Source organism: Duganella sp. GW821-FHT07F09 (assembly GCF_059418705.1).
Window position 1 is genome coordinate 1 of record NZ_JBWKQJ010000014.1, and the last position, 57671, is coordinate 57671.

The window sequence follows — 57671 nt, forward strand, 5'->3', positions numbered from 1 at the left end:
GGCGGCGAGTTGTTCAGCCCCGGCGCATATGCCAAGGGAGCCCAGTTGGGCATGGCGGGGCTGACCTCGCTGGCGCCTGTCGCCGACGCGATGTTATTTAATTATTTGGAACGTACCGGTGCGATTATGTACGCGGTTCCGCCTGGCCCAAGCATGGGAGGTGCAGCAGCGGGTACACTCGAACGTGGCAACATCAACGTAAATATCGCTGGTGGCGTTCCAGAGGGGTATGCCGGACACCATTTGATCGGTGTTGCTGAGGCGCAAAGTTATCCTGTAATGCAAACGGCTGCGGAGCTTGGATATGACATTAACCGAGGATCAAACGGAATAGCACTCCCGACTACAGTGGAGGAATCGCTAGCAAGCGGGTTACCACTTCACAATGGTAGACATTTAGGCGCCTATACTGATTTCGTCGACTCGCAACTAGGACGTTTGCAAAACCGCTATGATATGGGTTTGATTCCAGATGCGAAGCTTGGGACTGAGATTGGAAAAACGGAAGATGCAGTTCGTAAGGCATTGTTGGATAAAAAAATCCGTCTGCAAAATGCCGATCCACATTTTTAAAGGTGCAAAGAGATGCATTTAGTTTGGAAATCTGACTTTGAGAATGAGAAGGTCTACACACGGGCTACGATCCAAAACGCGAAAGCGTTGGCGGGCTTGCGTATTACTGCTTGTCATCCATTGGTTGGTAAGCTTCCGACGTTGAAACTTGATGTTACCTCGGATTATCCGCCGGCGGATTATTTTGAGACCGGGTCCCTCATGTTCGTCTCAGAGCGTTTGAAGGAAATGTTATCTAGCCACGTTGTGGAGGCAGAGTTCTTGCCGATTGAACTGATGAGGTATGGGCAGCGCTTGAATTTTGGCGCGTACTATTGTTTTAACTTGTTGGGGAAAGTCGATTGTTTCGACTATCAGAATTCCATTTATCAGAGTGATGGCGGTTTTGTAGACAAGATTCAGAAGCTGGTTATCGATGAGGCGAAGGGGGCGGGTTATGCCGTTTGCAGGTTGGATCGTTGCTTTGACATCATTACGGTTATCGACCAAAAGCTGGCCGACGCGATATTGCACGCTGGCTTTACCGGAGCGAGGTTTATCGCTCCAGCTGATTGGCGCTGGTAGATGGTCGCAGAGCGGTACACCTTAATTTATTTTTATCAAAACAGGAAGAATTCATGCAAAGATTTAAAACAATCGCCGTCCTCACCGTGGCCTTGATGTTGAGCGCGTGCGCGTCCACGCAACGGCTGAGTGAAGCAGATCGCGTCAGCACAAAGACCGTGGCCATCAGCAGCACGGTCCAGAAGGGCGACCTGTTTCTGCTCGCCCCCGGCGGCGCGAACATCGGCCTGATGTTCGGTGCGCTCGGCGGCGCTGCGGCATCGGGTTCCATTGCGAACGATAGAACTGCGTTTAGCAACTTCTTGCAAACCAATGGCGTATCGATCGACGCCATCGTGCGCGACGAGTTTGAAAAGGTACTGCGGGCCTCCGGCAAAGTGGCCATCGCCGCACCGGGCGACGCCGCGTTGCCTGTGCTGAAGCTCTCGATTCCCCAATATGGCTTTGGCGTGACGCACTTGATGAGCTCAAATGTCGTGCCGGTGTTGCATATCAAAGGTGAGTTGACGGACGGTGCGGGCAAAGTGCTCTGGACCGACACCGAAAGCATGTTGCCGTCCATCGCCAGCCCGATGGATTCCACGACCTGGCAGAAGCTGCATGATGATCCCAAACTGATCGAGACGGAATGGCGCAAGGCGGCACATTACCTCGCTCAGAAAGTGGTCAACACCCTTTAAAGTCGTGATCATGCCGACGCGGCCGGTGTCGGCATTGGCGCGGTTGGGCGGTTGGAAAGTTTTCCCTGCCTCGCTGGCAGCCGACGTTGCAGATGTGGCTCAAGAAATTGCAGTGTATTTTTCGCAGTGCGCGCTGCCGTTCTATCAGCGGTTTGCAGATCTCTCGGCAGTTGAAAATCTTGCAAATACTATTCCAATGGCTGATAGCGCTAAACTCGATCCGTACAGCGTCGGCGGACCTCTCGATCATCGAGCTATGCGCAGTCTTCTGTTGGCAAAAGCAGTTAATCCCGGGCGATATGCCCAAGTACGTGAAGCCTTCGTCACCTCTCCGAAGAAGACTTTGTTTCCACGGGATGTAGCAAATTCGGCCAACCCGAGTTTGTATTTCGTGTTGATGATGGATCTCTGGGGGAAGCAGATGCGTCGTGGTTCCGCTCTGCATTGGAGGAAATGGTCGCTGCTGGCGAACGATTCAAGTCTGGCGAGACACTTCTTCTCGGCCCAGTGCTTTTGAAACTTGAAGCGACCGAGGGCGGTAAGCTTCGAGTTTTTGAGCCAGACATGAAGTCGATGCCGTTCAAGTACGTTCCTTCTGTCGCCAAGACGATCAGAATTGTGCGGACGCAGCGCTATGCAGCCGATAGCCTGGGGGTAACGGATTCAATGCGATTTGCCCCTTTTCACCTTCCTCTCTTGGTCACCTCAAACGCACTCAAAGCTCCCTTGATGCTGATGATGCGGTCTCATGGTGTGGGTACCGGCTGGGTTTTATCCGATGCCCAAGGTGACGCCATCGACACCAAGGATTTACGCTCAATTTCTGTGTATGAGGCCGCACTCCAGCGCCCGGAAATTATGGACTTTCTCGCATTGCCTGATCAATTTTCGATTGTTGTGGCAAGCAGGCGGGAGTTTGAAATATTCAGGGATGGAGATCCAATAAAGCCGCTAGCGGGAAGCTATCTTGACCAATTGTCCAAGTAGCTGATATGCGGCGGTTGCGCTTCGCGCGCGAAGCCTAAACTTTTTCAGGGTTCGCTGGATAAGTTATCAGGCCACGGTTCCCCGGATGTATCGACTATTGCGTGCGTCAGGTGTTTCGAGACAGGCCCATGAAAGAACGGGCAAGGGCGCATCACAAGGCCAATCGCGCTCTGCCATATATCATCGATCACTGGAGTAATGATGCACAAAACCTACGGACTTAAGCGATGTGGCGAGGCTTCGAGCGGGCTGATAGAAGATGCCATGAAGCTATTTCGCGATACCGCATGGCATACTGAAAAGACCGCAAGGGGAGAGCATCAAAAGGCTATTTATAAGGTCAGCGAGTGTCTTTCCTGCAATATGCTGCGCGACCAGGTCGAGCATCCGCGCTTGAAGCAACTGGGCAGCGAAATGGCGAAGCAAGTGCTGGCCATGAACCTGGTGCCGGCCGATTGCATTCCGATCTACAGCGAATTGAACATCCTCTTACCGATGAGCTCCGTTGCTTGGCATCACGACAGGACAAAGAGACACGCGATGACCTATCGGGTCAGCCTGCCTTTGACGGACGAGCCGGACATCGATTACTGCTTTACTTCGTGGGCCGCCCACACGCCGGTTGGCGTAGGAGATTTTATTGCGTTGAACTATAGGGCGCGCGACATGCGGAGCTACAAAATGCAGCGGGGACATTTCCATCTCTTTAATAACCGGGTTCCACATGCCACGGTAAGTAAGAGTCAGAGGCTCCGTCCGATGCTTCTGGTCGATTTTGCACCGGCAGCGCAGGTGGAGCAGACGTATTTCAGCAGCATGGAGTTTGCACCCGTCTCCGCGGACGAACGTCTGCCGCTCCTCGAATGATACCTACCTATTTTGACTATGCCGGTCTTTTGCCGCGCGCGCCGATGGAGCTGTATTCCGTGCTCGCCTGGGAGTTTTCGCGCTGCCCGGTCGGTACCAAGACGTCATTTTTTCCGGAACAGGCCGAGCTCGATGGGCGACGCGGCGTGCACAATGATTCGGTCGTGGCACGCCTGAACGCAAGGGAGCTGAAAAATACTGCGGAGAACAGAACTTATCTGGAGTTGATCGACCCCGTCGGCTATCCCGCGCTCGACCGGCAACTTCAGTTAACCACCAATTTGAAGTACGAAAGCATGGGAGATGAAGTGGCCATGCCCACGCAGTGGGCGCGAAAGCATTTCCCGGAGACGTTGGCGTGGATAGAGCAGCTTCCGTTTGCCAGCATCGGGCGCATCATCCTGTGGGAAAGCTATCGCGGCAGCATCATCCCACTGCATCGCGATCTGCCGGCGGAATTCAATCCGATATTCAAGGGCACGCACCAGTTCATCTATTTCGACTTGTCGATGCGGCGCGGGCTGGAGCTCGGTTCCGGCGCGGACAAGCTGCGCATCGACTCGCCAGCTTTCATGTTCAATACGTCGGCGCTTCACGAGGCGCCCCCTTCGCCGGGCAGTGTACTTACCTTGCGCGTCGATGGGCGGTTGTCTGCGGACACGCCGAATCCGTGGAGGAACATGGCGGCAATCGATCAGCGCTCCAGCTTGAACACGCGCTGAAGAAACGCCCGCACGTCGCCTTCCGATTCCTTTGCGGCCGCCGGGTTGGAGCCGGTGGTGACGTCGCCGCGCGTGACGCAATTGCCTAGTTTTGCCGCGAAGGCCTTGTAGTCGCGGAAGGTCTCGCCACTGTCGACGAACTTGTATTGCCAACTGACCGGGTCGATTTCGCGTTCGGCGCAATGCTTGCCCGTCTCGGTCCGGTCGCTGTGCTTGAGGTATTGCACGGTGTTGTCGAAGTCGTGGTACGCGTTCTTGTAGACGTGTACCTCCACCTCCTGGCCCGCCTGTTGCATCGTCTGGGCGTAGTCAAGGCAGGGCTTGGCCGGCACATAGTCATCCTTCTCCCCCAACGCCATCATGATGGGCGCGCCGGTCATTGGCGAAGGCGTGCGCCAGTAGCGTAATCCACAGCCGGGATAAAACGCGATGTGCGCGGCGAAGCGTAAATCGCCGTCGATGACGCCTTCGCGAAAGCGGTTCACCGCTGTTTCCAGCGCGACGATCCCGCCGCGTGAAAAACCCATCACGCCGATGCGCTTGGGATCGATGCGCGGATCGGTGGCCAATAGTTTAAGCGCCGCCAGCGCGTCGGCGTCATTGGCCGACTGGTCCAGCTGCGACTGGTCCTCGTCGGTGCGGTCGATATTGCGCGGTTTGAAGGAGTCGACTTGAAACGTGGCGATGCCCATGCTGTTTAGCAGCGGCACCCACCGCTGCCCGTCCTTTTTCTGCACGCCGGCCGAGCCGTGGGCGATCACCATGGCCGGGTAGGGCGCTTTACTTGCAGGCAGCGATAGCGTCCCCCATATCACCGTTGGTGTCGGCGGATAGGTGCGATGCGCCAGTTGATAGCGGTTGGCCGGCGTGGCGCTGTTAAAGTGAATCAGGCCGTCCGGCTTGGCGGCGAGGCTATCGTAAATCCGTTGCGCCTGCGAGTGGGCGATCGGCAGCGACAGCAGCAGCGACAGTGATGTAAAACGGAGTTTTTTGCGCATCATTCGGATCATTCAAAGGTAAAACCATGACCTGCCTGATGCGGGCAGGGATGCGTATCGATCATGCCAGGCATGCGGCGGTCGTTGCACCGTAGTTGACCCGGTATTCATTGAGGAGTGTGGCCGAATGCCGTTGTGATCGTCAATAATCCGCCGTGGCTTACCAAAAGATTGTTATACTGTGTTTTTATACAGTATCAGAACATCGAGGCAAGCATGGAGTTGACGGACAAGCTGGAGATCCTGGCCGACGCGGCAAAGTACGACGCCTCCTGCGCCAGCAGCGGCGCGCCGAAGCGCAATTCGATTGGCAAGGATGGTTTCGGCGCGACCACCGGCATGGGCATCTGCCATAGCTATACGCCGGATGGGCGTTGTGTTTCCCTGCTGAAGATCCTGCTGACCAATTACTGCCTGTACGATTGCCAGTACTGCGTCAACCGCCGCACGTCGAACGTGCCGCGCGCCCGCTTCACGGTGGCCGAAGTGGTCAAGTTGACCACCGATTTCTATCTCCGCAATTACATCGACGGGCTGTTTCTCAGTTCCGGCATCATCCAGTCGGCCGATTACACGATGGAGCAGCTGGTGCAGGTGGCGCGCGAGTTGCGCGAGGTGCACCAGTTCCGTGGCTATATTCATCTGAAGACCATTCCCGACGCCGATCCGGCGCTGATCGCGGCGGCCGGCCGCTATGCGGACCGCCTGAGCGTCAATATCGAGCTGCCGACGCAGGACAGCGTGCAGAAGCTGGCGCCCGAAAAAAGTGTTCACACGATCAAGCTGGCGATGGGTTCCATCCGCCGCAAGCTCGATGAAAAGGCCGAGGAGCCCAAGTCGCCGCGCTTCGCGCCGGCCGGGCAAAGCACGCAGATGATCGTCGGTGCCGACGCCAGCGACGACCAGCAGATACTGACGACGGCGGAGACGCTGTACGGCAGTTACAAACTCAAACGCGTGTACTACTCGGCCTTCAGCCCGATTCCGCAGAGCCCGAAAAGCGTGCCTTTGGCGCCGCCGCCGATGCTGCGCGAGCATCGTCTGTACCAGGCTGATTTCCTGCTGCGCAGTTACGGCTTTCAGGTCAAGGAGCTGTTGCCGGCGACCGGCAACCTGGCGCTCGACATCGATCCCAAGCTGGCGTGGGCGCTGGAGCACCGCGAGCATTTTCCGATGGACCTGAACCGCGCGGAGCCGCATATGATCGCGCGCATCCCCGGCATCGGCTTGCGCAACGCCCAGCGGCTGATCGATCTGCGGCGGCTGCGGCAAATCCGTTACGCCGATCTGTCGCGGCTGCGCTGCAGTATGAAGAAGATTTCGCCCTTTATCATCACGGCCGACTATTTCCCGTCCAACGACGCCGGTCCGTCCGAGCATCTGCGCCGCGCCATGGCCGATGCGCCCCAGCAGATGAATTTGTGGCCGGAGCTGCAGGCGGCATGATGCGGCGGGTGGTCCAATCGTTCGACGAATGGCGCGACGCGGCACGCGAGCTAATCGCGCGCCACGTCGCGCCCGAATTCGTAGAATGGTTATCGCAGCCGGAAGATGGAGATTTGTTCTCCGCCGCGCCGGCGGAGGAAGCTGGCGCCACGCCCGAGACGAATTTCGCACCGCAAGCAACCCTGCGGCTGCCGCGCCAATTGATGGAGCTACTTGTCAGCGCCGCCTGTTTCAGCGCCCCGGACCGCTGGTCCTTTCTGTACAAGGTGGTGTGGCGCTGGCACCTGGGCGAGCGCGATGTGATCTCGCCGGCCGATCCCGATGGCGCGCGGCTGCACGGGATGGTCAAGGCGGTGCATCGGGAGGAGCATGACATGCACGCGTATGTACGTTTCCGCGAGCGCAAGGAGGAGGACGGCGCGCCGCGCTTCGTCGCCTGGTTCGAACCCACCCACGAGGTGCTGCCTCAGGTGGCGCGGCATTTCGCCCGTCGCATGGGCAACGTCACGTGGATGATCGCCACGCCGGCCGCCGCCGTGCTGTGGGACGGCGAGCAGCTGCACGAGGCGCCGTCGCTGATGCGCAGCGCCGCCGATATCGAGGACGCCGGCGAGGCGCTGTGGCTGACCTACTACCGCAGCATCTTCAACCCGGCGCGCCTGAACGCCGATTTGCTGCGCAGCCATATCCCTTCGCGTTTCTGGAAGAATCTGCCGGAAGGGGCGATCGTGCCGGCGATGGTCAGCGCGGCGGCCAACGGCGAGCGGCGCACCGGCCAGACCGGCACCGTGGGCCGGCGCGGCGGCGCGACCACGATCCCGATCGCCGCCGAACGCGCCCAGCCGCAGCGCGAGCAGCCGACCACGCTGGATCAATGCCGCCGCTGCGACCTGTGGGAAAACGCCACCAAGGCGGTGCCCGGCGTCGGACCGAAGCGGGCGCGCATCATGCTGGTCGGCGAGCAGCCGGGCGACCAGGAGGATTTGCAGGGACTGCCGTTCGTCGGCCCGGCCGGCGCGGTGCTGGAAAAAGCCATGGCGCAGGCGGGCATGGAGCGCGACGGTATCTACCTGACCAACGCCGTCAAACACTTCAAGTGGGAGCTGCGCGGCAAGCGCCGGCTGCACAAGACGCCGGCGCAAAAGGAAATCTCCGCCTGCCATCTGTGGCTGGAGGAGGAGTTGGCGCGCGTGCGCCCGGAGGTGGTGGTAGCGCTCGGCGGCACGGCGCTGAAGTCGGTGTTGCAGGACGGCAGCGTGACGATGAAGTCGGTGATGGACGCGCCGGTCCGGCATGATGGCCGCTGGGTGGTGACGGTGTACCACCCGTCGTATGTGCTGCGCGCGCCGGACGAGGCCACGCGCCGGCAGGCCTACGAGGTGATCGTCGAAGGCCTGCGCGAGGCGAAGCGCTTGCTCGGTGATTAGATCGGCGCCGCCGAGTTTTCGTTCAGGCGGATGAAGCCGACGATCAGCCGGTAGGCTTTCCAGATCCAGGCGCCGATCCACACCAGCCACGCGACCGGAATGCCGATGATGGTGACCGCCAGCAGGCCGCCAACGGCCATCCAGACCACGTACCACCAGAACGAGCGGATCATCCACGTGTGGTGGCTGTGGACGAACGTGCCTTCGGTGCCCGGACGTTGCACGTAGTTGATGATCAGCGGGATCACGGAGAACAAGCCCAACGAAAAGACGAAACTCACGGCGTGGACGACGTAGAGCCACCATGCGGTGGTCTTAGCGGAGCCGACCCGGCTATCCAGAACCAATTCCTGCGACATGGTATTTCCTTTAAAGTTGATGGACTTGATTGGGATTATAGCAACGTGATTTCGGCTTGGGCGTATAAATTGCGCCAAAATTCCCGGCGATGGCCGGCAAACGTGCGGCGCCGCACACTTGCCGGCCGGTGTTTCGGGTGTTACAGCGGCCGCACCGGGATGCAGATGTCGCACACCATCTGGCCGTTTTGAGGATTGGTCACGGTGTCTTGCCTGAACATTTCGAAGCACGGCCGGTCGTCGCACTGCAGGCCGCTTTCCGGTAGCCAGTTGCGCGTGAGCCAGGTCCAGGCATCGGCGATGCCGGCCGGCTGGCCTTCGAAGCGGGCCACGGCGTAGCGGCCGCCGGGCAGGGTGGCGATGTCGGCCGAGCCGCCGGCGTCGAAGTTGTCCGGCACCGCGACGCAGGCGTCATAGCGGCATTTGTCGGGCGGCGTGATGCTGGGATCGTCCAGGCCGACGCCGTAGCAGGGCTGCTGGCCGAGGCCGTGCGACTGTATCCATGGTGAAACTGTGGCGCGCCAGAAGGCGCCGATACCTGGCCCGTATGGTCCGATGTAGCGATGGTAGGCCACGCGCGCGGCGGGCAGGTCGATGATGCTGACGTTCATGTGGAAGTCTCCTCGGTCGTTGTTGGAGATGCCATCGTCGTCGATGCCGCGTTGCGGCGTCTGATCGAGCTTGCGGAGTACCTGATCCGGATTGCTGTCCGCAGGGCCGCCGCCGGTCGGCAGCGCTTGTGAGGCCAGGCGGCGGCGGGTGTCCAGACGCCATTCGGTGGGCGTGCAGCCGAACTTGAGCTTGAAGGCGCGCGAGAACGCTTCGCCCGAGCCGAAGCCCGTGGCCAGCGCCGTTTCCAGCACCGATACCGCCGGCTTGCAGCCGAGCTGAAAGGCTGCCTTCTCCAGCCGCCGCCGCCGCGCGTAGTCGCCCAGTGTTTCGCCCATCCACGCGGCGAACACGCGGTGGAAATGGTAAGGCGAGAAATTCGCCACCTCGGCCAGCTGCCGCAGGTCGAGCGGCTGGTCCAGGTGTTGGTCGATATAGTTGAGCACGCGGTTCATGCGCCGCGTGTATTCGGCGCGCGCGGAGGGGTGGGAAGTGTTGGTCATATGCTAATTATAGCAATGCGATGGCATTCCCTTCGCGGCTGGCGTAAAGTAGCCGCTTCCGTGTTTTTTTTCGAGTGTCGTCATGAGCAAGGCTGTTTCGGTGCTGTTCGTTTGCATGGGTAATATCTGCCGTTCGCCCACGGCGGAAGGCGTGTTCCGTCATCGCGTGGAGGCCGCCGGCCTGGGCGGGCGTTTCGTCATCGACTCGGCCGGCACCCACGGCTACCACGTCGGCGAACCGCCGGACACGCGCTCGATGGAGTTCGCCGCCAAGCGCGGCTACGACTTGTCGGCCCAGCGTTCGCGCAAGGTGGCGGCCGCGGACTTCGAAGCCTTCGACCATGTGCTGGCGATGGATCACGACAATTTGCGCCTGCTGGAGGCGGCCTGTCCGCCGCAACACCGGCATAAACTGGGCCTGCTCATGGCGCACGCCAGCCGGAGCGGATCGGATGTCGTTCCCGATCCATACTACGGCGGCGGGCGCGGTTTCGATCTGGTGCTCGACTATATCGAGGACGCCTCGGACGGCCTGATCGCGCGATTGCGGGCGAAGTAGCATGACGATCCTCACCGGCAACGGCCTTTGTCTGCGTCCGCTGCTGTTGGCGGACGCGCCGGCGTTGACGCGGGCCGCGCTGGAATCCGTATCGACCGTCGGCGTCTGGCTGCCGTGGTGCGACGCCGCCTTCACGCTGGCCGACGCCGAGCACTGGGTGCAAACCTGCGACAACGATCGCGCGGAGGGCAGCGCGTTCAGCGTGGGGATCTTCGACGCCGCCGACGACGGCTACCTCGGCGGCATCGGCATCAACCATATCAATCGGGAACATGATTTTGCCAACCTGGGTTTCTGGGTGCGGCAGTCGCGCCACGGAGAGGGCATCGCGCCGCGCGCGGCGCGCCTGATGGCCGCCTATGGCTTCGATAAACTCGGCTTGACGCGGCTGGAGATCGTCGCGGCCGAACAGAATGAGCGCAGCCGCAAGGTGGCAGGGAAGGCCGGCGCGCGCTTTGAAGGCATCCTGCACAACCGCCTGGTCATACGCGGCGTGGCGATACCGGCGGCGATGTATGCGCTGCTGCCGGGAGCGGGCAGCGGGACCGTCAATCCCAGGAAGCCGGATCGATGACGCCGACCGCTTGCAGCGCCGGCCGGCAGAACAGGTAGCCTTGCATCAGGTCGATGCCGGCGCCGCGCAGGCAATCGCGCTCGGCCGCGGTTTCTATGCCTTCGGCCAGCACCTTGATGTCGAGATCCCCGCAGATGGCGACGATGCCGCGCACGATGGCTTGTTTGGCCGCGTTGTTGTCGATGCCGCGCACCAGGTCCATGTCGATCTTGACGATATGCGGCTGGTATTCGGCCAGCAGGTTCAGGCCCGCGTAGCCGGCGCCGAAGTCGTCGATCGCGGTTTGAAAGCCGAAGCGCCGGTATTCCCTGAAGATGTCGACCAGGTGCGGGCGGTCCTGTATCTGCTCCCCCTCGGTCACTTCGAAGATGATGCGTTCGGTGGGGAAGTTGTATTGTTTGGCGGCGTCGAAGGTGCTGCGGATGCAGGCCTCGGGCCGGTACACGGCGTTCGGCAGGAAGTTTATCGACAGATAACCCTGCATATCGAGCTCGGCCGCGCCCTTGATCGCGGCCACGCGGCAGGCCTGGTCGAAGGCGTAGCGGTTCTCATCGTTCACCTGCGACAGCACCGACCACGCCGATTCGCCGTTCGGCCCCCTCACCAGCGCTTCGTGCGCGTAGATGGTGCGCGTGCTTAGCTCGACAATGGGTTGGTAGGCGAAGATGAAGTCGAACGGCAGCGGCCCGGCTTTTTTGCACTGCGCACAACCCGCCGGAGCGGGAGGTTTGCCATGTTCGTTCGGATGGTCGTCGGACATGGATCTGGTCAACTCCGGAAGAAATCAGGTTAGTAATGGCAGGATACCGTCCAATCCGACAAAGTTCAATGCCACATTCGCCTGTTCGCGCACCACCGGCTTGGCGCGGAACGCCACCGACATGCCCGAGATACCCATCATTTTAAGGTCGTTGGCGCCGTCGCCCATGACGATCGCCTGCGACGGCGCGATGCCCAACTCCGCGCACACGCGTTCGACGGTGCGCTTCTTTTCCTCGGCGTCGACGATGGTGCCGATCACCTTGCCGGTCAGCCTGCCGTCGACCACTTCCAGTTCGTTGGCGTTGGTGTAGTCGAGGCCCAGGCGCGTTTTCAGGCGCTCGGTGAAGAAGGTGAAGCCGCCCGACACCAGCAGCGTTTTCAGGCCGGCCTGTTGCACCGCCTTGAGCATGGTCTCGGCGCCCGGCGACAATTGCAGCCGTTCGTCGTAGACGCGCTCCAGCGCCGACGCGTCCAGCCCTTCAAGCAGCGCGACGCGGCGCTTGAGGCTCTCGGCGAAATCGAGTTCGCCGCGCATGGCCGCCTCGGTGATCTCGGACACTTGCGGCTTTAAACCCTGCATGTCGGCGATTTCGTCGATGCACTCGATGGTGATCAGCGTCGAATCCATATCCATGGCGACCAGTTTGAAATCGCTCATCTTGTGCATGCCGATCGAGTACGTGGCATCGAGTTGCGCCGCGTGGGCGGCCACCTCGATGGTCTGGCGCAGCGCCGGCGAGAAGGTGATGCCTTCGCAGCGCAGCGCGCGCTCGTTGATCCAGATGACGGTTTTCGGTGCGGTGAGGGCGGCGATGCGTTCGAGTCGGGCCTTGCAATCGTCGAGCCCCTGTAAAACCAGGTTCATGGTGTCTTGTGCGTTTTTCATAAAATTTAGCGTTGTTTGGGCTAATGCATCAACTTACGATGCTTGGCTCAAGCGGTCAACTGTTTGATGGCGCCTTTGATCTGCGCCACGCGCGCCGCGAGATCCGGCATGTTGGCGGTGATCTTGAGTTTGTCCTGGCCATTGAGCTTGATCTGGCGGTTTTTTTGTATCAGCTCGATGATGCGCATCGGATCGATCGGCGGTTTGGCCATGAACTGCAGCGTGGCCGCTTCGCCGTGGGCGTCGATCTTGATGATGCCCACCGTCTTGGCGGCGATGCGCAGGCGGTGCGTTTCGATCAGCGCCTTGACGGCGTCGGGCAGCTTGCCGAAGCGGTCGATCATCTCTTCCTGCATGTCGTCGATCTTGTCCTGCACGTTGCAGTTGGCCATGCGTTTATAAATGGACAAGCGTTCGTGGACGTCGCCACAGAAGTCGGCCGGCAGCAGCGCCGGCACGTGCAGGTTGATCTCGGTGGTGGTGGCCAGCGGCGCGGCCAGGTCGGGTTCCTTGCCGGCCTTGAGCGAGCGCACCGCCTCGTTGAGCATGTCCGAATACAGCTGGAAGCCGATTTCGGTCATCTCGCCGGACTGGCTGTCGCCCAGCACCTCGCCGGCGCCGCGGATTTCCAGGTCGTGCATCGCAAGATAGAAGCCGCTGCCCAGTTCCTCCATCTGCTGGATGGCGTCGAGGCGGCGCTGCGCCTGTTTGGTCAGCGACTGCACGTCCGTCACCAGCAGGTAGGCGTAGGCCTGGTGGTGCGAGCGGCCCACGCGCCCGCGCAGCTGGTGCAGCTGCGCCAGGCCGAACTTGTCGGCGCGGTGCATGATGATGGTGTTCGCGGTCGGCACGTCGATACCGGTTTCGATAATCGTGGTGCACAGCAGGATGTTGAAGCGCTGCGCCACGAAGTCGCGCATGACCTTTTCCAGGTCGCGTTCGTGCATCTGGCCGTGGGCTACGGCGATGCGCGCCTCCGGCAGCAGTTCGGTGAGCATCGCCATGCGGTTCTGGATGGTCTCGACCTCGTTGTGCAGGAAGTACACCTGGCCGCCGCGTTTCAGTTCGCGCAGGCAGGCTTCGCGGATGATCGATTCGCCCTCGCTGCGCACGAAGGTCTTGATCGCCAGGCGCTTTTGCGGTGCCGTGGCGATGACCGAGAAGTCGCGCAAACCTTCGAGCGCCATGCCCAGGGTGCGCGGGATCGGCGTGGCGGTCAGGGTCAGCACGTCGACTTCGGCGCGCAAGGACTTGAGCGCCTCCTTCTGGCGCACGCCGAAGCGGTGCTCCTCGTCGATGATGACCAGGCCCAGTCGGGTGAACTTGACGTCGTCCGACAGCAGCTTGTGGGTGCCGATGACGATGTCCAGCGTGCCGTCGGCCATGCCCTTGATCGCTTGCGTGATCTCCTTGCCGCTGCGGAAGCGCGACATTTCGGCGATGCGCACCGGCCAGTCGGCGAAGCGGTCGGCGAAGGTTTGCGCGTGCTGCTCCGCCAGCAGCGTGGTCGGCGCCAGGATGGCGACCTGCCGGCCGCCCATGACGGCGATGAAGGCCGCGCGCAGGGCGACCTCGGTCTTGCCGAAGCCGACGTCGCCGCACACCAGCCGGTCCATCGGCTTGCCCGACGTCATATCCTTGATGACGTTGTTGATCGCCTCCTGCTGGTCCGGCGTTTCGTCGAAGCCGAAGCTGTCGGCGAAGCGCTCGTAGTCGTGCGCGGAATATTCGAACGCGTGGCCTTCGCGCAGCGCGCGGCGGGCGTACAGGTTCAACAGCTCGGCGGCGGTGTCGCGCACCTGCTCGGCGGCGCGGCGCTTGGCCTTTTCCCACTGGCCCGAACCGAGCGAGTGCAGCGGCGCGTCCTCCGGCGAGGCGCCCGAGTAGCGCGAGATCACGTGCAGCTGCGACACCGGCACATACAGCTTGGTGTCCTTGGCGTATTCCAGGTGCAGGAATTCGGTTTCGCCTTCGCCCAGGTCCATGCTGGTCAGGCCCATGTAGCGCCCGATGCCGTGGTTGATGTGCACCACCGGATCGCCGATTTTCAGCTCCGACAGATCGCGCACCATCGACTCGACCTGGGTGACGGCTTCCTGCTTCTTCTTGCCGACGCGGCGGCCCGAACCCGCATACAGCTCGGTCTCGGTGATGAAAATCAGGTTCTCGTTCGGTGTCGATAGTTCGAAGCCGGCGTGCAGCGGGGCCACGCCCAGGGCCAGCCTGGCGTTCGAGGTGGCGAAGCCTTCGAAGCCCTCGACCGGCGTGAGCGCCAGATCGTATTCGGTGAAGTACTGCTGCAGCGTTTCGCGGCGGCCGTTCGATTCGGCGCAGATCATCACGCGGCGGCCCGCTTGCAGCAAATAGGCGCGCAGATTGGTCAGCGGGTCGTCGCTGTGGCGGTTGACGGCGATGTTGGGCACCGGGGCGGACAGCTCCGAGGCGCCGCTGTCCGCGTCCTTGGAGATCGCCAGGCGGGCGTAAGGTTTGGCCAGCGTGAAGAACTGCTCGTCCGACAGGAACAGCGCCTCCGGCGGCAGGATCGGGCGTTCGCGGTCGGCCTTCAGGAAGCGGTAGCGCGAGCCGGTGTCGGTCCAGAAGCGTTTGATGGCGGCGTCGATGTCGCCCACCAGGGCCAGCGCGGCGCCTTGCGGCAGGTAGTCGAACAGCGTGGCCGTGTCTTCGAAAAACAGCGGCAGGTAGTATTCGATGCCGGCCGAGGCGATGCCGCTGGTGATGTCCTTGTAGACCACCGAGCGCGAAGGATCGCCTTCGAACTGCTCGCGCCAGCGGCTGCGGAAGGTGGTGCGCGCCGCTTCGTCCATCGGGAATTCGCGGCCGGGCAGCAGACGCACCTCGTTGACCGGGTACAGCGAACGCTGGGTGTCGGCGTCGAAGGTGCGGATGGTTTCGATGGTGTCGCCGAACAGGTCGAGCCGGTAGGGCAGCGCGGAGCCCATAGGAAACAGGTCGATCAGGCCGCCGCGCACCGAGTATTCGCCGGGCGACATCACCTGCGTCACGTGGGTGTAGCCGGCCAACGTCAGTTGCGACTTCAGGCGCGCCTCGTCGAGCGACTCGCCTTTTTTGAAGAAGAAGGTGTACCCCGCCAGGAACGACGGCGGCGCCATGCGCACCAGCGCCGTGGTGGCCGGCACCAGCATCACGTCGCACTGGCCGCTGGAGATCTCGTGCAGGGTGGCCAGGCGCTCGGACACCAGGTCCTGGTGCGGCGAGAAGGCGTCGTAGGGCAGCGTTTCCCAATCCGGCAGCAGGTGGCAGCGCAGCTTGTCGCCGCCGAACCATGGAATCTCGTCGAGCAGGCGTTGGGCGTCGCTGGCGTTGGCGACGATCACGGCCAGCATCTGGCCCTGCGACTTCAGTTCGAGCGCGGTGAGCGCGAGCGCGTAGGCATCCGACGAGCCGTGCAAGGTGGGCAGGGCGAAGCGGTTACCGGGCTTGGGAATCGATTTGGCTAAGACTAAGGGCACAATAGGGGCGACGCAGATTTAACGGTTACGGGTGGTTGGTCAACGGTCAGGGGGCGCCGCCGTGGCAACGCCGATGCCGACATTATAGACGATGCCCGCCCGCGCCGTGGTCCGGCCTGACCCGGGGTTGGACGGCGATCAGATGGCCAGCTTGGGCGGCCGGTTGGCCACGCCGAACGGCACGTGCACCATCGGGATGTTACCGCCCACCGACTTCAAATGACTAAGCTGGTCGTCGAAGAAGATATGCGGCTTGAAGATGGCCAGCACCCGCGATTTCTCCATGCCGCCGAGGAAAAACGTCTCGTTGGCGGACACGCCCCAGCTTTTGAGCGTGGTGACGACGCGCTCGTGCGAGGGCGCGCTGCGCGCCGTGATGATGGCGATGCGCAGGATCTTTTTGTAGCCCGGGTCGCGCCGCTGCGCGCGTTCCTCCAGCCGCTGCATCAGCGACAGCTTCTGGAACAGGTCGGCCAGCGGCCCCGGCTGGTGCGGGATCGCCACCCGTTCGCGTTCGTGGGCGTGGAATTCGTCGACGTCGTTGTTGCGCTTGAAGACGGTCTCGGACTCGTCGTCGGCGATCACGCCGTCGAAGTCGAAGGCCACGCGCAGCTCGGTGTCGTCATCGTCGTCCTCGGTGCGCGAGGGCAGCACCAGGCCGGCCGGATAATTGGCCTCAAGCGCGTTGCGCACGTCTTCCTCGTTGGCGCTGAGAAACAGCGAGGTGTTGAAGGCGGGCAGGTAGGTGTAAGGCGACTTGCCGGTGACGAAGCAGGCGCGCGAGATGTCGAGGTTGTAGTGGGCGATCGAATTCATCACGCGCAGGCCGGTTTCGGGCGAGTTGCGCGACAGCAGCACCACCTCGACCGGCGACGATTGCGCGTAGTGCTTGTTGATGCCGAGGAAGCGGCGGATGAACGGAAAAGCCACGCCCTTGCCCAATATCACGTCGATATGCTGCTCCTGATACTTACGGTATTCCTCGGCGCCGCCTTCCAGGTAGATCTTGTGGGATTCGGTCAGGTCGAACAGCGCGCTGGACGCGATGCCGATGACCAGTTTGTGCTCAATTGGGTAAGCCATGGTTGCAGTGGAAAGGTTGCTGTGCCGGGTTGCTAGAAGTGCCACTCTACCCGATTCGCACGGATAACGGCGGGCCTATCGGAAATTTCATCGCAGCAACTGTTCGATTGGTTCTATACTGCGCTGTTTTTGACCAACCAGCGCTCATCGCGGACATCGGCGTGCTTCATCTCGAAACCCTGTTACTGGTTCACTTGTGCGTGACCCTGCTGACCACGGCGCTGGTGGCGGCGTCCGCGAACTATGCGGACAGTCCGTCCGAACTGCGCTGGTGGGCGGCGGGCAATGTCTGCGTGTCGGCGGGCGTGGTCATGACGCTCGTGGAGACCTTGCCGCCGCTGCTCACCAGCGTGGCAGGCTACGGCATCATCGCCTTCGGCTTGGCGCTGGTGCTGCGCGGCTTGCGCGTGTACGGCGCCGCCACCTTGTCGTGGCCGATGATCGCGCTGATCACCGTTATAGCTCTGCTGGTTCCCGGTTACTACACCTTGGTCGAGCCCAGCCGTTGCGCGCGGCTGGTGTTTAGCGGCTTCTATTTCGGCGCGCTCGATTTGTGGTGCGCCGCCGCCATCGCTCGGCATGGCGGCTGGCGGGTCAATTGCATCGGCGTGACCGGCTTCGTCGCGCTCGGTTGCGCGCTGCTGCTGCGCGGCACGCACGTGCTGCTCGACACCGATTTGTCCGACCCGGCCAACGCGCTGATGATGGGCGTGACGGCGCTGGTGATCCCGCTAGCGCAAATCTGCATCTCGTTCGGGCTGATCGTGATGGTGATGCGGCGTTACGCCGAGCGCCTGCGCCGGCTGTCGACGCTCGACACCTTGACCGGCACGCTCAACCGCGCCGGCCTGGAGCTGCAGGGCAAGCGGGTGGGACTGCGGGCCCAGCGCGGCGGGCGCAGCCTGGCGGTGGTGATGATCGACGTTGATCATTTCAAGGCGATCAACGATAACCATGGCCACCTGGTCGGCGACGAGGTGTTGCGCCATTTGTCGGCCTTGCTGAGGATGGAGTTGCGTCCGCACGATGTGCTGGCGCGCTTCGGCGGCGAGGAGTTCGTGCTGGTGCTGGACGATTTGAACCTGGATGACGCGCTGCGGCTGGCCGAGCGTTTGCGTGCGGGCATCGAGCTGACCGTTGCGGCCATGGGCGATGTGACGGTGCGCTTCACCGCCAGCCTTGGCGTGGCTTGCTCGGATCAGCATGGGTACGACCTGATCCGACTGATTTCGGTCGGCGACGCGGCCTTGTACGAGGCCAAGCGGGCTGGGCGGAACCGCGTGACCGCCGGTTAAATTGCTGCGGTGCCGCGCCGGTTGCGATTGTCCCCGGCGCGCCACACCATGTGCGATAACTGTTGACGTGCAATCCGCCGGCCCGCATATTGTCTGTGATTCGAACAATAAGCAAGCCACCTCGTGGCGTAGCGGTACAGTGAAGCAGCCCCCGTGGCTGCTTTTTTTTGCTTTTTTTTTGTGATACGCCTCAAACGAAGCGCGGGTGGCGCGTGTTAACTTGGTCGTTCCGCCCGTCCACCGAGGAGCGATCATGCCTGCCAACAACGAAGAGAATCCAATTGAAAACGCGCCCCGTGGCGCCTATGATGGACGTGTCGAAGTGCGTCTCGCCGTGGTCGAGAAACGCATGTCGGCGGTGGAGGTGGATGTGGCTGTGATACGAACCAGCTTTGCGACCAAGGAGGATGTTCAGTCGCTGCGCAATGAGATTCATGTGCTTGGCGAGCGCGTCATGGCCGCCTTATATGAGCAGAAGCTTGAATTCAACGTGGCGCTCGCGCGGCAGAGGGATGATTTTAATTTGGCGCTGGCTAAGCTCCGCGAGGAGTTTCAGTCCGGGCTGGCGCATCACCGCGAAGCGGTCACCGCCGCCTTGACACAGCACCGCGACGAGGTAAATGCGATGCTCGCGAAACAGCGCGAGGAGTTTACAGATGCGCTGGTCGCACTGCGCGAAGACTTCAAGGATGCGTTGGTCGCACAGCGCGAAGAGTTCAAGGATGCGCTGATGTCACAGCGCGAAGAGTTCAAGGATGCGCTGATGTCACAACGCGACGAGTTTAAAGATGCGCTCGTTGCACACCGCGACGAGTTCAGGGCCGCGCTCGTCGAGCAGCGCATCGACCTGTATAAAATGCACGCGTCCCACATGTGGAGATTGTATGGCTTCGCCTCGCTGCTGATGACCGGCGTCTACTTCATCGCGCGCTACGTCGATTGAGCCGCTGTCACACCGCGCTGACGATGATGGTCACTCGGCGGTTCTGCGCGCGCCCGGCCTCGGTGCCGTTGTCGTCGATCGGCCGCGCGTCGCCGTAGCCGACGCGGCGGATGTTGCTTTCCTTGAAACCGGCCGCCACGAACACCTGCGCGGCCGCCGCCGCGCGGCGTTCCGACAGCGCCTGGTTGTAGGTCGCCGCGCCCCGGTTGTCGGTATGTCCCTCGATACTGAGTTCGCTGACGCCGACCGACAACAGCACGGCCGCCGTGGCGGCGATGTCCTTCGCGCCCTCGTCGGTCAGCTTGTCGCTGTCGAAGCCGAAGGTCACGCGTCCGCCCACCTCGCCGCCGCCGTCGGTGCTCAGGCTTTTTTCCCAGCCGCGCGTGGTCGGCTTGAATCCGAGCGACTGCAGCGCCGCCTGGTGCGCCGTGATGACCGGCGCGGCCGGCTCGACCGGTTTGGGGGCGGCGCAAGCGCCCAGCAGGCCGGCGGCCAGCGCCACGGCCGCGAGGTTGAACAGGGCTGTCGAAGCCCGGCGATGAAATACGGTCATGGTGTCGATTATTCTATAACTTGTGGTTGAAAAAGTGCGTCGCTGCCGCGCGCGCGGCTTTTGGCCGCGTACATGGCCGAGTCCGCCGAGCTGACCAGGGCGTCGATGCTGTCGCCGTGGTCCGGGTAGATGGCGCCGCCGATGGTCACGCCGAGCGGCAGAATTTGGCCGTCTGCCAGCCTTAGCGGCTGCAGCAACGATTGCCGGATGCGCGAGATCGACGACAGCACGTCGTCCGAGTCGCCGATGGGATACAGCAGCACGACGAACTCGTCGCCACCCTGGCGCGCCACGAAGTCCGTTTCCCGCACCGAGGCGCGCAGACGCTGCGCCAGGGTCTCGAGCAGGACGTCGCCGACGGCATGCCCCATCGAATCGTTGACCTGCTTGAAGCGGTCCATGTCGATGAACAGCACGGCGGCTCGTTCGTCCATGCTGCGGCAACGCGCCAGCATCTCGCGCAGGTGCTCGACCAGATAGCGGCGGTTGGGCAGGCCGGTCAAACCGTCATGCAGGCTGGTATGGCGCAGGCGCAGGTTGGCGCTGCTCAGTTCCTCATGGCGCTCGGCGATTTCGTGCTGGTGCGATTGCAGCTCCGTCAGCAGGTGGTTGAAATCCTCCGCCAGCGTATTGATTTCCACCACCGTGCCGATGTCGGCCCGCGAGTCGAAACGGCGGTGTTCGCGCAACTCCTTGGTCAGGCGCACCAGCGCGGACACCGGTTCGACGATCAGCCGCGCCAGCCGGTGCGACCACCACCACGCCGCGACCGCGCTCAGGGCCAGCGACGACAGCACCGCCGCCAGCAGGCCGGCCAGGGAGTCGAGCAGGACGCGGCCGTCGGAGCTGAGGCGCACCTCGCCCAGCGGCCGCGCGCCGGCCGCGACAGGGGCCGATACCGACATCGGCAGCAGCCACGCGGCGACCCGGCGCGCCAGCGCGTCGTGGTGGCCGGCCGGCGGACGACGGTAGTGCAGCAGCACTTCGCCGCGCCGGTCCAGTACCTCGACCGTGGCCAGTTGCTCGCTGTCGGCCAGCGGTTTGACCAGCTCCATCAGGGCGTCGGTGTCCTTGAAACGCAACGCCGGCTCGCCGGCGTAGGCCAGCGAACGCGCCGCCAGCGACAGCGCGTGGGTGGCCTGCTGTTGCAGGCTGTACAGCGCCACGCCGCCCATCAGGGCGGTCGCGCAGCCGAGCGCCACCAGCACGCTGCGCCATTGGCCGCGCCGCACCAGCGCGGCGATGCTCTGCGGTGCAGGCCTCATCGCGCCGCTCCGTCGCGCACACCGAGCTGCAACATGCGCGGATTCAGGCGCAGGCCGCTGAAGGCGATGGCGTCGAGGTTGGCGCGAAAGCGCAGTCCCTTCGCGCCTTCAATCAGGCAGATCTGGCCGGAGTAGGAACAAAAATTCTCGCCCCGGCCCAGGGTCAAAATGGGGCGTTTATTCAATTTCAACAACAGTCCTTGCTGGGCGGCCGTGGGCATGTCCGGGAACAGCACCGCCTGGCAGCCGAACAGCTCGGCCGCCAGCGCCGGCTCCATGCGGCGCATCGCGACCTTGAGTGGCGGCGCCGGCGTCATGGCGGCGAAGGCCGCGGCCAGCGCGGCGGCGCCGGCGTCGTTGTCGCCCAGGCACAGCGTGATCGGCTCCGGCGCCCCCGGCCAGCGGGTGTATTGGACGATGCCCAGCACCAGATCGGCCAGCTCGTCGACGTTGGCCGTGTTCTGCGCCAGCGCCGGCCCCGGCAGCTGAGGCAGCACCGCCGACATGACCGCGATCAGGAGGCGCCGGACGGGAAGGGGGCGGAGGAGTTGCAAGGGAGCCGGATGGTCGGGGTGGAGTGAAGGTGGAATTTTGCTGTTATTGTGTCCGAAAAACAAGTGAAATATGGGTAAGGCAGCAATTTGTCGGGAGGGGGCGCGGGAGGCTTGTGCTAAGATGGACGAATACGTTATTAATAAAACCACATCAGAGACTATCTTGCGGGCACAATTCGACTTGGAACAATTCCAGACCATGACGCCGCTCGACGGCGTCAACATCTGGTCTTATCTGCTGGACCGCAATGCCGAGCGCATCACGGTAAAACGCCGCAAGCCGGCGCTGGAGAACCTGGAACGCATCTTCAACGCCACCTTCAAGCTGGCAAACGAGGTCGGCTTCCGCGCGATGAACCTGCGCGACCTGTGCCACGAGACCGGCCTGTCGATGGGCGGCCTGTATGGCTATATCAGCAACAAGGATCAACTGGCGGAGATGATCGAGGACGTGGTGCGCCACGCCACCCACGAGATGCCGCGCCTGTTCGACGAGCTGGTCGAGCCGCTCGACAAGCTCGAGGCGCTGATCCGCGCGTCGATCTACGTGTCCGAGATTTTGCAGCCGTGGTTTTATTTCGTCTTCATGGATTCGCGGGTGCTGCAGGCGCAGCACCGGCACACCGCCAAGGCGTCGGAGTTGTACGTGCAGTCGCTGTTCGCCGACGTGATCGCGCGCATTCCCGGCCGTCCGCCGGGCAGCGCGGACCTGGTCGCGGCGCACATCATGGCCACCTTCCAGGACTGGTACGTCAAGCGCTGGAAGTACCGCGCCGCCAATGTCACGCCCGACATGTTCGCCGACAGCGCCGTGCGGATGATGCGCGGCTATCTGTCGGCCTGACCGTCCCTGTCGCCGGCTTACCGGCCAACTTTATTGGCCGCGCGGCACCGGCACCGGCACCGGCGCGATGTTCTCGGCGCCGGTCGACATCGGCACCATGTTCTCGGCGCCTGGCGGCGTTTCCTCGATGTCGAGCGTGGTGCGCGCCGCGTCGCCGGTGAATTCGTCGTACAGCCACTCGCCGCCGACCTGCGTCATTCCCGCCGGGACCGGGCGATCCTGCGGCGGACGGCCCTTCATCGCCACCTTCATGTAATCGATCCAGATCGGCAGCGCGACGGTGGCGCCGAACTCCTTGCCGCCCAGCGATTTCGAATCGTCATAACCCATCCACGACACCGCCACGATGCCGCCGCCGTAGCCGGCGAACCAGCCGTCGACCGCTTCGCTGGAGGTGCCGGTCTTGCCGGCCATGTCGTGACGGCCCAGGCGCGCCACCGCGCCGCCGGTGCCGGTGCGCGTGACTTCACGCATCATGCTGTCGGTGACGAAGGCGTTGCGCGGATCGATCACGCGGGCCTCGTCGGGCAGGGTGGTGCGCGGCTTGGTTTCGCTGATGATCTTGCCGTCGCCGTCGACGATTTTGGCGATCAGATACGGCTCGACCGCGTAGCCGCCGTTGGCGAACACCGAGTAGGCGCCGGCCATCTGCGCCGGCGTGACCGAGCCGGTGCCCAGCGCCATGGTCAGGTTTTTCGGATGCTTGGCCAGGTCGAAACCGAACTTGCCCAGGTAGTTGTGCGCGTAAGGCACGGTGATCGAGCGCAGGATGCGCACCGACACCACGTTCTTCGACTCGGCCAGCGCGTAGCGCATGGTGATCGGGCCGTCGAACTTGCCGTCGTCGTTGCGCGGGCTCCACGGCTCGTTGCCCGTTTCGGCGCTGGTCAGCTCCAGCGGCGCGTCGTTGAGCAGGGTGGCCGGAGAAAAGCCTTTTTCCAGCGAGGCCGAATAGACGAAAGGCTTGATCGCCGATCCGGGCTGGCGCCAGGCCTGCGTGACGTGGTTGAACTTCTGCAGGTTGTAATCGAAGCCGCCCACCAGGGCGTGGTAGCCGCCGCTGACGGCGTCGATGGACACGAAGGCCGCCGCCACCAGCGGCACCTGCGAAATCGACCAGGCGTCCTTATTGCCCTGCATGATGCGGATCACCGCGCCGGGGCGCAGGCGCACGGCGTCCCTGGCCTTGTCGGTGAGGGCGTTGGCGGCCAGGCGCAGGCCGTCGCCGGTGATGGTGATCTCCTCGCCGGCGGGGTTCTGCACCTTGACCGCCTTCGGACCCGCTGCCAGCACCACGGCGGGAATCAGGCGGTCGCTGCTCGGGCGCTTCTGCAGCGCCTCCTCGATGGCGTCGTCGCGCTCCTCCTCGTCGGCCGGCAGCGTGATGAAGGCCTCCGGGCCGCGATAGCCGTGGCGCTGGTCGTAGTTGAGCACATTGCGGCGCACCGATTCATAAGCCGCGTCCTGGTCCGCCTTGAGGATGGTGGTGTAGACGCTGATGCCCTTGGTGTACGAATCCTCCTTGAACTGGGCATAGACGGCCTGGCGCGCCAGTTCGGCCACGTATTCGGCGTGGGTGTCGAACTGCTGGCCGCGGGTGCTCACGCGCAAGGTCTGGTGCAGCGCCTTCTGGTACTGGTCCTCGGTGATGTAATCCAGATCGCGCATCGACTTGAGCACCACGCGCTGGCGTTGTTTGGCGCGTTTCGGATTGACCGCCGGGTTGTGGCGGGCCGGATTTTGCGGCAGTCCGGCCAGCATGGCCATTTCGGCAACATCGAGTTCCTTGAGGGATTTGCCGAAGTAGGTCTGCGCCGCGCTGCCGAAGCCGTACGAGCGCTGGCCAAGGTAGATCTGGTTCATGTACAGCTCCAGGATCTCGTCCTTGCTCAGCGCCGCCTCGATCTTCAGGGCCAGCATGATCTCGTTAATTTTACGGCTATAGAATTTATCGCGCGTCAGGAAGAAATTGCGCGCCACCTGCATGGTGATCGTCGAACCGCCCTGGCGGCGCGCGCCGCCCAGGTTGGCGCGCGCTGCGCCCATCGCGCGCCGCCAGTCGAAACCATTGTGGTCGTAAAAACGCTTGTCCTCGATGGCCAGCACCGCATTCTTCATCAGTTCCGGCATGTCCTTGATCGGCACGAAGTCGCGGTGTTCCTCGCCGAATTCGCCGATCAGGGCGTTATCGGCGGTATAGATGCGCAGCGGGATCTTGGGCCGGTAGTCGGTCACGGCGTCGAGCGCGGGCAGATTGGGGGCGACGATCAGCAGCAGGTAGCCCAGCAGCAGGGCGCCGGCGATCAGGGCGGCCACGCCGGCCACGATAAAACCTCGGATGGCGTTACGGCGGGTCATCCATTTGGGTAGTGCGATAGGGGAAGCGGTCAAAGCTTGATCTCATGAGGTAACTGTTGGCCCGATTATAGACCATCAAAATTTGCGTTCGCTTAAACGGAACGTGGCTTTTTGGGGTGGAATGGGTGCGGCACCCTATGAGGAATGGCAAATTTCACGTAACGTAGAGTAACTTAGAGGGTTTCTAGTTAATTTGGCTATACAACCGGGGAAGACATGGCGGAACCGCAGCACACACTCGATTGCGATGTCCTGATAGTGGGCGGCGGCATCAACGGCGCCGGCATCGCGCGCGACGCGGCGGGGCGGGGACTATCGGTGGTCTTGTGCGAGAAGGACGACCTGGCGTCGCATACTTCGTCGGCGTCGACGAAGCTGATACACGGCGGCCTGCGTTATCTGGAATACTACGAATTCAACCTGGTGCGCAAGGCGCTGATCGAGCGCGAAACGCTGATGCGCGCCGCCCCGCACATCATGTGGCCGATGCGTTTCGTCATGCCCCACGCGAAAGGACAGCGCCCGGCGCTGCTGATCCGGGCCGGCTTGATGCTCTACGACCTGCTGGCCAAGCGCGAGCTGCTGCCCGCGTCGTCGGGCGTCAACCTGCGCTGCCACGCGGCCGGCAAGCCGCTCAAACCGGAGTTCCAGCGCGGCTTTATCTATTCGGACGGCTGGGTCGACGACTCGCGGCTGGTGGTGTTGAACGCCATCGACGCCTGCGAGAAGGGCGCCACCATCCTGACGCAGGCGGTCTGCAATTCGTTGGTGCGCAAGGCGGCCGACTGGGAGGCGACCTTGTACAAGCCCAGTTGCGGCAATATCCGCGTCAACGCCCGCTACGTGGTCAACGCCGCCGGCCCCTGGACGGCCGACCTGCTGCACGCGGCGCTGCCCAAGGAGGGCGGCGGCAACCTGCGCCTGATCAAGGGCAGCCATATCGTCGTCAAGCGCATCTTCGAGCATGACAACGCCTATATCTTTCAGCATCCGGACGGGCGCATCGTCTTCGCCATTCCGTATGAGCGCGATTTCACGCTGATCGGCACCACCGACCTCGATTATCACGGCGACGCCAACCAGGTTGCCATCGGCGAGGACGAAATCTCCTACCTGTGCCAGTTGGCCAGCCAGTATTTCGTCAAGCCTATCGTGCCGGCGGACGTGGTGTGGACTTATTCGGGCGTGCGCCCGCTGGTGGAGGATGGCGCCGACGCAAAGGCCGTCACGCGCGATTACCGGCTGGAGGTCGACAGCGACGGGCCGCCGATGCTTAGTGTTTTCGGCGGCAAGATCACCACCTTCCGCAAGCTGGCCGAGGAGGCGGTCGATTTGATCGCCAAGTCGCTGGACAACCGCCACGGCGGATGGACGCACAACGCCTGCCTGCCGGGCGGTGACGTGTACGGCGCCGAGCCCCAGAACAAATCGGTGCTGCAGTTCGATGCGTGGGTGCGCACCATGCAGGCGCGCTATGCGTGGTTGCCGCCGCTGCTGGTGCTGCGCTATGCGCGGGCTTACGGCACGCGGATTCATACGCTGCTGTGCGACCGCAACGATGTGGAGGGCATGGGTGAGCAGATCGCGCCGGGGTTGTACGCGACGGAGGTTGAATACCTGCGCCGCTACGAGTGGGCGCGCACGGCGCAGGATATCCTTTGGCGGCGCTCGAAACTGGGCCTGCATCTGCCGGCGGATACCGCCGACAAGCTGCAGGACTGGTTGAACGCCAATCCGATGCAGCGCACGTGATGCTGGTCGGGTTAATCACGTAGGGCGGATTAGGCGGAACGCCGTAATCCGCCAATCCATGAGCCGTCGAGACGCATGCATTGGCGGATTACGCTTCGCTAATCCGCCCTACGTGGTTTAGATTGACGCTTGGTCATTCGTAGGCGCCCAGGCGGCGTTGCTCTTCCGGGCTGAAACTCTGGTCGCGCAGGTGCTGTAGCGCGGTGGCTTGCTGTTGCGCCGGTTGCGCCAGCAATGTCGCGCGCTGCGTTTGATAGGCGCCGATGCGGGCTTTCCACGCCGCCTCGTCGCGGTCGACGTCGGCCAGACGCGCGGCCGCCTCCGGTGAAAACGTCGCCGCGCGCAGGCTGTAGACCTCATTGTCGCCCGCGCCGCCGGCACGCAGCCGCGCCACCGATTCCTCCAGCCGGATGATTCTGGCCGGCGCCTCTCGCTCCTCGCGCAATGCCGCCGGCATGCGCTGGTCAAGCGCCGCCACTTTCGCCTGTTTTTGCTCCCCGTTCAAGGTCTTGTCGACGGCCACCTCCAGCCGTGCCACCGCGTCGTCGTCCGCCATATCGATCGCGCTGAACAGGCCCGCGCTTTGCTCCGGCGTGAAATACGTCGAACGCAGGGCGCGCATCGCCGCCAACCGCGCGCGCGCCGACTGCGCCACGTCTCCGGACGGCGCCAGCTTCGCTTCGATGCCCGCCAGCGCCTGTTTATAGGCCAGGTAACTTGACAGCAGCAGCTTGGCCTGCCGCGCCGGGCCGGGCGCGAGGCGGCGATCGAGCTCCCGTTCGATCTCCATACGGATCGCGCCCAGGTCCTTCTCGCCCAGGCCCGCCAGGTAGTAGTCGAACAGATGCCCGAGCTCCGCGTCGACCACCAACTGTTCGCCGGCCAGCGTTTTGATGTCGCCGTCCGGGCGCGTGCCTTCCATCGACGGCACGAACGCGAAGGGGCCGGAACCGGGTTGGCGAACCTGCGCCGGCGCTGCGGGCGCCTCGTCGCGGCTGAAATACAGCGCGCAGCCGGCCAGCAGCAGGACGGCCACACCGGCTCTCTTCACGTTCGTGTGCATGCCGCGCTCCTAGAGGCCAAGTCCCTGCAGGCGGTTGGCCTGCTGGCGGTAGACCGTCACCGGACTGGTTTCAAACAGGCTGACCAGGCCGGCCGTCTGGTTGACCTCGTCGAGATGGTTCATCGCGTAGTCGTCGCGGATCACGCGGCCAAGATGGCTGGAGCAACTGGCGACCAGGCCATCGTTCTTCTCGCCGTTGAAGGCCAGCGCCGTCAGCGCGAGCGGCGCGTCGAGCGGGTCGAGCAGGTTGGTGAGCTGTTTGCCGCCGCTCCAGGAGAAGTAGTAGACGCCGCGCTCCTGATAGGCGCCTTCGCCGCAGGCCGACAATGGCACGCCCTCCGGATGACGGCTGTTGAACGCCAGCGAACCGGCAGTGGTGAGCGACGTCATGGCCGCCGTGGCGTCCTGCGGCTTGCCGGTGTTGTTCGACACGATGCTCATCAGATTCGCCACCGCGCCGAGCACCACGGTGCTGGCGCCGGGAGCGTTATCCATCAGGATATCGGCCACCTTCGAGCCCTTGTTCACGCCGCCCACGCTGGTGACCGAGGCCACCAGGTCCGGCCTGACCGAGGCCACGTAGCGGGCCGTCGGGCCGCCGTGGCTATGGCCGATCAAATTGACCTTGGCCGCGCCGGTCACCGCCAGGACTTGCTTGACCTGGGTGAGCATCTGCTCGCCGCGCACTTCGGTGCTGTTGGCGGCCGAGACGGTCGTCACGTAGACATTGGCGCCGCCGCTGCGCAGGGCGGAGGTGATGCCGTAAAAGTACTCGAGCGGTCCGACGCTCTCGAAGCCTAAAAAGCCGTGCACCATGACGATCGGGTACTTGGTTTGGGTGTAGCCGGCCGCCCAGGACGGGACGGGCAGGGCGGTGACGGCGATAAGGGCGATTGATACGTATTTCCAGAAGCGATTCTTCATTTTGTCTCCATTTGTTATTTTTTAGGAAATGAGATGCTGGGAAGTCGCCGGCGCCAGGTCAAAAACAAAGCAAGCGCTCGGTAATGGAATGTAGCACCGTTATTCGGGGAAAGCATGACGCGGCGCAATAACGTGGTAAAAACGATGAAGAGCAAAAAAAATGCCGCCCGGTGTCACGTGGGCGGCATCGCGCTCCCTGGCGGGAGCGGGTTACTGTGGCGTGCGGCTTATTTCACGCCGTGCATCAGCTTTTGAATCAGCGGTGCGATCAGGAACAGCAGCACGCCGCCGGCCATCAGCGAATAGAAGCCGAAGGTGTAGCCGGACAGCGCCGACGTCACCGACATGCCGCTTTCGCCGGACACCGCCGAGGCGAAGATGCCCGACAGGTTGTTGCCGATACCGGTCGACAGGAACCAGCCGCCCATGCCCAGGCCGACGAGGCGGGTAGGCGCCAGCTTGGTCACCATCGACAGGCCGATCGGCGACAGGCACAGCTCACCGATCGATTGCAGCACGTAGACCATGAACAGGGTCCAGAACGGGATCTTGTTGTCGATATCGACCAGCATCGACAGCGCGTACATCAGCAGGCCGAAGGCGGCGCCGTTGAACAGCAGGCCAAGACCGAACTTGCGCGGGATCGATGGATTCTTGCTGCGCATGGCGACCCAAATGAAGGCGATCAGCGGCGCGAAGGTGATGATCGCCAGCGAGTTCACGGTCTGGAACCAGGCCACGGGGAAGGTCCAGTTGAACATTTCGCGGTCGACGATTTTCTCGGCCAGGAAGGTGAACGAGCTGCCCGCCTGTTCGAAGAACATCCAGAACATGATATTGAAGAAGAAGATCAGCAGCATGGCGATGACGCGGTCGCGCGCGACCTTGCCGTTCTTGATCCCTTCGACCATGAGCATGACCGCCAGCAGGATGAACAGCACCGTCAGCACGCCCTGCAGGCTCTTGGCGCCCGCCGCGAGCAGCATGTAGACCACCGGGATCACGCACAGCGAGCCGATGATCACATACAGCAGGCGTTTCGGATCGCCGGTTTGAGCATCCGTGGCGCCGATGCCTTTCAGATTGCGGCGGCCGATGAAGAACCATATCAGGCTAATCAGCATGCCGACGCCGGCCGACATGAACACCACTTTGTAAGCGGGCATGCCGTTGGTGCCGAAAATCGCCGTGGCGAGCCACTCGGTCAGCACCGGGGCGACCATCGCGCCGGAGTTGATACCCATGTAGAAAATGGTGAAGCCGGAATCGCGGCGCGTGTCGCCGGTGGAGTACAGCTTGCCGACCATGGTCGAGATGTTCGGCTTGAACATGCCGTTACCGACGATGATGGTGGCCAGGCCGAACTTGAACACCGTCTGGTCGGGGAAGGCGATCATGAACAGGCCGGCGGCCATGAAGGCCGCGCCGACGAGGATGGAGCGCTGGTATCCCAGCACGCGGTCGGCGACATAGCCGCCGAACAGCGCGGCGGCGTAGACCAGCGCGAGGTAGGAGCCGTAGACCAGGTTGGCGGCCGATTCGCCGGACGAATCGCCGTTATAGAATTGTGCGACGACGTAGAGCACGAGCGCCCAACGGATGCCGTAGAAAGCGAAACGCTCCCAGAATTCGGTCATGAACAACATCCAGAGCGGGGCCGGGTGGCCCATGATCTGTTTGAACTCGGGAATAGCGACTTCCGTGTTGGTGGTGGTAGCACCGCTCATGCGGCTTCTCCTAATTTATGATCGATTAAAAGTGTCTCCGGCCCCCTTGTGGGGGGCCAAATTGGGCGCCATTTTAATCTACAAACGCGGCGCGACCTACTTTTTGTAGCGGTCGCTGCAAGATCGTGACATTTGTGATAATAAATCCCGAAACGGCGAAGATTATATGCGGCGCACAATCTCCGCCCCCACAGATTGCCGAGTTGTCGTATATTGGCATTGCAGGCCTACTACGTGACATCGAATCTGAATAAGGATTTACGCAACATGGAACATGACGTTATCGATACTTTGATTTCGCCCGAAGGACAGCTGGAGATCCTTTCGAAGGCGGAAGTGAACAAGCTGCTCGACACAAGCCAGGGCGGCCTATATAACGTCTTTCGCAATTGCGCACTGGCCGTGCTCAATTGCGGCAGCACCATCGACGACGGCAAGGAGCTGCTGGAGCGTTACGAGTCCTTCTCGATCAGCATCGTGCAGCGCGAGCGCGGCATCAAGCTCGATATCAAGGGCGCGCCGGCGATCGCCTTCGTCGACGGCAAAATGATCAAGGGCATCCACGAACACCTGTTCGCGGTGCTGCGCGATATCGTCTTCGTCAGCAACGAGGTGACCGATACGCAGAAGTTCGACATGAGCCGCACCGAGGACATCACCGACGCGGTCTTCCACATCCTGCGCAACGCCGGCGTGCTCAAACCGATGCTCAATCCGAACCTGGTGGTGTGCTGGGGCGGACACTCGATCAACCGCGCCGAGTATAACTACTCGAAGGAAGTGGGCTATCAAATGGGCCTGCGCGACCTCGACATCTGCACCGGCTGCGGCCCGGGAGCGATGAAAGGCCCGATGAAGGGCGCCACCATCGGCCACGCCAAGCAGCGCCTGGCCCACGGTCGCTATCTGGGCATCACGGAGCCGGGCATCATCGCCGCCGAATCGCCGAACCCGATCGTCAATGAGCTGGTGATCATGCCGGACATCGAAAAGCGCCTGGAGGCGTTCGTGCGCACGGGTCACGGCATCGTCGTATTCCCGGGCGGCGCCGGCACGGCGGAGGAAATCCTGTACATCCTGGGCATCCTGCTGCACCCGGATAACGCGGAGATTCCGTTCCCGCTGGTGTTCACCGGACCGGAGACGTCGCGCGAGTACTTCGTGCAGATCAACCAGTTCATCCTCGACACCCTGGGACCCGAGGCGCAGCAGCGCTACAAGATCATCATCGACGATCCGGAACTGGTGGCGCGCGAGATGCAGGCCGGGATCAAGCAGGTGCGCGAGTTCCGCAAGAGCCGCAGCGACGCGTATTACTACAACTGGGGCCTGAAGATCGACCGCGAATTCCAGAAGCCGTTCGCGCCGACGCACGAGAACATGCGCAACCTGAGTCTGCACAAGAACCAGGAAGTGCATCTGCTGGCGGCGAATCTGCGCCGGGCGTTTTCGGGTGTGGTGGCGGGTAACGTCAAGGACGAGGGCATCCGCGCGATCGAAAAGTTCGGCCACTTCGAGATCCATGGCGACAAGGAGATTATGGGGCCGATGGACGCGCTGCTGGCGTCGTTCGTCGAGCAAAGCCGCATGAAGTTGGCGGGCAAGGCGTACACCCCCTGCTACCGAGTGATCCAATGATCACGTAGGGCGGATTAGCGCAGCGTAATCGGCCATGCAAGGGCCGCTGGCGGCTCATGGCCGATTACGCGCTGCGCGCTAATCCGCCCTACGTGTCTCCGTAGTCAATCACGCCGGCCAATCCCTTTGGCCGCGCCCCTCCATCTCGCGATCGATGTAGAACGCCGCGCTGACCAGCGCCAGATGGGTGAACCCTTGCGGGAAATTGCCGATCAAGTTCGCGCGTTCGTCGAATTCCTCCGCATACAGCTGTAGGTGATTCGCATATTTGAGCAGCTTTTCGAAGATCATCCGCGCCTCGTCCATCCGTCCGGCGCGCGCCAGGCACTCCACATACCAGAACGAACACGCCGAGAACGCTCCTTCTTTTCCAGGCAGGCCGTCATCGCGCTTGTAGCGATAGACCATGCCGTCATCGGTGAGTCGCTTGCCGATGGCGTCCAGGGTGGCCAGCCAGCGCGGATCGGTGGCGCCGACGAAGCGCACCAGCGGCATTAATAGCAGTGCCGCGTCCAGATCCTTGCCACCGCGCTCCTCGACGAAATGTCCCAGCTTCTCGTTCCAGAAATTGGACCAGATGTCATCGTGGATCGCGTTGCGCACCTTGATCCAGCGCGTGAACGGCGCCGCCAGCGAGCGTTTGCTGGCCAGCCGTATCGCGCGGTCGATCGCCACCCAGCACATCAGGCGCGAGTGCAGGTGATGGCTTGGCGGGCCGCGCACCTCCCATATTCCCGCGTCGGCTTCGTTCCAGTGCCGGCACACATAGTCGATCACCCGGCACGCCCCTTGCCAGCGGTCGTGCGAAATCGCCTCGCCGTACTTGTTACTCAGGTAGATCGAGTCCATCAACTCGCCGTAGATATCGAGCTGCAGTTGGGTGACGGCGTCGTTGCCGATGCGGACCGGCGCCGCGCCGTCATAGCCGGATAGATGATCGAGCGAGCGTTCGGGCGCGATCTCTCCGCCGTCCAGCGCATACATGACCTGCAGTTGTCCGCCTTTGCTGGAGTGGAGCGCGCGGTCACCCAGCCAGCGGTAGAAGTCCTTGGCTTCGTTGTGATAGCCGAGCCGCATCAGCGCGTAGATCGAGAACGACGAGTCGCGTATCCACGCGGCGCGGTAGTCCCAGTTGCGCACACCGCCTTTGGCCTCCGGCAGCGCGAAGGTCGCGGCGGCGGCGATGGAACCATGGCGGCGCGAGGTCAGTAGCTTGAGCACCAGCGCCGAGCGGGTGACGGCGTCGCGCCATCGGCCCTTGTAGGTCGATTGCGCCGCCCACGCGCGCCAGCGGACGATGGTGGCGTCGATCAACTGGCCGATGGTGTTGGCGTCGGCCGGGTCTTCGTCCGGTTCGTCGAGCATGAAGGTCACGCTCTGCCCGGCGCGCAGCACCACATTGGCGCTCGCCTCGCCGTTGCCCTTGACGAAATCTGCGTCGCCGCTCAGGCGAATCGACGGATTGCCTTTGCCGGAAAAGATCACGCCGCCTTTCTTGATCGCGACCGACGGCACCACGCGCGCGTAATCATAGCGCGGCGCACAGCGCATGCGGATGGTGACGGTGCCACGGGTGGCGGTCACGCGCCGCACCAGCCGGGTAGGGGCCTCGCCGACGTCGCTGGTGTCGATCATCAGGTCGGTGATTTCGGCACTGGCGTCGCTGCCCATCCAGCGGGTCAGCAGTACGTTGGTGTCGGGCAGGTACATCTGCACGACGCGCGGATCGCCGATCTCCGGCGTCAGTTCGAACACGCCACCTTTTTCCGCGTCGAGCAACGCGGCGAAGATGCTGGGACTGTCGAGGTTCGGCCAGCACATGTAGTCGATGGCGCCGTCGCAGGCCACCAGCGCGACGGTGCCAAGGTTGCCGATCACGCCGTGGTCGGCGATGTCACGCTCGGCGCGTTCCCTGGTTTTCGGCTTGGTCTTGGCGGACGATTTGCCCTTGGCGCCGGCTGCCATCAGCCGTTGTCCTCGAAGCCCGGATACAGCGACATGCCACCGTCGACGAACAGCGTGCTGCCGACCACGTAGTCCGCCAGGTCGGAGGCCAGGAACAGCGCCGCGTTGGCGACATCCTCCGGCTTGCCCACGCGGCCATACGGGATCAGTTTAAGCAGTTCCGGAGTGCCGCCATCGGCGGTCACCTCGGCGTTGATCGGGGTCTTGATGGCGCCCGGCGCGATGGCGTTGATGCGGATTTTTTCGGGCGCCACTTCCTGCGCCATCGTTTCCATCAACAGGTGCACGCCGCCCTTGGATGCGGCGTAGTTGACATGGCCGGCCCACGGGATGCGCTGGTGGACGGAACTCATGCAGATGATCTTGCCCAGTGCGCGCGAGACCTCGCGCTGTCCCTGTTTGCGGAACAGGCGCACGGCTTCGCGCATGCACAGAAATTGGCCGGTCAAGTTGGTTTTCAGGACGCCTTCCCATTGTGCCAGGGTCATGTCGGCGCTGGGCGCGTCGTCCTGGCGGCCGGAGTTGGCCACCACGATATCGACGGTGCCGAAGCGCTTGGCGGCCGCGTCGAACAGGGCCAGCACGTCCGGCTCTTCGCCGACGTCCGCCTGCACCGCGATGGCCTGTCCGCCATCGGCGGCGATCAGGGCTACCACTTCGTCGGCCTGGTCCTTGTGGCTGTGATAGTTGACGACGACGTTGGCGCCGGCCTTGGCGAATGCCAGCGCGATGCCGCGTCCAAGTCCGGAGTTTGCGCCGGTGACGATCGCGGTCTGGTTTTGCAGCGTGAGGTGCATGATGGGCTCCTTGCGACGGATATCGGCCCATTCTAGGCCTGCCCGGAAATTTCCGCAGCGCGCCTATCATGTCGTAACGCTCCCACCGCACACAAGCGGCCAAATCGCAGGCGAAAAAAAACCGCCCGGAGGGGCGGTCCTGGCGAAGCGATTACTCTTCGCGGCGCAGGTGCGGGAACAGCAGCACGTCGCGGATATTTGGCGAGTCGGTGATGATCATAATCAGGCGATCGATGCCGATACCGCAACCGCCGGCCGGCGGCATGCCGTATTCCAGCGCGCGGATGTAGTCGGCGTCGTAGAACATCGCCTCTTCATCGCCGGCGTCCTTGGCGGCGACCTGGGCCAGGAAGCGGGCCGATTGGTCTTCGGCGTCGTTCAACTCCGAGAAGCCGTTGGCGATCTCGCGGCCGACCATGAACAGCTCGAAGCGCTCGGTGATGCCTTCGCGGGTGTCGGAGGCGCGCGCCAGCGGCGACACTTCCACCGGGTAGTCGATGATGTAGGTCGGTTCCCACAGCTGCGATTCGGCGGTCTCCTCGAACAGCGCCAGTTGCAGCGCGCCCAGACCGGCGGTGGCGAACGGCTTGACGCCGAACTTCAGCAATTCCTTCTTGATGAACTCCGGATCGTTCAGCTGCTCCGGCGTGTAGCCCGGCGCGTACTTGTTGATCGCTTCGACGATGGTCAGGCGGTGGAAGGCCTTGGCCAGGTCCAGTTCCTTGCCGCCGTAGGTCAGGGTCGCGGTGCCGTGGGCGTCGATGGCGGCCTGGCGGATGATCGCCTCGGTGAAGTCCATCAGCCAGGTGTAGTCGGTGTAGGCCGCGTAGAACTCCATCATGGTGAATTCAGGATTGTGACGGATCGACACGCCTTCGTTGCGGAAGTTGCGGTTGATCTCGAACACGCGGTCGAAGCCGCCCACGACCAGCCGTTTCAGATACAGCTCGGGCGCGATACGCAGATACATCTGCATGTCCAGCGCGTTGTGGTGGGTGATGAAGGGTTTGGCCGAGGCGCCGCCTGGAATGGCGTGCAGCATCGGCGTTTCCACTTCCATGAACTCGTTCTTTTCCATGAAACGGCGCATCGACGAGATGGCGGCGGTGCGCGCCTTGAAGGTGCGGCGCGTTTCCTCGTTCATGATCAGATCGACGTAGCGCTGGCGGTACTTGGTCTCCTGGTCGGCCAGGCCGTGGAACTTGTCCGGCAGCGGGCGCAGCGACTTGGTGATCAGCCGCAGCTCGCTGACCTTGATGGTCAGTTCGTCGGTCTTGGTCTTGAACAGCGTGCCGACCACGCCCAGGATGTCGCCCAGGTCGTAGTGGTGCAGCGCGGCCATCGCGGCTTCGCCGGTCAGGTCCAGGGTGGCGTAGATCTGGATCCGGCCGTCGGCCTTGGGGCCGGAGGCGTCCTGCAAGGTGGCGAAGGCGGCTTTTTTACCGGCTTCGCGCTTGAGCATCATGCGGCCGGCCAGCACCACGGTGACCGGATCGGCTTCCAGCTCTTCACGCGACTTGCCGCCGTATTGCACGTGCAGGTCGGCCGCCTTGTGCTGGGGTTTGAAGTCGTTCGGGAAGGCGACGCCTTGTTCGCGCAGGGCGGCCAGCTTGGCGCGGCGCTCGGCGATGATCTTGTTTTCGTCGGGCGGGGTGGCTGATGCGCCTGCTTGTTCTTGAAGATCCGTAGTCATGGTCTGTTTCTAGGTTGAGGTGATGATTAGTTGGTGGCCGCGGTGTCCACATACGGCTCGGACGCGAACAGCGCCTCGATATCGAGCTCGCTGAAGTCGCGCGCCACGGCGATGACGTTGTCGTATTCGGCGAAGGCCTCGGCGGGCAGGGTGGTGGTGAGCACCACCGCGCGCATGCCGGCGCGGCGGGCCGCCTCCACGCCCAGCGGCGCGTCTTCGAAGACGATGCTGTTGGCGGGCAGGGCGCCTGCGCGCTCGGCGGCCAGCAGGAACACGTCCGGATTGGGCTTGCCGCGCGCCACATCGGCCGCGCCGGCGACGGCGTCGAACTGCTTGCGCAGATCCAGGCCGTCGAGCGTGAAGGCGATGTTCTCGTTCGGCGCGGCGGTGGCCACGGCCAGTTTGATGCCGGCGCTTTTGGCGGCGGCGATGAACAGGTCGAAGCCTTTGGTCACGGCCAGGTGCGGCGCGTACAGCTCGCGGTACAGCGATTCCTTCTCAAAATCGAGCGCCGCGCTTTCTTCCTTGGTCAGGTGGTCGCCCAGGTAGGTGCGCATGATTTCATGGCCCTGGCGGCCGGCCGTGTCGCGGAAAAACGCGTCCGGGTCCAAGGTGTGGCCGCGACGCTCGAAAAAGGCCAGCCACGACTTGGTGTGGAAGGCCATGTTGTCGACGATGGTGCCGTCCATATCGAAGATGAACGCGCGCTGCGATGAAGAAGTCATTTATACGCCTTGTTTGAGCGAAGCGGAGATGAAGTCGTCCAGGTCGCCGTCCAGCACGCCCTTGGTGTTGCCGGTCTCGAAGTTGGTGCGCAAATCCTTGATGCGCGACTGATCGAGCACGTAGGAACGGATCTGGTGCCCCCAGCCGACGTCGGTCTTGGAGTCTTCCAGTTTCTGCTGCTCGCTCATGCGCTTGCGCAGCTCCATCTCGTACAGCTTCGCCTTCAGCATTTCCATCGCCTCGGCCTTGTTGCGGTGCTGCGAGCGGTCGTTCTGGCACTGCACCACGATACCGGACGGGCCGTGCGTCAGACGGACGGCGGAATCGGTCTTGTTAATGTGCTGGCCACCGGCGCCGGACGCGCGGTAGGTATCGATGCGCAGGTCGGCCGGATTGATCTCGATATCGATCGAGTCATCCACTTCCGGATAGACGAACAGCGACGTGAACGACGTGTGTCGGCCGTTGGCCGAGTCGAACGGCGATTTGCGCACCAGGCGGTGCACACCGGTCTCGGTGCGCAGGAAGCCATAGGCGTAGTCGCCTTCGACCTTGATGGTGGCGGTCTTGATGCCGGCCACCTCGCCGTCGGACTGCTCCATGATCTCGACCTTGAAGCCTTTGCGTTCGGAATAGCGCAGATACTGGCGCAGCAGCATCGAGGCCCAGTCCTGGGCTTCGGTGCCGCCGGCGCCGGCCTGGATGTCGATGAAGCAGTTGTTCGGGTCCATCGGATTGTTGAACATCCGGCGGAACTCCATGCCTTCGATGACCTTGCGTACTTCCTCGGCGTCGGCGATCAGCGCTTCGAGCGTGTCGTCGTCGCCTTCCTCCTTGGCCATGGCGAACAGGTCGCTCATGTCTTTGAGATCGGTGTCGGCCTTGGTCAGCGCGCTGACGATCGCCTCCAGCGATTTTTTCTCTTTACCGAGGTCCTGGGCCTTTTTCGGGTCGTTCCAGACCGTCGGGTCTTCCAGTTCTTCGTTTACTTGTTCGAGTTTCTCTGACTTTTTATCGAAGTCAAAGATACCTCCGTAGTTCGGCTTCGCGCGTGGTCAGATCGGCGAGCAGGGCGGAGAGGGCGTTGATGCGTTCGGCTTCCATGTTTTCTTCTTTTCTAGGCTGAAATCAAACCTTGGATTATACCGGATGAGGGGTGTTGCCGGGCGCTTGTCTGTCCGCGCCAGGGAAAAGCGCCACGTAACATGCTTGTGGGCACGGCTCTTGCATACCGGCAGTCGGGGTCTAGTTGTAAAATACTGACATTTCAGTCACAGGCGGTATAAAATATGCACCCATTCGGCGGCGTGTGTTGATGCAAAGAAATACGCTTCGCGCCCCGTTTTCCGGCCCAAAACATTGCCAGTCCAACCATTGACATCTATGCGCGCGTCCCTCGTCCTGCCCATTTTGCTGATCGGCTGCGCCAGCCTGCCGCGGCCCGGTGCGACGCCGGCGGGCACCGAGGCGACTTTGGCGCTGCTGGAGACGACGGACCTGCACGCGAACGTGCTCGGTTACGATTACTACAAGCTGAAGGCCGATCCGTCGATAGGGCTGGAGCGCACCGCAACGCTGATCAAGCAGGCGCGCGCCGAATTCCCCAACAACCTGCTGCTCGATAACGGCGACGCGTTGCAAGGCACGGCGCTGGCGGACTATCAGGCGCTGGTCTCCCCGGTCGGCTGCGACCAGCCGCCGGCGATCTACAAGGCCATGAATCTACTGGGCGTCGACGGCGCCGGCATCGGCAACCACGAATTCAATTACGGCCTGGCGTACCTGAACCAGGTCACCGGCAGCCATTTCGAGGTCGATGGTGTCGCCGCCGACGCGCCGCGCTGCGCCGGTCCCGCCTTCCCGATCGTGCTGGCGAATATCTACAGCGCCCGCACCAAACAGCCGTTGTTCGCGCCGTACAGCATCCTCAAGCGCCAGATCGCCGCCACAGGCCCGGACGGCAAACCGGTGACTGCCACCATCAAGGTCGGCATCATCGGCTTCGCGCCGCCCGGCATCCTGTCGTGGGACCAGCATTGGCTGGAAGGTAAAGTCTATGCCGAAGGCGTGCGCGAAACGGCGTTGAAGTACATTCCGCAAATGCGCGCGCAGGGCGTCGATCTGGTGGTGGCGATCTCGCACGGCGGCCTTGATGGCGCGCCGTACACGCCGGAGATGGAAAACGCCAATTACTATCTGGCGCAGGTGCCGGGTGTCGATGCGATGCTGATCGGGCACGCGCACCAGCAGTTCCCCAACGCGGCCAGCACCGTCGATTCGTTCAATCTGCCCGGCGTGGACAAGGCGGCGGGCACCGTGCAAGGCGTGCCGGCCGTGATGGCCAGCCTGTGGGGCAAGCACCTGGGCGTGATTGGCCTGCGGTTGAAATATGACGGCAAGGCCTGGATCGTCGATAAGACCCGCACCACGGTCGAAGCGCGCGGCACGCGCAACGCCGACCGCAGCTACGTCGCCGCCGATCCCGCGGTCGGCGCGCTGATCGCCGCCGAGCACGAGGCGACCATCCGCTACGTGCGGGCGCCGATCGGCACCAGCGACTTCCGCATGTCGTCCTATTTCGCCGATGTCGGCGACGTCAGCGCCATCGAGCTGGTGAACCAGGCGCAGACCGATTATGTGGTGAACTACGTCAAGGCCAGCATGCCGAAGTACGCGGGCTTGCCGGTGCTGTCGATGGCGTCGCCGTTCAAGGCCGGCGCTGCGGGCGTGGGCGACTACACCGACGTCAAGGCGGGCGGCGTGGCGCTTAACAACGCGGCCGACCTGTATCTGTATCCGAACGCGCTGCACGCGGTGAAGCTGGACGGCGCCGGGCTCAAGGCATGGCTGGAAAAAGCCGCCGAGCGCTTCAACCGCATCGATCCCGCCAGCGGCGCGCAGCAGGAGCTGGTCAATTCCTCGTTCTCGAGCTTTAACTTCGACATGCTGACCAGCGCCGACGTCAGCTACCGGATCGACGTGACCAAGCCGACGGGCCAGCGCATCGTCGCGCTGCACTATAAAGGTGCGCCGGTCGCCCCGTCGCAGGAATTCCTGATCGCGACCAACAACTACCGCGCCAGCGGCGGCGGCAATTTCCCTGGACTCGATGGCGGCAAGACGGTAATCTCGGCGCCGGACAGCAGCCGCGATGTGCTGATCTCTTATATCAAGCAGGTCAAGACCCTGACCCGCGCGCGCAACGGGTCGACGCGAAGCTGGCGTTTCGTCCCGGTGGCGACCAAGGGCGCGGTGGTGTTCCACGCGCCGCCGAATATGATCGAACTGGCGAGGGAGGCCGGCGTGACGTCGGTCTCGCAGATTAAACCGGATGATGGCGGCGGCAAGGGCTTTGCCCTGTACGCCATCGACTTGTCGAAATGAGCGGAGGACCCATGGTGCCTGTCATGCGAAAAATTTGTGCCGTCCTGACGTTGCTGGTGGTGGGGGCGGGCGTGGGTCCGGCTTGCGCCGCCCCGGTGGACGAGGCGCGCTTGTACCTGCGCGGCGGCCAGGGCGCCAGTGTCGATCTGCCGAAGGCGTTCTCGCTGTTCTCCGGCGCGGCCAAGGCCGGCGATCCGCAAGCCGCCTATTATCTCGGCATGATGTACCAGAACGGCATGTCCGTCCCGCGCGACGCCAAGGCCGCGGCGCACTGGCTGCAGTTCGCCGCCAACCGCCAGATGCCGGCGGCGATGTTCGCGCTGGCGAACCTTTATCTGAGCGGCGACGGCGTCAAGCGCGACGAACAGGCCGCGCGCCGCCTGATCGAAAAGGCCGCCGATCTTGAATACCCGGACGCGGTGATGGCGATGGCCATCGGCCTGCGCGACGGCTCCATGGGTTTCGAACGGAACGAAGCGCTGGCCGAGACGCAGATGCGGTTCGCCAACCGCGCCTTGAAGCAGAAGTCCACCGGCGGCATGTAGCATCCGACGGCGCGGGGTGTCGTCATCCTTCGCCGTCATCTTCTCCCCATCCTTCCTTACTGCTTGCTTACAGGCGGCGGGCCGCGCGCATCGCGGCGCGCGTGCTGCAATGCCGCACATGTATCTGTTGCTGGCCCCCGTTGTCTCCCCTACAATGACCCATCGATGGGGGCAACTTTCCAGCCCGTTTTCCAGCGTACGACTACTATAAAAACGTTGTAACAGGAGATGACAAATGGATTTCAAACTGAATTTGCTGGCCGCTGCATTGGTACTCGGTTTCTCTTCTTCCGCCATGGCGGCGGACCCCATCAAGATCGGCGTGGCCGGTCCGTTCACCGGCGGCTCGGCGCCGATGGGCGTCTCCATGCGCGACGGCGTCAAGCTGGCCGTGGCCGACATCAACGCCAAGGGCGGGGTGCTGGGCCGCCAGCTGCAGATCGTCGAGCGTGACGACGAAGCCAAACCGGAACGCGGCGTGCAGATCGCCCAGGAACTGATCAACAAGGAAAAGGTGGTCGCCACCGTCGGCTACATCAACACCGGCGTGGCGCTGGCGTCGCAGCGCTTCTACCAGGAAGCCAAGATCCCGGTGATGAACAACGTCGCCACCGGCTCGATCATCACCAAGCAGTTCGCCGACAAGCCGGAGAACTACATCTTCCGCAACGCCGCCAACGATCAGATCCAGTCGCAGATGATCATTCAGGAGGCGGTCGACAACCGCAAGTTCAAGAAGGTCGCCATCCTGGCCGACTCCACCAACTACGGCCAGTTGGGCCGCGAGGATCTGGAAAAGGCGCTCGATAAAAAGGGCATGAAGGCCGTCGCCACCGAAAAATACAATATCAAGGACGTCGACATGACCGCCCAGCTGCTCAAGGCCAAGCAGGCCGGGGCCGAGGTGGTGCTCACCTACGGCATCGGCCCGGAGCTGGCGCAGATCGCCAACGGCATGGAAAAGCTGAACTGGAAGGTGCCGATGATCGGTAGCTGGACGCTCTCGATGGGGAACTTCATCGACAACGCCGGCAAGAACGGCAACGGCACCCGCATGCCGCAAACCTTCATCCAGGAGCCCACCACGCCCAAGCGCAAAGCCTTCATCGACGCCTACGTGAAGGCCTACAATCCGCCGGGAGGGCGCATGCCGTCGCCGGTATCGGCCGCCCAGGGCTACGATTCGATCTACCTGCTGGCCGCCGCCATCAAACAGGCCAATTCCACCGAGGGCCCGAAGATCAAGGCCGCGCTGGAAAACCTCAACGAGAAGATCGACGGCGTCGTCACGTCGTACAACAAACCATTCAGCAAGGATAACCACGAGGCCATCACCGCTGACATCACCGTCTTCGGTGAAGTCAAGGACGGCAAAGTCGTTCCGGTCAAGTAAGGCAAGCAAGGCGCATCGTCACCGGCCAGTCTTGAGCGTTCAAGCCTGGCCTTTTTCTCGTGTTCCTCACCGTGGTGGACATCATGGAAATCCTGTTACAACTGATATTCAGCGGCATCGCGCTCGGCATGATCTACGCCGTCATCGCGTTCGGCTACCAGCTCACGTTCGCCACCTCCGGCACGCTCAACTTCGGCCAGGGCGAATCGCTGATGCTCGGCGCGCTGGTCGGCCTTAGCCTGGTCGGCACCATCCACGGCGGCCCTTACATGAGTTATCTGTTGATGATCCCCCTGGTGATCATCTTCGGCGCGCTGCAAGGCATGTTCGTCGAATGGATAGGTGTGCGGCCGGCGATCAAGATCAAGTCGGAGTTCGGCTGGATCATGTCGACCATCGCGCTGGCCATCATCTTCAAGAACGTCGCCGAGAACATCTGGGGCAAGGACGACCTCACGTTCCCGTCGCCGCTCAGCTCCACGCCGTTCCAGATTTTCGGCGCCAACGTGCAGCCGATGCAGGTGGCGGTGATCGTCGGCGCGCTCGCCATCATGGCGGCGGTAGAGATCTTCAACCGCAAATCGATCTACGGCAAAGCCGTCGTCGCCACCTCCAACGACCGCGACGCGGCGGGGCTGATGGGCATCAACACCAGCATGGTGATCACCTTCTCGTACGCGCTGTCGTCGGCCACCGCCGCCTTCGCGGGCGTGCTGGTGGCGCCGCTGACCCTGACCGGCGCCACCATGGGCGCCTCGCTCGGACTCAAGGCCTTCGCCGTCGCCATCATCGGCGGGCTGACCTCCGGTGTCGGCGCCATCGTCGGCGGCCTGCTGTTGGGTATCACGGAAACGACGGCCGGCTACTACATCTCGACCGGCTACAAGGACGTGCCGGGATTGCTGCTGCTGCTCCTGGTACTCGCGATCAAGCCGTCCGGCCTGTTCGGCAAAGCCGCCATTAAAAAGGTCTGACCCATGAACAAGACGATCGTCGCGGCAAGCGTGGTGGGTCTGGCGGTGCTGGCGCTGTATCCGGTGCTGATCCCCAACCCGTACTACATCCATCTGTTTGAAACCATTTTGATTTACGCGATCCTGCTGTTCGGCCTCGATATCGTGGTCGGCTACACCGGGCAGGTGTCGCTCGGCCACGCCGGCTTGTTCGGCATCGGCTCCTATGTGACCGGGGTGCTGGTGTTCAAACTGGGCGCGCCGTTCTGGATCGCGATTCCCGCCAGCGTGCTGGGGGCGGCGCTGTTCGGCGCCGTGCTGGCGCTGCCGGCCCTGCGCGTGACGGGACCCTATCTGGCGATGGTGACGCTGGCCTTCGGCACCATCATCCAGATCCTGATCAACGAGATGACCTTCCTGACCGAAGGGCCGATGGGACTGAAGCTGTCCAAACCGGAGGTCTTCGGCCACAAGCTGGATGAAGTCGAGTACTACTACATGTGCGCCGCGCTGATGGTGGTCTCGCTGATCGTGGTGCACCGGATATTGAAGTCCAACCTTGGCCGCGCCTTCGAAGCGCTGCGCGACAGCCCGATCGCCTCGGACTGCATGGGGGTCTCGGTCTACCGCTACAAGGTCTACGCCTTCATCATCAGCGCCGGATTCGCAGGGCTGGCGGGCAGCCTGTATGCGTACTCCGAGGAGTACATCTCGCCCAACACCTACAACTTCGAGCTGACCATCCTGTTCCTGCTGGCCGTGATCATGGGCGGCCGCAAGACCCGTTCCGGGGCGCTGATCGGCGCGCTGATCGTCGTCATGCTGCCCAGTCTTTTGGCGGACATCGAATTGTTCCGCAAGATCGCCGTCATCGCCGCCGTGCTGGGCGTGGCCGGTTCGGCCGTGATGCTGGCGAAAAAGCGCGCCACCCTGCGCGGCGTGCTGGTGCCGCTGGTGGCGACGATCGGCATGGCCGCCTTCTCGTTCAAGCTGGAGAACATCGTCGACTGGCGACTGACCATCTTCGGCTTGATGACGCTGTTCGTCGTCTACTATCTGCAGGACGGCATCGTCGGCTTCCTCAAAGGTTTGCTGGGCAGGGGAGCGGTGCACGCCAAGGCGGTGGAGGCCAGCGGCGCGGAAGCGTTCGCGCGCGCCAAGGGTGGCAACGCCGGCGAAACGCTGCTCGACGTGAACCAGATCCTAATGCAGTTCGGCGGCCTCAAGGCGCTCAACCAGGTCGACATGCACGTGATCCAGGGCTCCGTGCACGGTTTGATCGGACCCAATGGCTCCGGCAAGAGCACGATGATGAACGTGCTCACGGGGATCTACAAGCCGACCGCCGGCCAGGTCAAGTTCTCGGGCGCGGTGATCTCGGGCCGCACGCCGTCGCAGATCGCGCTGGGCGGCGTGGCGCGCACGTTCCAGAACGTGCAGCTGTTCGGAGAGATGACGGCCACCGAGAACGTGCTGGTGGGGCTGCACAACACCTTCAAGTCGAATGTGCTGGATGTGATGCTGCAAACGCCGCGCTATAAGCGCGAGGAGCGCGCCGCGCGCGACCGCGCCGCCAGCATATTGGAGTTCGTCGGCCTGACGCCGATGGCCAACGAGGAAGCACGCAACCTCCCGTACGGCAAACAGCGGCTGCTGGAGATCGGACGCGCGCTCGGCCTCAGTCCGCGCCTGCTGCTGCTGGACGAACCGGCGGCCGGCCTGACCGCGCCGGACATCAAGGAGCTGATGGCGATCATCCGCAAGATCCGGGACCACGGCATCACCATCATCCTGATCGAGCACCACATGGACGTGGTGATGGCGCTGTCCGACACCGTCACGGTGCTGGACTTCGGCCAGAAGATCGCCGAGGGCGCGCCGGCGGCGGTGCAAAGCGATCCGAAGGTGATCGAAGCCTACCTGGGCGGCAGCAGCGAAGAACACGGCGGCACGGCGGCGCCGGCGGCACACTAACGAGGACAGACATGCTATCGATCTCCAATCTGCACGCCGCCTATGGCAAAGTCGAAGTCCTGCACGGCATTTCGCTGGACGTCCCCAAGGGCAAGCTGGTGACCCTGATCGGTTCCAACGGCGCCGGCAAGACCACCACCATGCGCGCCATCTCCGGCATGATCAAGCCGAAGGGCGGCAAGGTCACGCTGGATGGCAAGGACATCACCGGTTTCGACTCGCACCGGATCGCCCGTGCCGGCCTGGCGCATTCGCCGGAGGGGCGGCGGGTGTTCGCCTCGATGACGGTCACGGACAATCTGCTGCTCGGCGCCTTCCCGCGTTTCACGCGCGCGCGCCCCAAGGGCGACATCAAGCACGATCTGGAAAAGGCGCTGGAGCTGTTCCCGCGTCTGAAGGAGCGGCAGGGGCAGCTGGCCGGTACCCTGTCCGGCGGCGAGCAGCAAATGCTGGCGATGGCGCGCGCCATCATGCTCAACCCGGACGTGGTGCTGCTCGACGAGCCGTCGATGGGACTGGCGCCGATTCTGGTCGAGGAGGTCTTCCGCATCATCCTGCGGCTGAAGTCCGAGGGGGTGACGATGCTGCTGGTCGAACAATTCGCCGCCGCCGCGCTGAACGTGGCCGACTACGGCTACGTGCTGGAGAACGGCAGCATCTCCGTGCACGGCCCGGCCGAGAGCCTGAAAACCGATCCGAAAGTGATCGCCGCCTACCTCGGCGGCGGCCACTAACCCCCGGGGTCAGTGCCGACATTCGGACACGGGCTGATCCGTCTGCGCGCGTTCACCGCTCTGCTGACTGTCTTCGACGAAACGCCGAAGTGGGCCCCTATCTGTTCCATCGTGTAGGCGGTGGAGTGGTAGGCGTGTGCCATGGCCTCATTCCGGTCCGGATACCGCACCTGATATTCCTCCAGGGACAGGCTCACGGCACGACGCTGCGTTTTGGCGACGGCGAGAAATTTCTCCTGCCGTGCGATGTCTTGGGTCTCGCCCACGAACGTTTCGTCGCCGAGCAGCAATTGATGCCGGGTGTTTTTAAGCGGACTCTCTCGGCCTATTCCCGCCATAACGAAGCGGTGGTAGGCGCCCCGCGCCGAAACGCGATCCCTCCCGAACTGCCGAAGTATGGAAACAGTATCCAGCCACGCGGGGGCGGGGACTGTTCCCATCACGCAAACGTGGCTGCTCCACCGCCAGGCATCCGGGGACGAAACGAAGCCTGCGCGCACCGGATTCAAAACCACGTATCTGGTGAGTTCCAACAAGTACGCCTCGCGCTGCACCAAAATCGCCTTGTAACGGCCTTGAAACAGGTGCCCCACGACATCGTGACGACGGTTGAAATATTGGGAGTACCAGCCGTTCAGTTGTCGCATGCCCTGTGACAGGTTGCCCTCGGTTGTCTCCAGGACCAGGTGATAGTGGTTTGTCATCTGACAATATCCCAGCACCAGCAAGTTGTAGCGTGTACATACGAGATCGAGGATGGACAGCCACCGCGCACGGTCGAGATCGTCCCGAAAGATCACCGTCTTTCGATCGCCTCTGGACGTCACATGGTAGAGGGCGCCTGCAAATTCGAGTCGGAGAGGTCGGGTCATCTTCCGATGGTAGCTTTTTCGCCGAATGTCCAACTGAGCAGTCTCAATTTGGTTCAATTTTGTCCGAATGTCGGCACTGACCCCCGGGGTTTTTAGTTACTTTTTTGGTTGGTTAGAATATCAATTAATGTTATGTGAGAATTGGTGAGAATTAAAATTAAAACACGGAATTATATTTGTACTAACTAAAATATATCGCAATCATGCAACATTTTTGATTGCCTGGTGGAAAATGCATCTATATAATTCGCAATAAATAATTCCATAAGGCAACAAATGAAGTCGTTTTTCCAGTTGTCGTGCAGCATATTTGTGCTGTGCAGCATGGCACCATCCCGCGCGCAGTCGCCGACCGAGCTGAGCGCGCAGCAATTGCAGCGCCAGCAGCAGCGCGAGCGTGCGCAGTCCGAACAGGCCGAGGAAAAGCGGCCGGACGTGCGTCTGCCGCGCGCGCCCGCGTTGGCCGGGGCCATCTATCCCGCCGATGAAAAGCCCTGCTTTCCCATCCGGGAGATCACGCTGGCAGGCGAGGGCGCGGCCCGGTTCGCATGGACGCTCAAGGCGGCCGACGATGCCGTCGGCCGCTGCCTGGGCAGCGCCGGCATTAACACCGTCATCGGCAAGGTGCAGAACGCGCTCGTCGCGGCCGGCTATGTGACCACCCGGGTGCTGGCCGCGCCGCAGGATTTGCTGGGCGGCCAGTTGCAATTGCTGGTGGTGCCCGGCCGCATCCGCGCCATCCGTTTCGCCGCGCCGGCCGATAAGGCGGGACCGTCGTGGCGCAACGCCGTGCCCGCTTCGCCGGGCGACATCCTCAACCTGCGCGACATCGAACAGGCGCTGGAGAACTTCAAGCGGGTGCCGACCGCCGAGGCGGACATCGATATCGTTCCCGGCGACCTGCCCGGCGACAGCGATCTGCTGATCAAGTGGCGCCAGGCCTTCCCCGTGCGCCTGAGCCTGTCGGCGGACGACAGCGGCGGCAAGTCCACCGGCAAGTACCAGGGCGGCGCCACCGTGTCGCTGGACAACGTACTCGGCTGGCATGAGCTGATGTATTTCAGCGCCAACCGCGACCTGCCGGCCGGCGGCGCCGAATCGGAGCATGGCACCCGCAACTACGCGCTGCATTATTCGATGCCGGCCGGTTACTGGCTGCTGTCGCTCAATGCCAGCCACTACCGTTACTACCAGTCCATCGCCGGCGCCAATCAGAACTACATCTACAGCGGCACCAGCGGCAATGTCGACCTGAAGGCCGCCCGCGTGCTGTACCGCGACGCCGCCCGCAAGACCACGGGCGCGCTGCGCCTGTATCAGCGCCGCAGCAACAACTTCATCGACGATACCGAGGTGCAGGTGCAGCGGCGCCAGATGGGCGGCTACGAGCTGAGCCTGTCGCACAAGGAGTTCGTCGGCGAGGCCACGCTGGACGGCGCGCTGACCTATAAGCGCGGCACGCATATGTTCGGCACGCTGGCGGCGCCGGAGGAGGAGTTCGGCGACGGTACCGCGCGCCCGGCCATCGTCAGCGCCGACGCCAGCTTCACGTCGCCGTTCACTCTGGGCGCGGCCAAGCTGCAATACCAGGCCAACTGGCGCGGCCAGTGGGCACGCGACCGCCTGATTCCCCAGGACCGCTTCGCCATCGGCGGACGCTACACCGTGCGCGGCTTCGACGGCGAGAGCAGCCTGTCGGCCGACCGCGGCTGGCTGCTGCGCAACGAATTGAGCTGGTCGGTCAACGGCTGGAACCAGCTATACCTCGGCCTCGATCACGGCGAGGTCGGCGGCGAGCGCGCCGCTTTGCTGGCCGGCACCAGCCTGACCGGCGGCGGCCTGGGCTGGCGCAGCCAGCTTGGCGGCGCCCAGATCGATATCTTCATCGGGCGGCCGATCCGCAAGCCCGACCGTTTTCGCACCGCCTCAAACACCGGCGGCTTCAGTTTGAACTACCAGTATTAATCGCACGCGCCGGCCCGAACCCCGCCGGCAGAAAGAATCGTCATGAACAAGCTGTGCTATCGCATCGTCTTCAATAAACGCCGTGGTCTTTTGATGGCCGTCCAGGAAAACGCCAGCAGCCAGGGCAAGGGGCGTGGCCAGACTGGCGCGGCGTCGACCGGCGGCGCCCGGCCCGGCCCGATGACGGCGCGCGTGCGCGGCATGACCCTGGCGCTGCTGGGAGTGATGGGTGGTTCGGCGGCGATGATGAACATGGCGGCGGCGCAGATCGTCGCCGACCCGAACGCGCCCGGCCGCCAGCAAGCCACGGTGTTGAACACGGCCAACGGCGTGTTGCAGGTCAACGTGCAGACGCCGAGCGCGGCCGGCGTGTCGCGCAACGTCTACAACCGCTTCGACGTGCCCAAGAGCGGCGCGGTGTTGAACAATTCCCGCGCGGCGGTGCAAAGCCAGCTGGGCGGCTGGATCGACGGCAATCCGTGGATGGCGAAGGGCACGGCGCGCGTGATCCTGAACGAGGTCAATTCGAACAATCCCAGCCAGCTGCGCGGCTACATGGAAGTGGCGGGGAATCGTGCCGAACTGGTGATCGCCAATCCGGCAGGCATCGTGATCGATGGCGCCGGTTTCATCAACGTCAGCCGGGCGACCTTGACCACCGGCACGCCGCTGATGAACGCGGCCGATGGCGGCCTGAACGGCTATTCCGTGCAGCGCGGACTGATCAGCCTTGAGGGCTCCGGGCTCGACGCGCGGCTGACCGACTACACCGCGCTGATCGCGCGCTCGGTGCGGTTGAACGCGGGCGTGTGGGCGCAGCAATTGGAAGTGACGACCGGTGCCAACGAGGTGAGCCTGGCCACCGACGCCGCCGGCGCGGTCACCGCCATCCTGGCTTCCGGCGCGGGCAGCGGCGAGGCGCCGCGCTACGGCGTCGACACCGCGCTGCTGGGCGGCATGTATGCCAACAAAATCACCTTGATCGGCACCGAGGCCGGTGTCGGCGTGCGCAACGCCGGCAGCATCGGCGCGGCCGCCGGCGAGCTGGTCGTGACCAGCGCCGGGCGGCTGGAAAACGCCGGCAGCCTGAGCGCCAGCAAGGCTATGCAGCTGAGCGTGCGCGGCGGTATCGTCAATAGCGGCAAGGTGTATGGCGAGGCCGATGTCGCCTTGGCCGGCGCGGACGCGATCGACAACGGTGGGACCGTCTTCGCGGCGGGCGCGTTGGCGCTCGACACGTCGGCGGCCCTGTCCAACAGCGGTATCTTGAGCGGCCAGACCGGGCTGCGGCTGGCGGCCAACACGCTGACGAATCGCGGCACGCTTAGCAGCGATGCCCGGGCGACATTGTCGTTACAAGGCGATATCGATAATAGTGGCGGGTTTATCCAGGCGCAAAGCGTGGCGCTGAGCAGCGCCGCCGGGGGGCTGATCAACCAGTCCGGCAAGATCGTGCAGAGCGGCGTGGCGCGGTTGGACATCGCCGCCGCGTCTCTGGACAACAGCGGCGGCGGACAGGTGGGGGCGGCGCCGGTTGCGGCCGGCAGCGGGGGCGTGACCCCTCCCACCGTTGACGGCGGCGGGGCGGGCGGTAGCACCGGCGGGGGCGGCGTTCCGGCCACCAATAGCGGTTCCGGTGGCGACGCCGGAGCCGTCGCGCCCGCGCCAATACCTGCGCCCGTGCCGACACCTGCGCCCGTGCCGACACCTGTGCCGGACGGCTACCTCCAAATAGCTGGCGCCGTCGCCAACGGCGCGGGTAGGATCATGTCCGGCGGCGACATCGGTGTCGCCGTCGCGTCGCTGAACAACGCCAGCGGACAGTTGAACCTGTCGTCATTGGACGTCGACGGCGGCGCCTTCAGCAACAGCGCCGGACAATTGAGCGTGCTGCGCGATTTTCGCTTGCGCACCGGGAAGTTTGACAACCACGACGGCAAGATCATCGTCGGTGGCAGCTTCACCGGCTTGTCGCAAGCTTTCGACAATGGCGGCGGCCTGCTGTCGGCCGGGGCCAATCTCGCGTTGAACAGCGCCGCCATCAACAACGTCAATGGCAAGATCGTCGCCGCCGGCCGTGTCGCGCTCAATGCCAACGGCGCCGTCGATAATCTGAACGGTTACATTCAAGCGTCGACCGGCCTGGCGCTGGCGGCCAGCGGCAAACTGGACAACCGCGCCGGTGTGCTGGAGACGCTGGACACCGCCGCCAGCATGACGGTCGCGGCGGCCGACATTGACAACAGCAAGGGCCGCGTCGCCAACGCCGGCAGCGGCGCCAGCCGCGTTTCGAGCGGCGGGGAGCTGCTCAACAGCGGCCTCATCGGCGCCAACGGCGCGTTGCGGCTCGACGCGCAAACCATGCGCAATGACGGCACTGTGCAGGCGGCCGCCAGCATGGAACTGGCCGTGGCGCGGCAACTGGACAACAGCGGCGACATCAGCAGCGGCGGCAAGCTCACCTTCAATGAGGACGCGGCCACCCTCAACAACGCTGGCCGGATCGCCGCCGGCGGCGACATCACGGTCGCGATATCGCATGCCAACAACGTTGCCGGCCAGATCGGCACGGCCGCCGGGTCCGGCGCCAGCGTGTCGGTGAGCGCGCGCGATATCGACAATCGCGGCGGCAAACTGATCGCCGACCGCAATCTCGGCGTCACCGCCAGCGAAGGCGGCCTGGACAACTCATCCGGCCTGATGCTGGCGGAGCGCGACGCCGCCATCGTGGTGGCGGGCACCTTGCGCAATCAGGGCGGCGCGATCGAGACCGCCGGCCCTGCCAGCGAGCTGAGCCTGCAAACGGATACGATCCTCAATGGCGCAGGCCGCATCGTCAACGTCGGCGTTGGCCGGACCGACATCCGCGCCCTCCACGACATCGTCAGCAGCGGCGTCATTTCGGGCGGCGGCCCGGTGAACATGATGGCCTCGCTCATCAACAACAGCGGCACGATGACCAGCGGCGCCGATTTCGACATCGGCGTGACCGGTTCGCTGACGAACGATGGCCTGATCGATAGCGAACAGGTACTAACGTTGCGCGGCACGACGGCCAATGTGCGCAACTACGGCCAAATCAGCTCTACCGGCGACATGTTCGTGTATGCGGACGCGCTCACCAACCGCGGCTTGATCGCCGCCACCGGCAGCCGTGGCCCTAATATGTCGTTGTGGGGCGGAACGTTGGATAACCGCGTCGGGAAAATCATCGCCCGTGGCGGCGCCAACCTGAATTTCGCCGGCGCGGTGAACAACCAGTCCGGTACCATACAGGCGGGATCGGCCATGCTGCTGAAGTCCGGCGGCGGGCTGGACAACACTAACGGCGTGATCGAAACGATTGGCGCGCTCGGCAAACTGGACGTCGCCGCGCTGTCGATCGACAATACCGGCGGCCGCATCGTCAACGTCGGCACCGGCGACGCCAACGTCGCGGCCGCCACGAGCGTCCTCAACAGTGGCTTAATCGCCGGCAACGGCGCGCTGACCCTGACCGCGCAAACCCTGGACAACACGGCCACCGGCGCTGTGACGTCGGGCCTGGACATGACGTTGGGCGTGAGCGACCGCCTGCAAAACGACGGCGCCATCCAGAGCAACGGCACGCTGGCCTTCAGCCGCGTGACGGCAGAATTGGTGAACACCGGACTCGTCAGCGCCAACGGCGACTTGCTGATCAAGGCCGGGCGGCTGAACAACGACGACGGCGACATCGCCACGGCGGCCAGGTCGGACGCCAACCTCACCATCGAGAGCGACAGCCTGAGCAACCAGCGCGGCCGCATCCTGTCGGACGGCGGCGGCGACATCGCCGTCAGCGGCGCGGCCGACAACCAGCACGGCGTGGTGCAGACCCGGCGCGACCTGACATTGGGCGCCGGCGGCCTGCTCGACAACCGCAACGGCGTCATCGAGACCCTGGCGGCCACCAGCGCGATGCACGTGAACGGCGGCGCCATCGACAACACCGACGGCCGCATCGTCAGCGCCGGCAACGGCGACTCCAGCGTGACCTCGGCATCGTATATCCAGAACAACAACCTGATCGCCGCCAACGGCAACCTGGGCGTGTCCGCGCTGACCTTGGCCAATAGCGCCGGCGGCGCCGTCTCCTCCGGCGCCGCGCTGCAACTGGCCGTGCGCGACAAGCTCGACAACAACGGCGTCATCAGCAGCGTCGGCGCCATGACCTCGACCCTGGCGACGGCCACACTGACCAACGCTGCGCGCATCGTCGCCGGGGGTGAAATGCAGCTCGCCGCCGGCGTGCTGAACAACGATGGCGGCCAGATCGCCACGCTGAAGCAGTCACAGGCGGACGTCGGCATCACGGCCGACGCCGTCTCCAATCGTGGCGGCCTGATCCAGGCCGACCGCAACGCCATCTTCACGCTCACCGGGGCGATGAATAACGCCCAGGGCGTGATCCAGGCGGTGCAGGACCTGCGCGTCAGCGCGGGCGGCGCCATCAATAACACCGCCGGCGTGCTGGAAGCGATCAGCGCCGGCAGCGTCATGCAGGTGCAGGCCGGCGCGATCGACAACACCGGCGGCCGCATCGTCAACGTCGGCACCGGCGACACCCATGTCGGCGCCGATGCCTTGCTGCTGAATGGCGGCCTGGTGGCCGGCAGCGGCAAGCTGGACGTCACCGCCGACACTTTGCGCAACACGGCCGGCGCGACCGTCTTCTCCGGCGGCGACATGACCCTGGGCGTGACGCGCGAGCTGCAAAATCTTGGCGCGATCAACAGCACCGGCACGCTGGACTTCACCGAGGTGACGGCGGCGGTGCAGAATCGCGGCACCATCGTCTCCGGCGGCAAGGCGACCTTGAGCGCGGGCGCGTTCGACAACAATGGCGGCCAACTGGCGACGGTGAAAGGTTCCGGCAGCGATATCGCGCTGACCAGCGGCAGCCTGAGCAACCGCGACGGCGCCATCCTCGCCGACCACACCGCGCAGCTCGTCGTGGCGGGCACGGCCGACAACACGCGCGGCACCATCCAGGCCAGGCAGGACATGGGGCTTGACGTGGGCGGCGCGCTCAACAATACGAGCGGCGTCATCGAAGCGATCGGCAGCGACAGCACCTTCAGCCTGGGCGCCGGCGTGATCGACAACACCGGCGGGCGCATCGTCAACGTCGGCACCAATGACACGTCCGTCACGGCGCAGAACGGCATCGTCAACAGCGGCCTGATCGCCGGCAACGGCGATGTGAACCTGGTCGCCAATACCTTGCAGAACCAGGCCGGCGGCAATATCGTGTCCGGCGTCAACCTGGACCTGGCGGTCGCGCAGCAGCTCGACAACCGTGGCACCATCAGCAGCGGCGGCACGCTCGACTTCAGCCGCGCGACCGTCGTCGTTAACAACCGGGGGCAGATCGTCTCGGCGGGCCAGGCGCACATCGCGGCCGGCGTGCTGAACAACGACGGCGGCCAGATCGCGACCCTGAACAACAGCGGCGCCGATATCCTGATCGACAGCCAGAGCATGAGTAACCAGGGCGGCAGCGTGCTGGCCAATGGCAGCGCCTTGCTCGACGTCACCGGCGCCGTCAACAACACGGGCGGCACCATCCAGGCCCAGCGCACGCTCGACCTGTCGGCCGGCGGCCTGCTGAGCAACTCCGGCGGCGTGATCGAAACGGCCAGCGCGGCCAGCGTGTTCACGATCAGCGCCGGGGCCATCAACAACGGCAGCGGCCGCCTGGTCAACGTCGGTGGCGGGCTGACCTCGATCAGCGCCGTCGGCGCCATCACCAGCAACGGCATGATCGCCGGCAATGGCGATCTGATCCTGTCGGCGCGGACGGCGCAGAACGGCGCCGGCGGCACGGTCGCCGCCGGCGGCGACCTGACCCTGGCGGTGACGCAGCAGATGCAGAACATGGGGACGGTCAGCAGCGCCGGCACCCTGGAGTTCATGCAATGGGGCGCAAGCCTCATCAACAGCGGGCAAATGATCTCCGGCGGCCGCGCCACCTTCAACGCGGCCAGCTTCAACAACGACGGCGGGCAGATCGCCACGGCCGGCGCTTCCGGCGCCGACATCGAGGTCGATGCCGACGCCATCAGCAATCGTGGCGGCAAGATCCTGGCCAGCGGCGACGCCGATTTGACCAGCGGCGGCAGGTTCGATAACAGCGCAGGCAAGGTACAGGCGGGCGGCGACGTCGACATCGGCGCGACGGGGACGCTGGACAATACCGGCGGCGCCATCGAGGCCGGCGGCGCGGCCAGCAAGCTGGACATCAAGGCAGGCGCGATCGACAGCACGGCGGGGCGTATCGTCAACGTCGGTACCGGGGACACCAATCTGGTCAGCGACAGCAGCATCGTCAACAGCGGCGTGCTGGCGGGTAACGGCGACCTCAATCTGAGCGCCAAAACCTTGACCAACAACACCGGCGGCGCCATCGGCGCCGGCAACGATCTGTTGCTGAAGGTCACCGAGCAACTGGACAACCACGCCGACATCACCAGCACCGGCACACTGGTGTTCGACCAAGCCGCCGCCAATCTGAACAACAACGGCAAGATCGTCGCCGGCGGCAAGGCCACGTTCGTAGCCAATGCCATCGTCAACGACGGCGGCCAGATCGCCACCGCCAAGGACAGCGGCGCCGAGCTGACCGTCACCGGCAAGAGCCTGAGCAATGTCGGCGGCCAGATCTTGTCGGACGGCAAGGCGGTACTGGCCATCGACGGCGCGCTGACGAACACGCAGGGCACGCTGCACGCGGGCGGCGACCTGGAGATCAAGGCGACCGGCGCCCTGGGCAACGACGCCGGCGTCATCGAAGCGGTCGGCGTGGCATCGGTCTTGACCTTGTCGGCGCAATCCATCGACAACGGCAGCGGCAAGATCATCAACATCGGCAGCGGCGACGCCACCATCACCAGCCTTGGCGCGATCGGCAACAACGGCACCATCGCCGGCAACGGCAACCTGTTGATCAAATCGACGACCTTGACCAGCGGCGTCAACGGCAATATCGCCACCAGCAAGAACCTCGACCTGCAGGTGACGCAGCAACTGGACAACCAGGGCAAGATCAACAGCGCGGGCACGCTCACCTTCAACCAGGCGGCCGCCACCTTGAACAACAGCGGCTCCATTGTCTCGGCCGGCAACGCGTTGATCGTCGCCAACGTCGTCAAGAACGACGGCGGCAATCTGGGAACGGCGACAGGCTCGGAAGGCGACCTGAATCTGACCACGAACCAACTCAGCAACGAAGGCGGCCACATCACCACCGGCCGCGACCTGATCGTCGTCACGCACACGATGACGGGCAACGGCGAGCTGCAGGGCGGGCGCGACCTGGCGCTGACGATGGATGGCGACTACACGCAAGGCAACGGCACGCAGCAGTTCCACTCGAACCGCGACCTGAGCCTGACGGTGACGGGCAACATCACCAACAACGCCGCCTTTGAAGCGGTGCGCAACCTCACGCTGAGCGGCAACGCGGTGACCAACAATGCCGGCGCCGTCATTCAGGCGCAGGGCGTGGCGATCAAGGCGGCGGGCGACCTGAACAACGACGGCGAGATCAACGGCGAGACCGCGCTCGACATCGTCAGCGGCGGCACGGTCACCAACAACAACGCCATCGTCGGCGGCGATGTGACGATGACCGCGCAAAATCTCAACAACACGACGGCGACGTCGCTGGTGGGCGCGACCAATTCGATGATCCTGGGCGTGTCCGGCACGGTGAACAACACCGGCGGCGCGACCATCTACAGTTCCGGCAGCCTGGCCATCGTGGGCGCGTTGACGGGCGGGCAGACGGCCGTGGTCAACAATATCTCGTCGACCATCGAAGCGGCTGGCGATCTGGTGCTGAACGCGGGCACGCTGAACAACATCCGTGAAAACGTGTCGCTGGTCAAGGTGAAGACGGTCGATGAAACCAAGCAGATGGCGATACCAGATTGGTATCAGCATGGCGATAACCACAACAGCTATGAGACCAACGCCGCTAACTATTATCCGCATGAAATTTACTACGTCAATCCGGACGATATTCTTGAGAATGAGATGTTGGTCGCCCCGGACGGGACCCGCTATGGCAAGGCGTTGATACGCACCCATGCCAACGACTCGGCGTTTTTCTGGGCTTCCACCGGATTGCACAACGCTTATGGTGAACGTGCGCGTATCAGTGTCAGCGAAGGCACACGCGTGTTGTACTACAAATGGAGCGAGACCAATCAAGCTAATCCCGATCAGGGCGGTCCGACCGGAACACCCAGTGGCCTCTATTTGCAGTACGTGACCCAGTGGAACAATGCGGGGCCGACTTACTCCAGCGATTATGGCAATTGCTCCACCACTTGCGTGCGCTTTGTCACCGAACCCGGCTACTCAGACCCGACGAGCATCGTTCGGCGTGACGAGATAAAGACGTTGGACGCCGGCATGAATGTAGAGAAAACGCGTCAGGCGCACCACGTGGCAATCGAGGATCAAATCTCGCCCACTTCCGGCGCCGTAGCGCAAATTCTGTCGGGCGGCAGCATGCATATGACGGTTGGCCAGTCGCTGATGAATCAGTACGGCAACATCATTGCGAATAACACGCTGGTGATCGACGGCGGCGCCGCCATCACGAACGAAGGGGCCACGCTTTATCGTGCGCATACG

Annotated in this window: 44 protein-coding genes (1 of these 44 running past the window's edge); 24 read left to right on the forward strand and 20 right to left on the reverse strand. The window is 63.4% G+C overall.

All coding sequences use genetic code 11. From position 1 onward, the window contains the following. The 7 genes from AC07P1_RS28970 to AC07P1_RS29000 all read left to right on the forward strand — a co-directional run. Positions 1–573, forward strand: a 573-nt coding sequence (locus AC07P1_RS28970) for an AHH domain-containing protein (RefSeq protein WP_494699094.1), incomplete at its 5' end; no start/stop codon positions are given. A gap of 12 nt (positions 574–585) precedes the next feature. Further along, positions 586–1137 carry an imm11 family protein gene (locus tag AC07P1_RS28975; protein WP_494699095.1) on the forward strand — a complete coding sequence of 184 codons (552 nt, stop codon included), beginning with the start codon at positions 586–588 and terminating at the stop codon, positions 1135–1137. Between the two features lie 53 nt (positions 1138–1190). Further along, a complete protein-coding gene (locus tag AC07P1_RS28980) occupies positions 1191–1817 on the forward strand; it encodes a hypothetical protein (protein WP_494699096.1) in 627 nt (208 codons plus the stop codon). Positions 1818–1827: 10 nt separating this feature from the next. Then, on the forward strand, positions 1828–2334 hold the full coding sequence (locus AC07P1_RS28985; RefSeq protein ID WP_494699097.1) for a hypothetical protein: 507 nt from the start codon (positions 1828–1830) through the stop codon (positions 2332–2334). 47 nt (positions 2335–2381) lie between these two features. Beyond that, on the forward strand, positions 2382–2804 hold the full coding sequence (locus tag AC07P1_RS28990) for a hypothetical protein (RefSeq protein ID WP_494699098.1): 423 nt from the start codon (positions 2382–2384) through the stop codon (positions 2802–2804). 201 nt (positions 2805–3005) lie between these two features. After that, positions 3006–3671, forward strand: coding sequence for a hypothetical protein (locus tag AC07P1_RS28995; RefSeq protein WP_494699099.1), 666 nt, complete (start codon positions 3006–3008; stop codon positions 3669–3671). After that, positions 3668–4393 (forward strand): hypothetical protein, encoded by a 726-nt coding sequence (locus tag AC07P1_RS29000; protein ID WP_494699100.1) that lies wholly within the window; start codon positions 3668–3670, stop codon positions 4391–4393. Before AC07P1_RS28995 ends, AC07P1_RS29000 begins: the two co-directional genes overlap by 4 nt. On the opposite strand, the gene AC07P1_RS29005 is transcribed toward AC07P1_RS29000, so the two are convergent. After that, positions 4366–5391, reverse strand: coding sequence for a dienelactone hydrolase family protein (locus AC07P1_RS29005; protein WP_494699101.1), 1026 nt, complete (start codon positions 5389–5391; stop codon positions 4366–4368). The two genes, AC07P1_RS29000 and AC07P1_RS29005, sit on opposite strands and share 28 nt — an antisense overlap. Positions 5392–5607: 216 nt before the next feature. Between AC07P1_RS29005 and AC07P1_RS29010 the strand changes: the two genes are divergently transcribed. Together AC07P1_RS29010 and AC07P1_RS29015 are read left to right on the forward strand one after the other, a co-directional pair. Then, on the forward strand, positions 5608–6837 hold the full coding sequence (locus AC07P1_RS29010; protein WP_471705664.1) for a putative DNA modification/repair radical SAM protein: 1230 nt from the start codon (positions 5608–5610) through the stop codon (positions 6835–6837). Beyond that, positions 6834–8264: a UdgX family uracil-DNA binding protein gene (locus AC07P1_RS29015; RefSeq protein WP_494699186.1), complete on the forward strand. Its 1431-nt coding sequence runs from the start codon at positions 6834–6836 to the stop codon at positions 8262–8264. Before AC07P1_RS29010 ends, AC07P1_RS29015 begins: the two co-directional genes overlap by 4 nt. Here AC07P1_RS29015 and AC07P1_RS29020 read toward each other — a convergent pair. Together AC07P1_RS29020 and AC07P1_RS29025 are read right to left on the reverse strand one after the other, a co-directional pair. Further along, positions 8261–8623 carry a DUF4870 family protein gene (locus AC07P1_RS29020; protein ID WP_494699102.1) on the reverse strand — a complete coding sequence of 121 codons (363 nt, stop codon included), beginning with the start codon at positions 8621–8623 and terminating at the stop codon, positions 8261–8263. The two genes, AC07P1_RS29015 and AC07P1_RS29020, sit on opposite strands and share 4 nt — an antisense overlap. A gap of 140 nt (positions 8624–8763) precedes the next feature. Further along, complete coding sequence (locus tag AC07P1_RS29025) at positions 8764–9735, reverse strand: AraC family transcriptional regulator (RefSeq protein WP_494699103.1); 972 nt, start codon at positions 9733–9735, stop codon at positions 8764–8766. Positions 9736–9817: 82 nt separating this feature from the next. On the opposite strand from AC07P1_RS29025, the gene AC07P1_RS29030 reads away from it, so the two are divergent. Continuing rightward, the gene (locus AC07P1_RS29030) at positions 9818–10294 is read left to right on the forward strand and encodes a low molecular weight protein-tyrosine-phosphatase (RefSeq protein ID WP_494699104.1); all 477 of its coding nucleotides are present in this window, start codon (positions 9818–9820) and stop codon (positions 10292–10294) included. 1 nt (position 10295) lies between these two features. Continuing rightward, positions 10296–10868: a GNAT family N-acetyltransferase gene (locus AC07P1_RS29035; protein ID WP_494699105.1), complete on the forward strand. Its 573-nt coding sequence runs from the start codon at positions 10296–10298 to the stop codon at positions 10866–10868. On the opposite strand, the gene AC07P1_RS29040 is transcribed toward AC07P1_RS29035, so the two are convergent. The 4 genes from AC07P1_RS29040 to AC07P1_RS29055 form a co-directional block, all read right to left on the reverse strand. Continuing rightward, positions 10843–11628 (reverse strand): EAL domain-containing protein, encoded by a 786-nt coding sequence (locus AC07P1_RS29040; protein WP_494699106.1) that lies wholly within the window; start codon positions 11626–11628, stop codon positions 10843–10845. The two genes, AC07P1_RS29035 and AC07P1_RS29040, sit on opposite strands and share 26 nt — an antisense overlap. 24 nt (positions 11629–11652) lie before the next feature. Continuing rightward, a complete protein-coding gene (gene serB, locus AC07P1_RS29045) occupies positions 11653–12495 on the reverse strand; it encodes a phosphoserine phosphatase SerB (protein ID WP_494699187.1) in 843 nt (280 codons plus the stop codon). Between the two features lie 68 nt (positions 12496–12563). Next, positions 12564–16007: a transcription-repair coupling factor gene (mfd, locus tag AC07P1_RS29050; protein WP_494699107.1), complete on the reverse strand. Its 3444-nt coding sequence runs from the start codon at positions 16005–16007 to the stop codon at positions 12564–12566. 138 nt (positions 16008–16145) lie between these two features. Further along, positions 16146–17090 carry a 5'-nucleotidase gene (locus tag AC07P1_RS29055; protein ID WP_494699108.1) on the reverse strand — a complete coding sequence of 315 codons (945 nt, stop codon included), beginning with the start codon at positions 17088–17090 and terminating at the stop codon, positions 16146–16148. A gap of 161 nt (positions 17091–17251) precedes the next feature. Between AC07P1_RS29055 and AC07P1_RS29060 the strand changes: the two genes are divergently transcribed. Both AC07P1_RS29060 and AC07P1_RS29065 read left to right on the forward strand, forming a co-directional pair. Beyond that, on the forward strand, positions 17252–18385 hold the full coding sequence (locus AC07P1_RS29060) for a GGDEF domain-containing protein (RefSeq protein WP_494699109.1): 1134 nt from the start codon (positions 17252–17254) through the stop codon (positions 18383–18385). A gap of 253 nt (positions 18386–18638) precedes the next feature. Next, complete coding sequence (locus tag AC07P1_RS29065; protein ID WP_494699110.1) at positions 18639–19328, forward strand: hypothetical protein; 690 nt, start codon at positions 18639–18641, stop codon at positions 19326–19328. Positions 19329–19335: 7 nt separating this feature from the next. On the opposite strand, the gene yfiB is transcribed toward AC07P1_RS29065, so the two are convergent. Genes yfiB through yfiR form a run of 3 tightly spaced genes read right to left on the reverse strand, consistent with a single transcriptional unit; the run spans position 19336 to position 21652 of the window. Continuing rightward, positions 19336–19881 carry an outer membrane lipoprotein YfiB gene (gene yfiB, locus AC07P1_RS29070; protein ID WP_494699111.1) on the reverse strand — a complete coding sequence of 182 codons (546 nt, stop codon included), beginning with the start codon at positions 19879–19881 and terminating at the stop codon, positions 19336–19338. 8 nt (positions 19882–19889) lie between these two features. After that, positions 19890–21146, reverse strand: a complete 1257-nt coding sequence (dgcN, locus tag AC07P1_RS29075; RefSeq protein WP_494699112.1) for a diguanylate cyclase DgcN/YfiN — start codon at positions 21144–21146, stop codon at positions 19890–19892. After that, complete coding sequence (gene yfiR, locus AC07P1_RS29080) at positions 21143–21652, reverse strand: regulatory sequestration protein YfiR (RefSeq protein WP_494699113.1); 510 nt, start codon at positions 21650–21652, stop codon at positions 21143–21145. Before yfiR ends, dgcN begins: the two co-directional genes overlap by 4 nt. 211 nt (positions 21653–21863) lie before the next feature. Between yfiR and AC07P1_RS29085 the strand changes: the two genes are divergently transcribed. Further along, complete coding sequence (locus AC07P1_RS29085) at positions 21864–22544, forward strand: TetR/AcrR family transcriptional regulator (RefSeq protein WP_494699114.1); 681 nt, start codon at positions 21864–21866, stop codon at positions 22542–22544. Positions 22545–22574: 30 nt separating this feature from the next. On the opposite strand, the gene AC07P1_RS29090 is transcribed toward AC07P1_RS29085, so the two are convergent. Further along, positions 22575–24902, reverse strand: coding sequence for a penicillin-binding protein 1A (locus tag AC07P1_RS29090; RefSeq protein ID WP_494699188.1), 2328 nt, complete (start codon positions 24900–24902; stop codon positions 22575–22577). A gap of 216 nt (positions 24903–25118) precedes the next feature. Here AC07P1_RS29090 and glpD point away from each other — a divergent pair, with 216 nt between their 5' ends. Continuing rightward, complete coding sequence (gene glpD / locus AC07P1_RS29095; RefSeq protein WP_494699115.1) at positions 25119–26654, forward strand: glycerol-3-phosphate dehydrogenase; 1536 nt, start codon at positions 25119–25121, stop codon at positions 26652–26654. Between the two features lie 133 nt (positions 26655–26787). Here glpD and AC07P1_RS29100 read toward each other — a convergent pair whose 3' ends face one another. From AC07P1_RS29100 to AC07P1_RS29110, 3 genes are all read right to left on the reverse strand, one after another. Continuing rightward, a complete protein-coding gene (locus AC07P1_RS29100; protein WP_494699116.1) occupies positions 26788–27717 on the reverse strand; it encodes a lipase secretion chaperone in 930 nt (309 codons plus the stop codon). A 9-nt stretch (positions 27718–27726) separates the two neighbouring features. Further along, entirely contained in the window at positions 27727–28641 is a 915-nt protein-coding gene (locus AC07P1_RS29105) for a lipase family alpha/beta hydrolase (protein ID WP_494699117.1), read from the reverse strand. Between the two features lie 227 nt (positions 28642–28868). Beyond that, positions 28869–30368 (reverse strand): peptide MFS transporter, encoded by a 1500-nt coding sequence (locus tag AC07P1_RS29110; protein WP_494699118.1) that lies wholly within the window; start codon positions 30366–30368, stop codon positions 28869–28871. A gap of 267 nt (positions 30369–30635) precedes the next feature. Between AC07P1_RS29110 and ppnN the strand changes: the two genes are divergently transcribed. Continuing rightward, positions 30636–32006, forward strand: coding sequence for a nucleotide 5'-monophosphate nucleosidase PpnN (gene ppnN, locus AC07P1_RS29115; protein ID WP_363502691.1), 1371 nt, complete (start codon positions 30636–30638; stop codon positions 32004–32006). Between the two features lie 108 nt (positions 32007–32114). On the opposite strand, the gene AC07P1_RS29120 is transcribed toward ppnN, so the two are convergent. From AC07P1_RS29120 to prfB, 5 genes are all read right to left on the reverse strand, one after another. Beyond that, complete coding sequence (locus AC07P1_RS29120; RefSeq protein WP_494699119.1) at positions 32115–33971, reverse strand: glycoside hydrolase family 15 protein; 1857 nt, start codon at positions 33969–33971, stop codon at positions 32115–32117. Continuing rightward, positions 33971–34768, reverse strand: coding sequence for an SDR family oxidoreductase (locus AC07P1_RS29125; RefSeq protein WP_494699120.1), 798 nt, complete (start codon positions 34766–34768; stop codon positions 33971–33973). Before AC07P1_RS29125 ends, AC07P1_RS29120 begins: the two co-directional genes overlap by 1 nt. A gap of 151 nt (positions 34769–34919) precedes the next feature. Then, on the reverse strand, positions 34920–36461 hold the full coding sequence (lysS, locus tag AC07P1_RS29130; RefSeq protein WP_494699121.1) for a lysine--tRNA ligase: 1542 nt from the start codon (positions 36459–36461) through the stop codon (positions 34920–34922). A 26-nt stretch (positions 36462–36487) separates the two neighbouring features. Then, positions 36488–37186, reverse strand: coding sequence for an HAD family hydrolase (locus tag AC07P1_RS29135; RefSeq protein WP_494699122.1), 699 nt, complete (start codon positions 37184–37186; stop codon positions 36488–36490). Then, a protein-coding gene (gene prfB, locus AC07P1_RS29140; RefSeq protein WP_143067986.1) for a peptide chain release factor 2 occupies positions 37187–38291 on the reverse strand; the annotation gives its coding sequence in 2 pieces (ribosomal slippage) (positions 37187–38209 and positions 38211–38291; 1104 coding nt in all). It abuts the gene before it with no gap. Between the two features lie 279 nt (positions 38292–38570). On the opposite strand from prfB, the gene AC07P1_RS29145 reads away from it, so the two are divergent. The 6 genes from AC07P1_RS29145 to AC07P1_RS29170 all read left to right on the forward strand — a co-directional run bounded on the left by AC07P1_RS29145 (position 38571) and on the right by AC07P1_RS29170 (position 46170). Then, a complete protein-coding gene (locus tag AC07P1_RS29145; protein WP_494699123.1) occupies positions 38571–40571 on the forward strand; it encodes a bifunctional 2',3'-cyclic-nucleotide 2'-phosphodiesterase/3'-nucleotidase in 2001 nt (666 codons plus the stop codon). A gap of 23 nt (positions 40572–40594) precedes the next feature. Then, a complete protein-coding gene (locus AC07P1_RS29150; RefSeq protein ID WP_494699124.1) occupies positions 40595–41116 on the forward strand; it encodes a tetratricopeptide repeat protein in 522 nt (173 codons plus the stop codon). A 235-nt stretch (positions 41117–41351) separates the two neighbouring features. Then, on the forward strand, positions 41352–42509 hold the full coding sequence (locus AC07P1_RS29155; protein WP_363502706.1) for an ABC transporter substrate-binding protein: 1158 nt from the start codon (positions 41352–41354) through the stop codon (positions 42507–42509). An 83-nt stretch (positions 42510–42592) separates the two neighbouring features. Then, complete coding sequence (locus tag AC07P1_RS29160) at positions 42593–43483, forward strand: branched-chain amino acid ABC transporter permease (RefSeq protein WP_494699125.1); 891 nt, start codon at positions 42593–42595, stop codon at positions 43481–43483. Between the two features lie 3 nt (positions 43484–43486). After that, the gene (locus tag AC07P1_RS29165) at positions 43487–45436 is read left to right on the forward strand and encodes a branched-chain amino acid ABC transporter ATP-binding protein/permease (RefSeq protein WP_494699126.1); all 1950 of its coding nucleotides are present in this window, start codon (positions 43487–43489) and stop codon (positions 45434–45436) included. Between the two features lie 11 nt (positions 45437–45447). Then, the gene (locus AC07P1_RS29170) at positions 45448–46170 is read left to right on the forward strand and encodes an ABC transporter ATP-binding protein (protein ID WP_471705688.1); all 723 of its coding nucleotides are present in this window, start codon (positions 45448–45450) and stop codon (positions 46168–46170) included. Here the strand turns inward: AC07P1_RS29170 and AC07P1_RS29175 are convergent. Continuing rightward, positions 46167–47042: a transposase gene (locus AC07P1_RS29175; protein WP_494699127.1), complete on the reverse strand. Its 876-nt coding sequence runs from the start codon at positions 47040–47042 to the stop codon at positions 46167–46169. The two genes, AC07P1_RS29170 and AC07P1_RS29175, sit on opposite strands and share 4 nt — an antisense overlap. Positions 47043–47366: 324 nt before the next feature. Between AC07P1_RS29175 and AC07P1_RS29180 the strand changes: the two genes are divergently transcribed. Continuing rightward, a complete protein-coding gene (locus tag AC07P1_RS29180) occupies positions 47367–49007 on the forward strand; it encodes a ShlB/FhaC/HecB family hemolysin secretion/activation protein (RefSeq protein ID WP_494699128.1) in 1641 nt (546 codons plus the stop codon). Between the two features lie 42 nt (positions 49008–49049). Further along, positions 49050–57671, forward strand: the 5' portion of a protein-coding gene (locus tag AC07P1_RS29185) for a hemagglutinin repeat-containing protein (RefSeq protein ID WP_494699129.1). 5289 nt of this gene lie beyond the right edge of the window; 8622 of the gene's 13911 nt are visible here — the first part of the coding sequence; the start codon lies at positions 49050–49052; the stop codon falls past the right edge of the window.

What these genes read in the sequence shown, in the direction of transcription:
- AC07P1_RS28975 (WP_494699095.1), top strand. Translation starts at nt 586, where the DNA reads ATGCATTTAGTTTGGAAATCTGACTTTGAGAATGAGAAGGTCTACACA.
- yfiR (WP_494699113.1), bottom strand. Translation starts at nt 21,652, where the DNA reads ATGTCGGCGGTGCTGCCTCAGCTGCCGGGGCCGGCGCTGGCGCAGAAC.
- AC07P1_RS29125 (WP_494699120.1), bottom strand. Translation starts at nt 34,768, where the DNA reads ATGCACCTCACGCTGCAAAACCAGACCGCGATCGTCACCGGCGCAAAC.
- AC07P1_RS29035 (WP_494699105.1), top strand. Translation starts at nt 10,296, where the DNA reads ATGACGATCCTCACCGGCAACGGCCTTTGTCTGCGTCCGCTGCTGTTG.
- AC07P1_RS28995 (WP_494699099.1), top strand. Translation starts at nt 3,006, where the DNA reads ATGCACAAAACCTACGGACTTAAGCGATGTGGCGAGGCTTCGAGCGGG.
- AC07P1_RS29100 (WP_494699116.1), bottom strand. Translation starts at nt 27,717, where the DNA reads ATGCACACGAACGTGAAGAGAGCCGGTGTGGCCGTCCTGCTGCTGGCC.
- AC07P1_RS29160 (WP_494699125.1), top strand. Translation starts at nt 42,593, where the DNA reads ATGGAAATCCTGTTACAACTGATATTCAGCGGCATCGCGCTCGGCATG.
- AC07P1_RS29120 (WP_494699119.1), bottom strand. Translation starts at nt 33,971, where the DNA reads ATGGCAGCCGGCGCCAAGGGCAAATCGTCCGCCAAGACCAAGCCGAAA.
- AC07P1_RS29020 (WP_494699102.1), bottom strand. Translation starts at nt 8,623, where the DNA reads ATGTCGCAGGAATTGGTTCTGGATAGCCGGGTCGGCTCCGCTAAGACC.
- AC07P1_RS29150 (WP_494699124.1), top strand. Translation starts at nt 40,595, where the DNA reads ATGCGAAAAATTTGTGCCGTCCTGACGTTGCTGGTGGTGGGGGCGGGC.
- yfiB (WP_494699111.1), bottom strand. Translation starts at nt 19,881, where the DNA reads ATGACCGTATTTCATCGCCGGGCTTCGACAGCCCTGTTCAACCTCGCG.
- AC07P1_RS29155 (WP_363502706.1), top strand. Translation starts at nt 41,352, where the DNA reads ATGGATTTCAAACTGAATTTGCTGGCCGCTGCATTGGTACTCGGTTTC.
- AC07P1_RS28990 (WP_494699098.1), top strand. Translation starts at nt 2,382, where the DNA reads ATGAAGTCGATGCCGTTCAAGTACGTTCCTTCTGTCGCCAAGACGATC.
- AC07P1_RS29135 (WP_494699122.1), bottom strand. Translation starts at nt 37,186, where the DNA reads ATGACTTCTTCATCGCAGCGCGCGTTCATCTTCGATATGGACGGCACC.
- AC07P1_RS29110 (WP_494699118.1), bottom strand. Translation starts at nt 30,368, where the DNA reads ATGAGCGGTGCTACCACCACCAACACGGAAGTCGCTATTCCCGAGTTC.
- AC07P1_RS28980 (WP_494699096.1), top strand. Translation starts at nt 1,191, where the DNA reads ATGCAAAGATTTAAAACAATCGCCGTCCTCACCGTGGCCTTGATGTTG.
- AC07P1_RS29170 (WP_471705688.1), top strand. Translation starts at nt 45,448, where the DNA reads ATGCTATCGATCTCCAATCTGCACGCCGCCTATGGCAAAGTCGAAGTC.
- AC07P1_RS29015 (WP_494699186.1), top strand. Translation starts at nt 6,834, where the DNA reads ATGATGCGGCGGGTGGTCCAATCGTTCGACGAATGGCGCGACGCGGCA.
- AC07P1_RS29105 (WP_494699117.1), bottom strand. Translation starts at nt 28,641, where the DNA reads ATGAAGAATCGCTTCTGGAAATACGTATCAATCGCCCTTATCGCCGTC.
- AC07P1_RS29040 (WP_494699106.1), bottom strand. Translation starts at nt 11,628, where the DNA reads ATGTCCGACGACCATCCGAACGAACATGGCAAACCTCCCGCTCCGGCG.
- AC07P1_RS29025 (WP_494699103.1), bottom strand. Translation starts at nt 9,735, where the DNA reads ATGACCAACACTTCCCACCCCTCCGCGCGCGCCGAATACACGCGGCGC.
- AC07P1_RS29165 (WP_494699126.1), top strand. Translation starts at nt 43,487, where the DNA reads ATGAACAAGACGATCGTCGCGGCAAGCGTGGTGGGTCTGGCGGTGCTG.
- AC07P1_RS29090 (WP_494699188.1), bottom strand. Translation starts at nt 24,902, where the DNA reads ATGACCCGCCGTAACGCCATCCGAGGTTTTATCGTGGCCGGCGTGGCC.
- AC07P1_RS29175 (WP_494699127.1), bottom strand. Translation starts at nt 47,042, where the DNA reads ATGACCCGACCTCTCCGACTCGAATTTGCAGGCGCCCTCTACCATGTG.
- AC07P1_RS29005 (WP_494699101.1), bottom strand. Translation starts at nt 5,391, where the DNA reads ATGCGCAAAAAACTCCGTTTTACATCACTGTCGCTGCTGCTGTCGCTG.
- ppnN (WP_363502691.1), top strand. Translation starts at nt 30,636, where the DNA reads ATGGAACATGACGTTATCGATACTTTGATTTCGCCCGAAGGACAGCTG.
- glpD (WP_494699115.1), top strand. Translation starts at nt 25,119, where the DNA reads ATGGCGGAACCGCAGCACACACTCGATTGCGATGTCCTGATAGTGGGC.
- AC07P1_RS29010 (WP_471705664.1), top strand. Translation starts at nt 5,608, where the DNA reads ATGGAGTTGACGGACAAGCTGGAGATCCTGGCCGACGCGGCAAAGTAC.
- AC07P1_RS29055 (WP_494699108.1), bottom strand. Translation starts at nt 17,090, where the DNA reads ATGGCTTACCCAATTGAGCACAAACTGGTCATCGGCATCGCGTCCAGC.
- AC07P1_RS29030 (WP_494699104.1), top strand. Translation starts at nt 9,818, where the DNA reads ATGAGCAAGGCTGTTTCGGTGCTGTTCGTTTGCATGGGTAATATCTGC.
- AC07P1_RS29180 (WP_494699128.1), top strand. Translation starts at nt 47,367, where the DNA reads ATGGCACCATCCCGCGCGCAGTCGCCGACCGAGCTGAGCGCGCAGCAA.
- lysS (WP_494699121.1), bottom strand. Translation starts at nt 36,461, where the DNA reads ATGACTACGGATCTTCAAGAACAAGCAGGCGCATCAGCCACCCCGCCC.
- AC07P1_RS29065 (WP_494699110.1), top strand. Translation starts at nt 18,639, where the DNA reads ATGCCTGCCAACAACGAAGAGAATCCAATTGAAAACGCGCCCCGTGGC.
- AC07P1_RS28985 (WP_494699097.1), top strand. Translation starts at nt 1,828, where the DNA reads ATGCCGACGCGGCCGGTGTCGGCATTGGCGCGGTTGGGCGGTTGGAAA.
- AC07P1_RS29000 (WP_494699100.1), top strand. Translation starts at nt 3,668, where the DNA reads ATGATACCTACCTATTTTGACTATGCCGGTCTTTTGCCGCGCGCGCCG.
- AC07P1_RS29145 (WP_494699123.1), top strand. Translation starts at nt 38,571, where the DNA reads ATGCGCGCGTCCCTCGTCCTGCCCATTTTGCTGATCGGCTGCGCCAGC.
- serB (WP_494699187.1), bottom strand. Translation starts at nt 12,495, where the DNA reads ATGAACCTGGTTTTACAGGGGCTCGACGATTGCAAGGCCCGACTCGAA.
- dgcN (WP_494699112.1), bottom strand. Translation starts at nt 21,146, where the DNA reads ATGAGGCCTGCACCGCAGAGCATCGCCGCGCTGGTGCGGCGCGGCCAA.